Consider the following 57,671-nt stretch of genomic DNA (forward strand, 5'->3'; position numbering starts at 1 on the left):
TTGCTGCACGATCTGTCTCTTTTGTATTATGTGTCGGTGCGCCGCCTCTCTCGTTCGTTGCGTTGGGGTTCAGCCCGCGACGAGGCCCCGATTGATCTCGCGACCCCAGAACGGACCGCGGTACAGGAACGCCGTGTAGCCCTGCACGAGCGTCGCACCGGCTTCGAGTCGCTCCTGCACATCGGTGGGCGTCTCCACTCCCCCGACGGCGATGACACAGAACTCCGCGGGCACCGTCGCGCGCACGAGACGCAGCACCTGCAGTGAGCGCTCCTTGAGGGGGGCGCCCGAGAGACCCCCGGCCCCGATGCTCTCGACCGTCGCCGCGTCCGTGGCGAGGCCGTCCCTGCTGATCGTCGTGTTGTGCGCGATGATTCCGGCGAGGCCTTCGTCGACCGCGAGCTTCGCGATGGCGGCGATCTCGTCGTCGGCCAGGTCGGGGGCGATCTTGACGAGCAGTGGAGTCGCGCCGGATGCCGCTCGCACCGCCCTGAGCAGCGGAGCCAGTGTCTCGACCGCCTGAAGGCCCCGAAGGCCCGGGGTGTTCGGGGACGAGACGTTGACGGCCAGGTAGTCGGCGAGCGGCGCGAGCCTGCTCGCCGAGGCGACGTAGTCGGCCGTGGCATCCTCGACGTCGACGACGCGGCTCTTGCCGATGTTCACGCCGATCACCGTGTCCGGTGCTCCCCGCCGCAGTCGTGCGAGGCGCCGAGCTGCGGCGTCCGCACCCTCGTTGTTGAATCCCATGCGGTTGATGACCGCGCGATCGGCGATCAGTCGGAACAGTCGGGGCTTCGGGTTGCCCTCCTGCGGGATCGCGGTGACGGTGCCGACCTCGACGTGGCCGAAGCCGAGTGCAGCGAGACCGCGAACGCCCACGGCGTTCTTGTCGAACCCGGCGGCGATGCCGAACGGCGAGGAGAACTTCAGTCCCAGGGCGTCGACCCGCAGCGACGGGTCCGGCTTCGTCAGTGCACGCGTCGCCCAGGAGAACGGCGGCACTCCGAGCACACGGATCACCGCCATGCCGGCGTGGTGGGCGAACTCGGGGTCGAAGCGCGACAGGACAGCGCGAAAGAGCAGCGGATACATCCCTGCCAGATTACCGGTCGACAGGCTCCGGCTTGACGTGGTCGGCGCGCAGATCGGTGATGGCGCTCTCGAAGTCCTCGAGGGAGTCGAAGGCCTGATAGACGCTGGCGAACCTCAGATAGGCGACCTCGTCGAGGTCGCGCAGCGGCCCGAGGATCGCCAACCCGATCTCGTTGGTGTCGAGCTGCGAGACGCCCGTCTGCCGCACCGCCTCTTCGACCCGCTGAGCGAGGACCGCCAGATCTGCCTCCGTGACGGGGCGCCCCTGACACGCCTTGCGGACACCGGAGATCACCTTCTCGCGACTGAACGGCTCCATGACGCCCGATCGCTTGATGACATTGAGGCTGGCCGTCTCTGTGGTCGTGAAGCGACCACCGCACTCAGGGCACTGTCGTCGGCGCCTGATCGAGAGCCCGTCATCGCTCGTGCGGGAATCGATGACGCGAGAGTCCGAGTGACGGCAGAAGGGGCAATGCATCTGACCGATCCTACGCGGTGAAACGCGCTTCGATCGCTTCGCCGTGCGCCGGCAGCACCTCGGTCTCGGCGAGTGCGACGACTCCCGCACGCACCTCGGCGAGGGCCGCCCGATCGTAGGAGATCACCTGCTGCGGACGCAGGAAGGTATACGCGCCGAGTCCCGGCGCATAGCGCGCCTGTCCCCCGGTCGGAAGGACGTGGTTGCTGCCCGCCATGTAGTCGCCCAGGCTCACCGGGGTGTGGTCTCCGACGAACACGGCCCCTGCGCTGGTGAAGCTGTCTGCCGCGGCCTCGGCATCGTCCAGGTGCAGCTCCAGGTGCTCGGGAGCGTAGGCGTTGCTGAACGCCGTCGCCATGGCGCGGTCGTCGACGAGCACGATCGCGGACTGCGGACCGTCCAGAGCGGCAGCCACACGTGTCGCGTGGCGGGTCGCACCTGCCTGTCGCGCGACCTCGACGGCGACGCGATCGGCGAGCTCAGGCGAGTCGGTGACGAGCACGGCCGAGGCCTGCTCATCGTGCTCCGCCTGACTGACGAGGTCAGCGGCGATGAGCCTCGGGTCGGCTGCCGCATCCGCGACGACGAGTATCTCGGTGGCCCCCGCCTCGGAGTCGGTGCCGACGACACCCGCCACGGCGCGCTTCGCCGAAGCGACGTAGTTGTTTCCCGGTCCGGACAGGACGTCGACCGGGTCGAGCCCGATGCCGGCCACCCCGTGCGCGAAGGAGCCGATCGCGCCGGCCCCGCCGATCGCGTAGACCTCGGTGATGCCGAGCAGACCCGCAGCGGCGAGGATCGTGGGGTGGACGCGGCCTCCCTGATCCTCCTGCGGAGGTGATGCGAGCGCGATCTGCTCGACTCCCGCGACCTGAGCAGGTACGACGTTCATGATGACGCTGGAGGGGTAGACCGCTTTGCCGCCGGGGATGTACACCCCTGCGCGATGAACGGGCTGCCAGCGCTGGGTGATCGTCGCACCGTCTCCGAGCCGCGTCACCTGGCGCCCGGGAACCTGAGCTGCCGACGCGATGCGCACCCGGCGGATCGCCTCCTCGAGTGCGTCGCGGACTTCGGGGGCAAGGGTGTCGAGGGCCTCTGCGATGTGCCGCTCAGGCACGCGGATCTCGTGGCCGGAGACGCGATCGAAGCGTTCGGCCTGCTCACGCAGGGCGTCTTCACCGCGCTCACGGACGTCGTCGACGATGCGTGCCGCGGTGTCGAGAGCCTCTGCTCGTGCCTGGGTGGCACGCGGCACGGCCGCGAGCATGTCAGCCGGCGAGAGCGTGCGCCCCCGCAGATCGATCGTGCGCACAGGTCAGCCCTTCGTGATGTCTGCGATGTCGTGCAGGTAGCCGATGCGCCCGTCATCGTGTCGGATGACGTAGGCACCGCCGCGGTCTTCGATGACGAGCGCCCACGCGCTCGGCCCGACCCGGAAGATGACCTCGCCGCGTTCGTCGTGCACGTCGCGCTCGGTCGGAGCGAGCACCCAGAAAGGCTGCGGGGCGGAGAAGGCATCCTGGGAGCCCGTCGCTGCGAAGTCCGAGTCGTCCTCCACCGCAGGGAACGCGGTCGTCTCGGGAGACGAGACGTCGCGAGCGGTCGTTCCCAGAAGCGACTCGATGCTTCCGGTGTCGGACACGATCTCGGGTTCCTGACCGCGCGACCGGCGCGAGTAGGCCGGGGTGTACTCCTCGTCGGAGGTCGTCTGCTCGGTGCCGGTTCCCCCGCCCGAGGCGTGCGAGGAGAGCGGCACCTGCTCGGCGAGATCAAGACGTGCGACCTCATCCGTCGCCTGCGCGTGCGACAGTTCGACGTCGATCCCGTCTGCCGGGGCTGTCGTGTATGCGCTCGGCGCGGCATCCGTCCCGTGAGCGGTGGGTGCAGCGTCTCCCGCGTACGCGACCGGCGCGGCGCCCGTCTCGTACGGGGCCCGCGCATCGTCGGCGGCATACGGAGCGGCGGCTGCGGGAACGTCAGGCGTGACATCGCGCGACGCGGCATGGTCCGCTCCCGCATCCGCCTCGGCGGCGACGGGAGCATCGGCTGCCGGAGCCGCAGGCTCGGGACGCGGACGCGCGATCACCGGCCGAACCGGGTTGGCGTTGCGGTGCGCGAGGGTGACGAGTCGACCCTGGAAGTCTTCCTTGAGGCCGGGTACCAGCGGCGCGAAGACCGTGAGGACGACGAGTGCGAGCGCAGCGAGAAGCTGAACCACGCCGTTCCAGGGCAACCCGAAAACGCCGAACTCGATCGCGAATGCGACGGCGTTCCAGAGGGCTCCGAGCCAGAACACGGCGGAGACCGAGAAAGCCACGGAGGCGAACTGGTCGATCCCCAGCGAACCGACCCGGCGGATGCCGTCGGGGGAGAACCGGCGGAGGATCAGCAGGAACACCGCGACCGTCGGAACGCCGATCGGGAGGACCCACTGGATGCCGGCGCCCCAGATCGACGAGTCGCCGACGTAGGGGAAGAACGACACGATGAAGGCGATCAGCCACACGCCGACGATCAGCAGCTCCCGCAGGGTGAACCCGAGGATGCCGTACTCCGGCGTCACTTCATCGTCGTAGAGGACCCCGTCGTCATCGGTGAAGTCTTCGTCGCCAGCTGACTCGTGGGACAGCGGTGACCGGTCGGCATCCGCGTCGTCACTGTTCAGGAAGGGTGATTCCGTGCTCATGGGGAGGGTCCTTTCGCCACGGTGCACAGCAAGTGTCGTCGTGCACCCGAACGCGTCCCGATACTACCCGGTGCGCCCGTGAGGACCCATCGAGCGGCAGCGCTTCGCTGGTGCTCAGCCCAGGCAGGTCGGCCCGAGCAGGGATTTGAGATCTCCGAACAGATCGGCCGAGACCTTGACCGGCATCGGCACGTCGAAGACCTTCGCGGTGCCGCCGCGGTGCACACGCAGCACCACCTCGGTGTCTCCGTTATGACGGCGCAACACGTCGGCGAGCTCGTTCATCACCCGCTCGGTCGCCCTCTGCTCGGCGAGCACGAGCGAGAGCGGTCCGGCGGCGTCGAAGGATCCGACATCGGGCGCGAACGCCGACTGCGCATGCAGGTTGAGCCCGTCGTCACGCTTCGACACTCTTCCGCGTACCGCGAGGATCGAGTCCTGCTGCAGGATGTGCTGGAACTCGGTGTAGGTCTTGCCCATGAACATGACCGTCACCTCGCCGTTGAAGTCCTCGACGGTGATCATTCCGTACGGGTTGCCGCTGGCCTTCGCGACGCGATGCTGCACGCTGGTGACGAGACCGGCCACCGTGACCTGCTCGCCGTCCTGCATGTCCTCCGAGTTGATGAGGTTGTGGATCGAGATGGAGGCGTGCTTCGCGAGCGGCACTTCGAGACCTGCGAGGGGGTGGTCAGAGACGTACAGCCCGAGCATCTCCCTCTCGAAAGCGAGCTTGTCCTTCTTGATCCACTCCGGGCGCGCGGGCACCTTCGCAGGCGGGGCCTCTTCCATTCCGTCATACAGACTGTCGAAGTCGAAGCCGATGGCGCCCTGTGCCTCGTTCCGCTTGCGATCCACCGCCGCCTCGACGGCATCCTCGTGGACTTCGAGCAGCGCGCGGCGCGAATCGCCCATCGAATCGAAGGCGCCGGCCTTGATCAGGGACTCCACCGTGCGCTTGTTCGAGACGTGCAGCGGCACCTTCTCGAGGAAGTGATGGAACGAGGTGAATCGTTCATCCTTGCGGGCACTGATGATGCCCTCGACGACGTTGCTGCCGACGTTGCGCACGGCGCCGAGCCCGAATCGGATGTCGTCGCCGACGGCCGCGAAGTAGTTGATGGATTCCGAGACGTCGGGCGGAAGGACCTTGATGCCCATGCGACGGCACTCGTTGAGGTATAGCGCCATCTTGTCTTTCGAGTCGCCGACACTCGTGAGCAGTGCGGCCATGTACTCGGCGGGATAGTGCGCCTTGAGGTACGCGGTCCAGTACGACACGACGCCGTAGGCGGCCGAGTGGGCTTTGTTGAAGGCGTAGTCGGAGAACGGGAGGAGGATCTCCCAGATCGCATTGACGGCCCCGTCGGAGTAGCCGTTCGCGTGCATTCCGGCCTGGAAGCCCTCGAACTGCTTGTCGAGCTCGGACTTCTTCTTCTTGCCCATCGCTCGGCGGAGGATGTCGGCCTGACCGAGCGAGAACCCTGCCACGCGTTGAGCGATGGCCATCACCTGCTCCTGATAGATGATCAGGCCGTAGGACTCATCGAGGATGTCGGCGAGCGATTCGGTGAATTCGGGGTGGATGGGCGTGATCGCCTGCTGCCCGTTCTTGCGCAGCGCATAGTTCGTGTGCGAGTTCGCGCCCATCGGACCCGGACGGTACAGCGCGATGAGGGCTGAGATGTCGCCGAAGTTGTCGGGTCGCATCAGTCGCATGAGCGACCGCATCGGTCCGCCGTCGAGCTGGAAGACGCCGAGCGATTCGCCACGCCCGAGCAGCTCGTAGGCGCCGCGGTCATCCAGGGCCAGGTGCTCCAGGTCGAGCTCCTCGCCGCGGTTGGTGCGGATGTTGTCCAGAGCGTCGGAGATGATCGTGAGGTTGCGGAGCCCCAGGAAGTCCATCTTGATCAGGCCGAGCGACTCGCACGACGGGTAGTCGAACTGGGTGACGATCTGCCCGTCCTGCTCGCGTCGCATGATCGGGATGATGTCGAGCAGCGGCTCGGACGACATGATCACACCGGCAGCGTGCACGCCCCACTGCCGCTTCAGACCCTCGAGACCGAGAGCCCGGTCGAAGACCGTCTTCGCCTCGGGATCCGTCTCGATGAGCGCGCGGAACTCGCTCGCCTCTTTGTAGCGGGGGTGCGCGGAGTCGAACATGCCGTCCAGAGGCATGTCCTTGCCCATGACGGGCGGCGGCATCGCCTTGGTCAGCCGCTCGCCCATGCTGAAGGGGAAGCCCAGCACGCGCCCAGCGTCCTTCAGCGCCTGCTTGGACTTGATCGTTCCGTAGGTGACGATCTGAGCGACGCGCTCGGAGCCGTACTTCCTGGTCACGTAGTCGATGACCTCGCCACGGCGACGGTCGTCGAAGTCGACGTCGAAGTCGGGCATCGAGACGCGGTCGGGATTGAGGAACCGCTCGAAGATCAGGCCGTGCTCGAGGGGGTCGAGGTCGGTGATCTTCATGGCGTACGCGACCATCGAGCCGGCACCCGAACCACGGCCCGGCCCCACGCGGATGCCGTTGTCCTTCGCCCAGTTGATGAAGTCGGCGACGACGAGGAAGTAGCCGGGGAACCCCATCTGCAGGATGATGCCGGTCTCGTACTCGGCCTGCTTGCGCACCTTGTCGGGGATGCCGCTCGGGTACCGGTAGTGGAGGCCGGCCTCGACCTCTTTAATGAGCCAGCTGTCCTCCGTCTCGCCGTCCGGGACGGGGAAGCGCGGCATGTAGTTCGCGGCGGTGTTGAATTCGACCTCGCACCGCTCGGCGATGAGCAGCGTGTTGTCGCAGGCCTCCGGGTGATCGCGGAACAGCTGACGCATCTCTGCGGCGGTCTTGATGTAGTACCCGTCGCCGTCGAACTTGAACCGGTTGGGGTCGTCGAGCGTCGAGCCGGACTGCACGCACAGCAGCGCCTCGTGGGCGTCGGCCTCGTGCTGATGCGTGTAGTGGGAGTCGTTCGTGCCGACAAGGGGGATGTTCAGGTCCTTGGCGAGCCGGATCAGGTCGGTCATCACCCTGCGCTCGATGGAGAGCCCGTGATCCATGATCTCGGCGAAATAGTTCTCTTTGCCGAAGAGGTCCTGGAACTCCGCGGCCGCCGCACGTGCGGCGTCGTACTGACCGAGGCGCAACCGCGTCTGGATCTCACCCGAGGGGCATCCGGTGGTGGCGATCAGGCCCTTGCCGTACGTCTGCAGGAGCTCCCGGTCCATGCGGGGCTTGAAGTAGTAGCCCTCCATGCTCGACAGCGAGCTGAGGCGGAACAGGTTGTGCATCCCCTGCGTGCTCTCGCTCCACATCGTCATGTGGGTATAGGCGCCGGAACCGGAGACATCGTCGCTCTTCTGATCCGGAGAGCCCCATTGCACGCGCGTCTTGTCGCTGCGATGCGTGCCGGGGGTGACGTAGGCCTCGAGCCCGATGATGGGCTTGACCCCTGCCGCATTCGCCGCCTTGTAGAACTCAAACGCCGCGAATGTATTGCCGTGATCGGTCACGGCGATGGCCGGCATGTCGTAATCCGCCGCCGCCTGCGTCATCGCCGCGATCTTCGCCGCCCCGTCGAGCATCGAGTACTCGCTGTGCACGTGCAGGTGGACGAAGGAGTCGGATGCCATGTCTTCGAGTCTACGTTCGGCATCCGACATCGAGCGTCGCCACCCGCGCCGCGGAAAGCTCATGGCCGTCAGGAGTGGCCCATGGAGCCGACGGACTGTCCGCGAAGTACTGACCCAGCGACCGCCGGATGATCTCATTGTCTGTGCTCACGCTATGTATTGCCCCTGCCGCCCGGTCGGGTTCACGCGTTCTCGGATCTCGTCCGCGGCTGCCGCAGATCGAGCCGCATCAGCACGCGCGGGAACCCGTCGAGCGTCGATCCGGTGTCCGCCGCCTTCGCGAATCCCGCTCTTTCGAAGAGCCGTCTCGTGCCGACGTAGGCCATCGTCGGATTCACCTTCTCGCCTCGATTGTCGACGGGATACCCTTCGATCGCGGGTGCTCCGCTCCTCATCGCATGCGTGATGGCTCCCTCGACCAGTGCATGGGAGATGCCCTGCTTGCGGTACCCGGGGCGCACACGGATGCACCACAGGGACCACACGTCGAGATCGTCGACGTGCGGGATCAGCCGGTTGCGCGCGAAGCTCGTCGCGCTGCGCGGATGCACTGCCGCCCAGCCCACGGGCTCGTCATCGAGATAGGCGATCACGCCGGGCGGCGGGTCGAGTCGACAGAGCTCGCGCACCCGCTCGGCCCGCTTCTCGCCGCGCAGCGCGTTGTTCTCTGCGCTGCCGATCCGATAGCTCAGGCAGAAGCACACGTTCGACGTCGGCTTCTTCGGGCCGACGAGAGTGGCGACGTCGTCGAATTCGGTCGCAGGCAGAACCTCGATGTTCATGCGCACAGTCTGACTCAGACCGCCGACACGCGCTGCGAGTCGATCACTCGCCGCGCAGAATCTCCAGAGCACGATCGAAATCTGCGGGGTACGGCGACTCGAACTGCACCCAGTCCCCCGTCGTCGGATGCGCGAAGGCGAGCTTGTGCGCGTGCAGCCACTGGCGAGCCAGGCCGAGTCTCGCCGACAGCGTCGGATCGGCGCCGTACAGAGGATCTCCGGCGCACGGATGCCGCAGGGCGGCCATATGCACGCGGATCTGATGCGTCCGCCCTGTCTCGAGGTGGATCTCGAGCAGCGACGCCCCCGGGAAAGCCTCGAGTGTCTCGTAGTGAGTCACCGACGGCTTGCCGTCCGGAACGACAGCGAACTTCCAGGAGTGATTCGGATGCCGACCGATCGGCGCATCGATGGTTCCGGACAGCGGGTCGGGGTGCCCCTGGACGACGGCGTGATAGATCTTCTCGACCGTCCGCTCTTTGAACGCGTGCTTCAGCGCTGTGTACGCGGTCTCGCTCTTGGCGACGACCATGAGCCCGCTGGTGCCGACATCCAGGCGATGAACGATCCCCTGGCGCTCCGGAGCACCGCTGGTGGCCACCCGGAACCCCGCGGCCGCGAGAGCGCCGACGACAGTCGGACCCTCCCACCCGAGCGAGGGGTGGGCAGCGACTCCGGTGGGCTTGTCGATGACGACGATGTCGTCGTCGTCGTAGACGATTCCGAGGTCGGGAACCGCGATCGGGATGATCCGCGGCTCCTCCTTGGGCTGCCACTCCACCTCGAGCCAGCCGCCGCCGCGCAGGCGATCGGACTTGTCGAGCGTGATTCCATCGACCCGCACACCGCCGGCCGCGGCGACCTCGGCGGCGAAGGTCCGCGAGAAGCCGAGCATCTTGGCGAGCGCCGCGTCGACGCGCGTCCCGTCCAATCCGTCGGGAACGGGGAGGGTGCGGAATTCCATCTCAGCGCCCGTCCGCAGCCGGGGCGCCATCGGGCGCCGAGGCATCCGGGTGAGAAGGCGCAGGAGCCGCATCAGACTCGGCATCCTCGGCCAACGCCGCAGCCTCGGCTTCGTCGTCGGTCTCGATGGGAGCGTGGTCGCGTTCCCGGGTTCCGTCGAAACGGAGCCCCAGCACGACGAGCAGCGCGACCGAGATCATCCCGGTGACGATGAAGATGTCGGCGACGTTGAAGATCGCGGGCATCATCCACGGCATCGAGATCATGTCGACCACGTGGCCCATGGGAAAGCCCGGATCGCGGAAGAGGCGATCGGTGAGGTTGCCGAGGACTCCTCCGAGGAGGCAGCCCAGCACGATGGCCCAGAGACGCGAACGGAGACCGAAGGCCTTCCACACGATCACACCCGCGACCACCGCGAGGGCGATCGTGAAGATCCACGTGACGTCGGATCCGAGCGAGAACGCCGCACCGGGATTGCGCACGTAGTACAGCTGGAGGAACTCACCGAGCACCGGCACCGGCTCCTGAAGGGGCAGGTTCTCGGTCGTGAGGTACTTCACAAACTGATCGGCGGCCAGCACGACTGCTGCGAGAATCGCAACGATCGCGCCGGCCGCCGACCGACGAAGGGGACGGCGTCCTGGCAAAAGGACGACCTACAGTCCGATCGCGGAGACCGGAGTCGAGTCCGTCGACGCCGACTTCTCGTCGAGATCGCGGAGCTGACCCTCGATGTAGCCGCGCAGCTGCGAGCGGTAGTCGCGCTCGAAGTTGCGGAGCTCGGTGATGCGAGCCTCGAGCGCGTTGCGCTCACGCTCGAGACGAGCCGACTCTTCACGCTGCTTGGCCTCGGCCTCCGTGCGGATGCGGTTGACCTCGCCCTCGGCCTCGGCGATGAGCTGGGCACGCTTGGCCTCACCCTCGGCGACGTGCTCGTCGTGCAGACGCTGCGCGAGCTCGATGATTCCGGCGGTCGCGGTGGCCGAACCCGACGGAGCGGGCTCTGCGGGAGCGGCGGCGGCAGGAGTCTCTTCGACGGCTGCGGCGGGCGCCTCTGCAGCGGCTGCGGGAGCCGCCGGCGCGTCGCCGGACTCGTATGCGGCGAGCTTGGCCTTGAGCTCAGCGTTCTCCTCGAGGGCCTTGCGCCACTCGATGACGATCTCGTCGAGGAAGTCGTCGACCTCGTCCGGGTCGAAGCCGTCCTTGAAGCGGACGTGCTGGAACTGCTTGGTGACGACGTCATCCGGGGTAAGTGCCATGGTGGCTCCTTCGATGAGTTCGGTTGCCAGTTTGGAATGGCGCGGTCGAGATTCGGCGCGAACCCGGGGCGCGCACCTGGGAGCCAAGCATAGTCCCCGAGCCTGTCAGTCGCGATCCCGCGACACTCCAGAACGCCGAAGTCCCAGGGGTCTCAGATGAAGCTCCGGACGATGCTCATCAGGATCAGCACGATCAGGATGGTGATCGAGAAGCCGAAATCCAGGGAGAGCGAGCCGATGCGGAGAGGAGGGATGATCCGCCGGAAGAACCGGACGGGCGGATCGGTCACCGTGTAGACCAACTCAGCGGCTACGAGTCCGGCGCCCTTCGGACGCCACTCACGATTGAACATCGGGATGTAGCTCAGGATGAGACGGGCGAAGAGCACCAGCAGGTACAGCAGCAGAGCCAGATGTACGATGCTGGCGACGATGGAGACGACGAACCCCACGGTCTACGACTGGTCGAAGCCCGCGGACTCTGCGTCCGCGTGCGCGATTCCCCCATGACCCGACACCGCGATGTTCTCCGGCGACAGCAGGAAGACCTTCGATGTGACCCGCTCGATCCGGCCGTACAGGCCGAGCGAGAGTCCCGAGGCGAAATCGATCAGACGGCGAGCATCCGCGTCGCTCATCTGCGAGAGGTTGATGATGACCGGCACACCCTCGCGGAAGCTCTCCGCGATGAGCTGAGCATCGCGGTACTGCTTCGGGTGCACGGTGAGGATCTCGTTCACTGCCCCTCCTGCGGGCTGGCGCACGGCGACGGGGCGCCGTAGCGGGGTCACGGGCGCGGGAGCGGGCTCCTCGCGTTCGCGCTCGCGGTGCGAGCGGGCCGGGGCCTGCTCCTCCTCGTAGACCTCTTCCTCGTCGGCGAGGCCGAGATACACCATGGTCTTCTTCAGCGGGTTACCCATCGTGTCCTCCGGTTCGAACGTGTCGGGTTGGTCTGTTCACAGGTTAACCCCGGTCGGGGCGGGGTCCCGTGATTGCGGAGCCGATCCGCAGGTGTGTCGCGCCTGCCTCGATGGCCTCGACGAAGTCGCCCGTCATCCCTGCGGATATCCAGGTGGCGGAAGGCTCGACGTCGCGCACGGCGTCTGCGATCGAGCGCAGTCGCGCGAACGCGGAAGCGGGTTCCTCATCGAGCGGCGCGACCGCCATCACACCCCGAAGCCGTAGCGACGGCAACGTCATGATGTGCTCGGCGAGAGTGCGGGCCTCGGCCGGATCGACACCGCCGCGACCCTGATCAGCGGTGAGATTGACCTGCACGAGCACGTCGAGGAGGTCATCCCCCTCGGCCGCCCGATGCAGAGCATCCGCGAGACGCTCGCGATCCACCGAGTGCACGGCGTCCGCGCTGCGGCGGATCGCGCTCGCCTTGTTGGTCTGGGCCTGGCCGATGAAGTGCCAGCGAAGGTCGAGATCCGTCAGCTCGGAGGTCTTCGAGGAGAGCTCCTGCTGGCGGTTCTCGCCCACCTCGCGCACGCCCAGGGCGTGCAGCTCGCGGACGAGGGACGACGGATGGAACTTCGTCACGACGATCCTGGAGATCTCGGCCGGGTCCCTGCCTGCAAGACGCGCGGCGTCGGCGATCCGTTGGTCGATCGCCGACAGCCGCGCTGCCAGACCGGATCCGGCCTGGTCCTGCGCCTGCGTCACTTCAGGAATTCGGGGATGTCGATGTCGTCATCCGCGAAGGCGGGCTCGATGCTCGTCGCCGGGATGCGCTGCTGCGGCCGCTCGGGCGCAGGCGTCTCGACAGCGGGCTTGCTCTCCTCGTCGTTGGAGAGCGCCACCTCGGGCAGCGTGCTGGCCGCGGCAGGACGCGAGACGACCATCGGGTCCAGACGCAGGGAGGGCTCTCCCCCGTCGAAGCCTGCGGCGATCACGGTGACACGCACCTCGTCGCCGAGCGTGTCGTCGATGACGGTACCGAAGATGATGTTCGCCTCGGGGTGCGCGGCCTCCTTGACGAGGTCCGCGGCGTCGTGGATCTCGAAGATGCCGAGGTTCGACCCACCCTGGATCGACAGCAGCACGCCGTGGGCGCCCTCGATGCTCGCCTCGAGCAGCGGCGACTCGACCGCGAGTTCTGCGGCCTTGATGGCACGATCCGCGCCGCGCGCCGAGCCGATGCCCATGAGCGCCGATCCGGCGCCCTGCATCACCGACTTGACGTCGGCGAAGTCGAGGTTGATGAGGCCGGGCGTGGTGATGAGGTCCGTGATTCCCTGGACACCCGCGAGAAGCACCTGGTCAGCGGTGGCGAAGGCCTCGATCATCGAGATGCCGCGGTCGCTGATCTCGAGCAGGCGATCGTTCGGCACCACGATGAGGGTGTCGACCTCTTCCTTCAGCTTGGCGACTCCGGCTTCGGCCTGGCTCTGGCGACGGCGGCCTTCGAAGGAGAAGGGCTTGGTCACGACACCGATGGTCAATGCGCCGATCGACTTCGCGATGCGTGCGACGACCGGGGCTCCACCCGTTCCCGTTCCGCCTCCCTCGCCGGCGGTGACGAAGACCATGTCGGCTCCGGTGAGCGCCTGCTCGATCTCCTCGGCGTGATCCTCGGCGGCACGACGGCCGACCTCCGGGTCGGCGCCGGCGCCGAGTCCGCGGGTGAGCTCGCGGCCCACGTCGAGCTTGACGTCGGCGTCGCTCATGAGCAGTGCCTGGGCGTCGGTGTTGACTGCGATGAACTCGACTCCGCGGAGCCCGAGATCGATCATGCGGTTGACGGCGTTGACGCCGCCACCGCCGACGCCGACGACCTTGATCACGGCGAGGTAGTTCTGGTTCTGGCTCATGGCCGGCCTCCGAATAGTCGAGCCTGTCTAGGGTGAGATTCCAGGACCTTGAACCTTAAACCTCAAGTAGAGGTGTAAAGTATTTCCCGGTATTGGTTTCTCTTGTTCGAAGGTAAGCGTCGCGTCCCCGCGCACACGCAGCGACACGGGCGTGTCGCCCGTTTGCCGTCGAAACCTTCAGCCGACGACCACCGCATGCGGAGACGTGACGTCGATCGTCGACGCCTCGGGATTGCTGATCAGCGTCTTCGTGAGCACTTCGCTCTTCATCGGCGAGTCATCCGAACTGCCCCACACCACCGTCAGGCCGCTGCTCAGCGTCAGCGTCACATCATCGGCCGTCGTCGCGCGCACTCCAGTGAGCAGGGCGCGCACGTCGGCAGGCACAGAGCGCACCACGAGGCCCGCGCTCTCGAACGCGACGGACTCGGTACCTCCGTCGATGTCGAGCACCGGTTGCCCCGCAGGCTGATCCGCCGTCGTCGAGAGCGCGACTCCCGCGGCGTCGACGAGCGTGTAGCCCGCCTCGGAGCGGATGACGCCGACCGGCGTGCGCTCGACGATCCGCACCGTGAGGTCGTGCGGTGGCTTCGCCTCGAGTGCGTAGGTCTCGATCAGCGGGAAGGCCAACAGCGCGGCCTTGACCTCGCTCGAATCGACCAGCGCCAGGGGCGTGCCCACCTGTTCACCGAGCGCGGCCTCGACCGCGGCGGCGTCCAGGGTCGTCGCGCCGACCACGGTGATCTTCTCGACGGCGAACAGCGGACTGTAAGCCGCCGCGGTCGTGCCCCCGATCAGCAGCACGACCGCACCCACCGCGCTCAGCCAGAGGATGCGTCGCCGTCGGGAACGCTGTGTGAACCGCCGGATCTCGGCTCGCAGCGCCTTGCGCCGCGCACGAGCCGCCCGCCAGACGTCACGCGTGGAGGTGGGCCGCAGCCCATCCGCGTCGGCATCCGCGTCGGCATTCGCGTCTGCGGCAGGCATCGGGCTGACGGCTGCGGACCCAGGACCCGTGCGATCGCCGTACTCGGTGTCCGCCGCGCGTCCACGCGAGGTCGACCACTCGCGTCGGCGGGGCGTGTCCGCCGCGGTGCCCGCGGGAGGCGTGGGAAGCGGAGGCGGACGACGCATCCGCTCAGACCTCGGTGGTCCGCAGAGACTCGAGCACCTGCGGGATGATCTGATAGACGTTGCCGCAGCCGAGCGTGACGACGAAATCGCCGTCACGGGCGACGGATGCAGTGTAGTCGGCCGCCTGCTGCCAGTCGGCGACGAAATGGACGTGGGACGGATCGCGGAACGCGCCGCTCACGAGCTCCCCCGTGACGCCCGGGACCGGATCCTCGCGTGCGCCGTAGACATCGAGCATCACCGTGTGGTCGGCATACGTCTCGAGCACGTCCGCGAACTCGCGGAACATGTGCTGTGTGCGCGAGTAGGTGTGGGGCTGCTGGATCGCGATGATCCTGCCCGAGCCTGCGATCGATCGCATCGCCTCGAGAGCCGCACGCACCTCGGTGGGATGGTGCGAGTAGTCGTCGTAGACGGTGACGCCGCGCTCGACGCCGTGCTGCTCGAGACGGCGGACCGTGCCGGCGAAGCCCTCGACGGCTCGGGCGGACTCGGCCAGACCGAAGCCGACCGAGAGGAGGACGGCGATGGCGCCGGCCGCGTTGATCGCGTTGTGCACGCCGGGCACGGCGAGCTGCAGGCGCACATCCTCGCCCCCGCTGCTGACGGTGGCCGAGACGGGCCCGTCCGTCACGATGTCGCTCACCCTGACATCGGCATCCTCCGCCTGCCCGAAGGTCACGACGTTCGGGTGCGAGAGCCCCGCCCCCACACGCAGCGCGCCGGGGTCGTCGCTCGAGATCACGACGGCCTCTGTCGCTGCGTCGGCGAAGCGCACGAACGCGTCGTGGAAGGCCTCCTCCGAGCCGTAGTGATCGAGGTGGTCCGGGTCGACATTGGTGATGAGGGCGACAGCCGTGTCGTAGAGCAGGAACGTGCCGTCGGACTCGTCCGCCTCGATCACGAAGAGCTCGCCCGATCCGCTGGCGCTCGACACGCCGAGCTGCTCGATGACGCCGCCGTTGACGAAGTTGGGGTCGGCTCCGAGCTGCTGCAGGGCCGTCACGATCATGCCCGTCGAGGTGGTCTTGCCGTGCGCGCCCGCCACAGAGACGAGTCGACGCGAGCCCACCAGCCAGTGCAGTGCCTGCGAGCGGTGGATGACGTGCAGTCCGCGCTGCTTCGCAGTGACGAACTCGGGGTTCTCCGGCCAGATCGCTCCGGTGTGGATGACCGTGTCCGCATCGCCGAGATGGGCCGCGTCGTGCCCGACATGCACGACGGCGCCGGCCGCCGCGAGGGCGCGCAGGTTGTCGCTGTCGGCGCGGTCGCTTCCCGAGACGCGGATTCCCGCGTCGAGGAACATCCTGGCGAGGCCGCTCATGCCGGATCCGCCGATGCCGATGAAGTGCGCGGAAGAGATCGACTCGGGGATCGGGAGGGAGAGGTCAGGTCTGATCATGTCGGTTTCAGTCTACTTTTCGGTGAGGACGTTTCGGCGCCGAGGAGCCGTGTCGACGGTGAGGTCAGGCGGACCCGAGCGCCCGGTCCACGAGTGCGATGAGGTTCTCCGTGCCGCTGCGCGTGCCGACCTGCGCAGCGGCGGTCTGCATCGCCGTGAGCTGCTGCCGATCCTGCATGACGGGGATCACGAGGCGTCGCACCGCGTCGCCGTCGAAAGTCGCGTCGTCGAGAAGACGCGCGGCGCCGGCCGCCACGGCGGACGCCGCGTTCAGCCGCTGCTCGCCGTTGCCGACCGAGTACGGCACGTACAGGGCCGGGATTCCCAGGGCGCTGATCTCGCTCACGGTGGCGGCACCGGACCTCGAGACGATGAGGTCGGCGAGGGCGAAGGCGAGATCCATCCGGTCGACGTATCGACGCATCGCGTATCCGGGCACCTCGGGGTCGGTGAGATCGCTGCGCTCCCCCGTGACGTGCAACAGCTGCCAGTCGGCGGCGAGGATGTCGCCCCAGGACTCGGCGATCGCCTCGTTCAGGCGTTGAGCTCCCAGCGAACCGCCGAAGACGAGGAGGACCGGGCGTGCAGGGTCGAGGCCGAAGTATGCGGCGGCCTCATCGCGAGAGGCCGCGCGGTCGAGCTCGATGACCTCTTTGCGCAGCGGCATGCCCACCACCTGTCCCCCACGCAGAGGGGTTCCCGCGAACGCGACTCCCGTGGCAGCGGCGGTGCGAGCACCCAGCACGTTGGCGAGCCCAGGCTTCGCATTGGCCTCGTGCACGACGAACGGCACGCGCTCACGCCGCGCGGCGACGTATGCGGGCGCCGAGGCGTAGCCGCCGAAGCCGACGACGACCTCGACGCCGTGGGCGCGAATGTGATCGCGCACCTGGGCGACCGCGCGGCGGAACCTTGCCGGGAACAGCGCGGCCTGCCTGTCCGGTCGACGCGGGAACGGCACCTTGTCGACGATGAGGAGCTCATACCCCCGCTCCGGCACGAGCCGCGACTCGAGGCCCTCGGCCGTTCCGAGCACCAGAACGGAGGCATCGGCGTCACGGACGAGCAGCGCGTCGGCGACAGCGAGCAGGGGGTTGACGTGACCGGCGGTTCCACCGCCGGCGAGAAGGTACGTGGTCACCGTGTGACCTTACCCCGCCCTGCTGAAGCGGCCCGTCCAGCCGAACGACCCTCGGCGACAGGGATGGTGCGCGCGAAGGACAGCAGCACACCGCACGCGATCAGGACAGCCAGCAGAGCTGTTCCGCCCTGCGACATGAACGGCAGCGGCACGCCCATGACCGGGAACAGTCCGATCACGACGCCGATGTTGAACACGGCCTGACCGGTGATCCATACGGTGATGCCACCGGCCGCGACGCGGATGAACGGATCGGTCGTCTTGCGGATGACGTGGAACGCGCCGATGGTGAACAGCGTGAAGAGGGCCAGCACGACGATGCAGCCGATCAGGCCGAGCTCCTCTCCGACGATGGCGAAGATGAAGTCGTTGCCCGCAGCGGGCAGCCAGCCGTACTTCTCCTGCGAATTGCCCAGGCCCACTCCGAAGATCCCGCCCGACGCCATGCCCCAGATCCCGTGGATCGACTGGTAGCAGTCACCCGTGTACGCCGACATGTCGGAGCAGGTCGCCGTGATCCGCCGCATGCGGTCGGGACTCGTGACGGCCAGGGCGATGACGGCGACGACGCCGAGCAGCACCGGGATGATGAACAGTCGGAGCTTCACCCCTGAGAAGAACAGGCAGCCGAGCAGGATGATGACCAGCACCATCGCGGTACCGAGATCCTTGCCGGCGATCACGGTCCCGATCGCCAGCGCTCCGACCGGCACCACGGGGATGAAGACCTGGTGCCAGGTGCCCAGCATGGTGTGCTTGCGCATCAGGACGTAGCCGATCCAGACCGCGAGGGCGAGCTTGAGGAACTCCGACGGCTGCAGAGTGAATCCCGCGATCTTGATCCAGTTGCGGTTTCCGCCGTCCTCGATCCCGAGGGGCGTGAACACCAGCAGCTGAAGCGCGACCGCACCGAAGAGCGCCGGCCACGCCATGCGCTTGAGGAAAGACATCGGAACCCGCGAGATCAGGAACATCAGCGGCACTCCGAGCACCGCGAAGATGCCCTGCCGAAGGGCACCGTCCATCGGATTCTCACCCTGAGACACGGCGGTCGCGCTCGTCGCCGACAGAACCATCACGAGGCCGAAGATCGTCAGCATCAGCGCGGCCGACGCGATCATGAGGAACTCGGTCGAGACGGGGGTGAAACGACGCCCGAGCGACACTCGCGCTGCGAGACCTCCTGGGGCGGTGTTCCCCGTATCAGAGCGCTGGGGGCGTTCGACCTGCGTCATCGGCGCTCCCCCGGTCTATCCAGTCCCGCACCGCTTCGGCGAAGCGGTGTCCTCGATCCGCGTAGCTCGAGAACTGATCGAAGGAGGCCGCTGCGGGGGCCAGCAGGACTGTGCCCTCACCGTCGACGATTCCCGCGGCGATCTCGACGACGCGACTCATGACCTGACCAGTCTCGCCAGCATCCACCTCGAACACCGGAACCCCTGGCGCGTGTCGCTCGAATGCGGCCACCACGGCCGTGCGCTCGACTCCGATGACCACGGCCGCACGAGCCGTGATCCCGGCCGTCGCGACCAGCTCGCCGATGTCGACGCCCTTGAGATCGCCGCCGACCACCCAGACCGCGCCAGGGTAAGCACGCAGCGACGACGCCGCGGCGTGGGGGTTGGTGGCCTTCGAGTCGTCGATCCAGGTGATGCCGTCATGCCGGGCGATGATCTGGATCCGATGTTCGTCGAGACGGAACCGCTGAAGCGCCGAGTGGATGGCCTCCGGCTCGACGCCCAGGGAGCGTGCGAGCGCACTCGCCGCCAGGACGTTCTGCACGATGTGCGGAGCGGCCAGACCGGCGTCCCGGAGGTCGGCGAGCGTCGTGAGCTCGAGAGCACTGCTGGCGCGGTCGGCCAAGAACGCGCGATCGACGAGGAGGCCCTCCACGACGCCGACGTCGCTGGGACCCGGGATGCCGAGATCGAAGCCGATCGCGCGCGCCCCCTCCACCACCTCGGCCTCTTCGACCATGAGCCTGGTCGCCTCGTCGGCTTTGTTGTAGACGCAGGCGACGCGGGTGTTGCGATACACGAGGGCCTTCGCATCGCGGTACGCCTGCGCACTGCCGTGCCACACGAGATGGTCGTCTGCGAGATTCAGGCACACCGAGGCATGCGGATACAGCTCGCCCTCGGTCTCGGAGAGCCCGAGGTACCAGAGCTGGTGGCTGGACAGTTCGACGACGAGCACGTCGAAGCCCGCCGGGTCACGGACCGCGTCGAGCACGGGCACGCCGATGTTGCCGCAGGGCGCTGCGCGCAGCCCTCCCTCGACGAGCAGCGACGCGGTCAACTGGGTCGTCGTCGTCTTTCCGTTCGTGCCTGTGATGAGCACCCAGTCGGCCGGGGATCCGTCGGCGCGGGTGACCTTGTCGCGCACGCGCCAGGCGAGCTCGACGTCACCCCAGAGCGCGATGCCCGCGTCCTGCGCCCACCGGATCACGGCGTGCGAGGGCGCGAACCCCGGTGACGCGACGACGACCTCCGGCGCGAATTCGCGCAGAGCGTCGGGGACCCGGTCCAGCGCGCCCAGTTCGAGACGAGCACCGATCACGGGCAGGAGCTGCGCGTATTCCTCCTCGGCCGACTCGGACAGGACCAGCACGTCCGCGCCGAGTTCCGTGAGAGTGTCCGCTGCGGAGAAGCCGGTCATGGACAGTCCGAGCACGGCGACGCGCAAGCCGGACCAGTCGGAATTCCAGCTCGTCAGAGTCGCGAGTCTCTCGTCAGTCGACACGCGTCAGCCATTCCACGTAGAAGAGTCCGACCGCCGAGATGGCGAGCAGCCCGGCGATGATCCACATGCGGACCACGATCGTGACCTCGGACCATCCGCGCATCTCGAGATGGTGGTGGAACGGACTCATCAGGAAGAGTCGCTTTCCGCGGGTGATCTTGAAGTAGGCGCGCTGCAGGATCACCGACCCCGAGGCGAGGACGAACACTCCGGCGATCACCAGGAGCAGCAGCTCGGTGCGGGTGAGGATCGCCATCGCGGTGATGACACCTCCGATCGCCATCGAACCGACGTCGCCCATGAAGACCTTCGCCTTCGGCGCGTTCCACCATAGGAAGCCGATCAGGCTCGAGCCGAACGACGCCGCGATGATCGCGAGGCTGAACGGATCGCGGACTTCGTAGCATCCGCCGAGCGCGGCGGTCTCGACCCCCTCGCCCACGCACGACTGCTTGAACTGCCAGAAGGCGATCAGGCTGTATGCGCCGACGACGATGACCCCGGCGCCGGCGGCGAGGCCGTCGAGACCATCAGTGAGGTTGACGCTGTTCGAGGTCGCGACGCCGATGATCGAGATCCAGAGCAGATAGAGCGCCCAGCCCAGGATCGCGGTGAACGCGAAGAGGTTCAACCAGGGGATGTCGCGGAAGAGGGAGATCGAGCCGGACGCCGGAGTCTGGTCGAACGCGTTCGGGAAGTTCAGGGCGACGATTCCGAACGGGATCATCACCAGGAGCTGCCCGATCACCTTGCGCCATCCGGAGAGGCCGAGACTGCGCTGGCTGCGCACCTTCATGTAGTCGTCGATGAAGCCGACGGCACCGAATCCGATCATCAGCCAGATGACGAGAAGGGCGGACAACGCGGGGGTCCCGCCCCCGACGTAGGTGGCCGTGAAATAGCCGACCATGGTGCCGACGATGAAGATGACGCCGCCCATCGTCGGCGTGCCGCGCTTGGCTTCGTGGCTCGGATTCTCCATCGCCTCGGGTGTGCGGATCACCTGGCCCCAGCCCCACTTGCGGAAGAGCCGGAGGAAGACGGGAGTCAGGAAGAGAGTGAAGGCGAGCGATATGGCTGCCGCCATGATGAGAGATCTCACGAGAACAATTCTCCCAGACGATCACCGAGGTGCCGGAGCCCCACAGAATTGGAGGACTTCACGAGCACGCGGTCGCCGTCGCGGAGCTCGGTGCGCAGATACTCGAACGCGGCATCCTGGTCGGGGAAGAACACGGCCTCGCTGTCCCACGACCCTTCGCCGATCGCGGAGATGAAGAGGCGACGGGCCTCGGGACCGACGACGACGATGCGCTGGATGTTCAGACGCACGGCGAGCAGCCCGATACGGTCGTGCTCCTCGCCCGCCGTCTCGCCGAGCTCGCTCATGGCGCCGAGCACGGCGACCGTCCGCTCGTCGGGACCGGTGATCTGCGCGAGGGTCCGCAGCGCTGCCGCCATCGAGTCCGGGCTGGCGTTGTAGGCGTCGTTGATGATGCGCACCCGGTCGTTGCCCATCGGCTGCATGCGCCAGCGCTCGGCGATCTCGACCGTCTCGAGACGGTCGATCGCGTCGGCTGTCGAGACGCCGAGAACGCCCGCGGCGGCGATGGCCGCCAGCGCGTTGCCGATGTGATGCGCGCCGAGCACCTGCAGCCGGAGCGGCAGACGCTCCCCTGCCGCTTCGATGACGCAGGAGGTACCGGACGCCGTGACCTCGAGGTCGTGAGCCTGCACGTCGGCTGCGTCGCTCTGGCCGAAACCGACGACCCGCATCCCGCGAGACGTCGCGAGCGCTGCCATCGCCGCCACGCGGGAATCGTCGATGTTGAGCACGGCGGTGCCCGTGGGCCTCGCCGCGGCGACGAGCTCGGACTTCGCCTTGGCCGTCGCCTCGATGCCGCCGAAGCCGCCCGCATGGGCCATGCCGACCATCAGCACCACCGCGACATCCGGCTCGACGAGTCCGGCCAGGCGGGCGATGCTTCCCGGAGCGTCGGCGCCGAACTCGCTGACGAGGAACCGCGTGTTGTGGGTCACGCGCAGCATGGTGACCGGCGCGCCCACCTCGTTGTTGTACGAGTTGATGGGCGCGACCGTCTCGCCTTCGTCGGCGAGGATGCGGGCGAGGAAGTTCTTCGTCGTCGTCTTGCCGTTCGACCCGGTGATCCCGACGATCTTGAGGTCTCCGGCTGCGCGAACACGGGCGACGACCTCACGGGCGAGGTCGGCGAGGGCGACGATGACGTCAGGGACGACGATCTGCGTGATGTCCTCGTCTACGGGGTGCTCCACGATCGCGAGGGCCGCTCCCGCCGCGAGAGCAGAGCCGACGAAACGATGGCCGTCCGTCTCTGCGCCGGGCTTCGCGACGAACACGGAACCGGGGGCCATGGTGCGCGAGTCCGTGTCGACCACACCGTCGATGACGGTGTCGGCGGTGGACGCACCGGCGAGGCGGAGATCACCTCCGATGACAGTGGCGATCTCAGCAAGCGACAGGGCGATCATGACGTCTCCAGGCGCGGCAAGGCGCCGTCTATTCGAACTTCGGAAGCAGTGCGTCCATCGGGCTGGAGGACGGCATCACGCGGTAGGTCTTCATGGTCTGGGTCATCGCCTTCTGGAAGGCCGAGGCGGTAGCGGCAGACGATGTAACTCTAGTCGGCTCGTCGAGAGTCACCACCACGACGTACTGCGGATCGTCGACGGGAGCGAAGCCGACCATGCTCGTGTAGTACACACCGGACTTGTATCCGCCCTTGCCGTCGGGGATCTGCGCGGTACCGGTCTTGCTCGTCACGCGGTAGCCGGGAACCTGGATGCGGTCTGCGTTGCCGCCCTGGACGGCGACGTTCTCGAGCATCCGCGTGAGGTCCGCCGCGGTCTGGGGCTTGATGATCTGCTCGGACTCGGGAGCGTCGGGCGTGACCACCGTGCCGTCGGCGGTCGTGCACGACTCGATCAGGGAGAGGCCGATCTTCTCGCCGCCGTTGGCGATCGCCTGGTAGGCGCCCGCGAGCTGCGGAGCAGTGACGGTGAAGTACTGACCGAAGGTGGTCGTGTAGAGCGACTGGTTGTCCCATTCGCTGGTGGGGTGGATCTCACCCGACGTCTCACTGGGGAAGCCGACCGTCGTCTCCCCGACTCCGAAGCGCTCGAGGTAGTCGTGACGCACGTCGGGGCTCACCATCGTGCCGAACTTCGACAGCGCGACGTTCGACGAGTCGATGAGTGCGCCGGCGAGGGTGTACTGGAAGGTGGGGTGCACGAATGCGTCGTTGATCACGGCGCCGTTGTCGAATTTCTCGTGCGAGGAGGCGGACACGGTGGGACTCGTCATGGTCACCCCGCCGTTCTCCATCACGGCGGCGGCCGTCACGGCCTTGAAGGTCGATCCAGGCTCGAACGGGTAGGTGAAGAGCTTGCTCACCCACGTCTCGGGCGCTGAGGCGTCGAGATCGTTCGGGTCCATGGTCGGCCATTCCGCCGCCGCGCGGATCTTGCCCGTGCCGACCTCGACGACAGTCACGGTGCCGCCCTTGGCCCCCTGTGCCTGCGCCTCCTCCGCGATCATCTGCTGCATGTACCACTGCAGATCGCTGTTGATCGTCAGCTGGACCGTGCCGCCGTCCACCGCATCCACTCGGCTCTCGCTGCCGGGGATCACGACGGAGTTCTTTCCGGTGCGGTACGACTCCTCGCCGTCCGTGGGCGCGAGGCACTTCTCGTCCATCTTCTCGACGCCGGCTTGCGCAGTGCCCGTCCCGTCGAGGTAACCGAGGAGGTTTCCCGCCACGGCCCCGTTCGGGTAGACCCTCACCTCGCGCGGCTTCATCACGAGGTACGAGCCCACCTTGAGGTCGCGGAGCTCGATGTACTTCTCCGTGCTGAGTCCCTTGACGAGCGGCAGGTACTGCGAATCGGGGTTCTCGGCGAGAGCCGCGGCGACATCGGCACGCAGCTCATCCGCATCCAGCCCCATGATCTCGGCGATGCGGGTCGACGCCTCGGCCCAGGGCAGTGCGGGCGGGTTCTTCTCGTCCTCCTCGAGGAGGCGGATGACCTGGGGGCTCAGCTGCGCGTCGTAGACCATGACGCTCTCGGCGAGCACCGAACCATCGCTGTCGACCACCGAGCCGCGCTCGCCGGGAATCGCGGTGCGGTGCGCGATGAACTCGAGCGACTGCGCGACGTGCTCGTCGGCCTTGACCACCTGGATGTCGACGAGCCGCACCACGAAGGCGGCGAGGATCGCCAGGATCACCGCGAGAGCGACGACCGTGCGTCGCCGGGGTGTCCGGGTGGCTCGTGTCGTCATGGACTCTCTCCGTCAGGTCTCGATGGTGGGTGGATTCGTCTAGCGGGTGCTCGGACTCGGGAGCCCGTCGGTGATCGCCGGCGGAAGCTCCTGCGCGGACTGCTCGACCGCCCCCGCAGGGGTGGTGTCGTCTGCCGTCGAGGCATTCACCGGCACGTCGTTCAGAAGTGAGTTGCTCACCGCTCCGGCGCCGTTCGGGTCGATGGTCGATGCGCCGGTCGCGCCGGTGCCCTGCCCGAAGACGGCGCCATCACTCAATCGGAGGTAGGAGGGAGCTCCGGCCACGACCATTCCCAGGGATGCAGCGCTCGCGGCGAGGGACTGCGGCGAGCTCGTGCCGGTGAGGTCTTCTTGGAGGGCGTTCGTCCGGAGGTCGAGTTCGTGCTGCTGGGACGTCAGACCGGCCAGTGCGAACGAATCCTGCGTGATCGCCAGAGACAGACCGATCTGCACGGCCCCGATGGCCATGGCCCCTGCCAGCGCCACCAGCGCGTAGGCGAGCTTCGGCTTGCGGCGCACCGGGGTTCCTGTCACCGGCTCGAGACGCCGACGGGGCGCGCGTTCGGGTGCCTGGGGAACCGCACTCGGCCTCGGCGCTGCGACGTTCAGACTCATCAGCTCTCACGCACTTTCTCTGCGGCACGCAGTCGGACAGGGATGGCACGGGGGTTGCGAGCGCGCTCGTCGTCGTCGGCGAGCTCAGCCCCCTTGGTGATGATGCGGAATCGCGGCGCGTGCTCCGGCAGCTCGACGGGGAGTCCCCGCGGTGCGGTGGAGGCCGCCCCCGCGGCGAAGGCCTGCTTCACGAGTCGGTCCTCGAGAGATTGGTACGACATGACCACGATGCGTCCCCCGACCGCGAGCGCATCCATCGCTGCGGGGATCGCGTCCGCGAGCACGTTGAGCTCGGTGTTCACTTCGATCCGCAGCGCCTGGAAGACGCGCTTCGCCGGGTGCCCGGCCCGCTGAGCGGCCGCCGGTGTCGCCGCCTGGAGGATCTCCACGAGCTCCCCGGATCGGGTGATGGGCGCCTTCTCGCGCGCGGCGACGATGAAGCGCGCATAACGCCCCGCGAGCTTCTCCTCGCCGTAGCGCTCGAAGATGCGACGCAGGTTTCCCTCGCTGTAGGTCGCGATGACCTCTGCCGCCGTCACACCCTTCGTCTGATCCATCCGCATGTCCAGCGGTGCATCCTTCGAGTAGGCGAAGCCCCGATCGGCTTCATCCAGCTGCAGCGACGAGACGCCGAGGTCGAACAGGATGCCGGCGGCTCCCTGCGCATGCAGTCCGATCTCGTCGTAGACGGTGTGCACCAGCGTCACCCTGTCCCGGAAGCGAGCGAGACGCTCCCCCGCGATGCGCAGGGCGTCGGTGTCGCGGTCGAGGCCCACCAGGCGGATGTTCGGGAATCGCTCGAGCAGCGCTTCGGAGTGACCCCCCATGCCGAGCGTGGCATCGACGAGCACTGCTCCGTCCTCCTGCAGCGCAGGGGCGAGGAGCTCGACACAGCGTTCGAGGAGTACCGGGGTGTGGATGTCGCGGAGGTTCATGATCTTTCTCGGGTGATCTCTGCATCTGGGTGACCAGGGCCCTGATCCCCCTCCGCTGCACGACCCGGCACCGGGGAAGTGTGTCGGGGCAGGAGCGGCGGGGCATCACAGCCGTGGTCAGAAGAGTCCCGGAATCACCTCCTGCTCGAGATCTGCGTAGGTCTCCTCGCCGGCCGCGAGGTAGGTGTTCCAGCTCTCCGCATCCCAGATCTCGGCGTGGGCGCCGACTCCGGTGACGATGAGCTCCTTCTGCAGCCCCGCGTACTGGCGGAGGTGCGCGGGGATGGTGATGCGGTTCTGACTGTCGGGCATCTCCGCACTCGCACCGGAGAGGAACAGACGCATGAAGTCACGTGCCTGCTTGTTCGCGAGCGGCGCCTGGCGGATCCGATCGTGCATCGCCTCGAACTCGGCCGTGCTGAAGACGTAGAGGCAGCGCTCCTGGCCACGCGTGACGACGATGCCGCCGCCGAGGTCTTCGCGGAACTTCGCGGGAAGGATGACCCGTCCCTTGTCGTCCAGCTTCGGAGAATGCGTACCCAGCAACATCAGCCATCACCCCCTCTCCGTCCGGCCAACTCGAGGTGCGCCCCACTTTACTCCACTTTCCTCCACAAACCTACGCTGAATCCGTGTCCGCGCTTTCCCTTTAGGTGTTCGCTCGACGACCAGCCGCGTGATTCCGGGGTTCGATGGTGGTGGAGCGCAGTGGAGGGCCGGTGGAGGAAACCAGGCAGCCCGACCCCGCGCGGTCGCGTCACGGAGCCGCAGCACGACGAAGGCCCGGATGCTCAGAGCATCCGGGCCTTCGAGGAAGTGCGTGTGGGTCAGTTGCCGTCTTGGCGGCGATCCCAACGATCGTTCATGCGGTCCATGAAGGACGCAGACTTCTGCTGCTTCGCCGCGCGCTCGCGGGGCGAAGCCGTGAGGGGCTTTCGTACAGGAGTGACGGCGATCATGACGCCGCCCAGCATCGCAGCGAATCCGATGACGCCGACCACGACCCCCCAGACGTCCCCGAGGACGACTCCGACGATCAGTCCACCCACGCCGGCGAGGAGCAGGAGCGCTCCGTACACGAGGTTGCGGTAGCTGAGAGCGCGGTCACCTGACGGCGCAGTGACGACATCGGCGTCGTTGTGGAGGAGATGGCGTTCCATCTCGTCGAGCAGACGCTGCTCCTGTTCGGAGAGTGGCATTTCGTCCCCCTCGGGTATTCGTCCGTCTATTCTACGCGCGGTATGCCGCTGCGGGCTAGCAGTAAGGGGCGCTGTTGGCTTTACGTATGCTGGGAGTCGTGCCGTCCCCCACACTCGTCTCCGACGCGGTCGCCGCGCGCCTGCAGCTGTTCCTCGACCGGATGCGAGGCGAGTCGGTCGAGTACGGCCCGGACGCGGTCGGCCTGCTCGATTCAGCAGCCGACACTCTCGGCGGTGGCAAGCGTCTGCGGGCGCGTTTCTGCCACGCGGGATGGCAGTCGGTGGCCCGATTCCGCGACCGCACCGCCGAGGAGTCGACCGTTCTGTGGGATGTCTGCGCCGCCCTGGAGATCTTCCAGTCGGCCGCTCTGGTGCATGACGATCTGATCGACAATTCCGACACGAGGCGCGGACGCCCGGCGGCCCACCGCGCGCTCGAGGGTGCGCACGTCGCAGCCGGATGGCGCGGCGACCCCGCCGCGTTCGGCCGCTCGTCGGCGATCCTCCTCGGCGACCTGCTGGTGGCGTGGAGCGACGACCTCCTCGAAGACGCGATCGAGCCGCTGCCCCATGCCTCGGCGGTCCGCCGCGAGTACGCACGGATGCGTCGAGACGTCACCGTGGGTCAGTTCCTCGATATCGCGGAGGAGTCCGCCTGGAGCGTGCATGCCACCGACTCGCACGTCGAGCGTGCGCTGCGGGTGGTCTCACTCAAGTCGGCGCGGTACAGCATCGAGCAGCCCCTGGTGCTCGGTGCCGCGATCGCGGACGCCGATGAGGATCAGCTGCAGGCCCTCCGTCGGTTCGGCCATCCGGTCGGCATGGCGTTCCAGCTGCGCGACGACCTGCTCGGGGTCTACGGCGACGCCGCCGTCACGGGAAAGCCGGCAGGTGACGACCTGCGCGAGGGCAAGCGCACGGTGTTGGTCGCCCTGACGAGGCAGACGCTCGAGTCGTCTGCTCGGAACCTGTTCGACGAGATGCTCGGTGACCCCGATCTCACCAGCGAGCAGGTCGCGTTCCTCCAGGCGACCATCACGGCCTCCGGCGCACTCGAGCGCGTGGAGCAGATGATCGACGACTACGCACGGGAGGCCGATCGGGCACTGTCCGGAGCGCGACTCGACAACGCGGCCGTGGGCGATCTGCGGGATCTCGCCCGCGCGGCGACCGTGCGGTCGGCCTGAGGCGAACGGCTCGAGAGGCCTTTCGGATCAGGCGAGGGTGCGGGCCACCCGGCGCACAGCGCTCTTGTGCCCGGCGAGGAGAGCGTCGATCGGCGAGCGACCGAGCTCTTCTTCCGGCGCGAGAAGCCAGTCGATGACCTCATCGTCGGTGAAGCCCGCGTCCTGCAGCACGATGATCGTGCCCCGCAGCGAGGGCAGCGAGTGGTTGTCGACGATGAACACCGACGGAACCGCGAACACGCCGGAGCGACGCGATCCGATCAGGTAGTGCTCGTCGATGAGTCTGCGCACGCGTCCGAGGCCCTCGTCGAGCACGTCCACGAGATCAGGCATGGTCAGCCACTCGGTGGCGGTGACGCCGGGGGCGTTCACGGACGCGCCCTCGGGCTGCGAGGTTTCAGACGGGTTGCTTTCAGACGGCACAGACACGTTGCCACTATCTCACCTCTGGGCGCAGATCGCATTTCTCGCGACGGAGGTCGACCACAGAGGCACCAGCCGTATCATCCGTCACTTCTGTTGACATCCGTTTACATCCGTGTCAGCGTGGGCAGACGCCGAACAAGGGGGATCCCTGTGAGAACGCCTGCTGTCGCGCGACGAACGCGCACACTCCAGCTCGGGGTGCCCGCCGCCCTGCTGGGCACGCTGTCTGCGGCGATCGCCGCCACCCCCGCCTCTGCCGACGCGGTCTCCGCTCCGATTGAGCGGCTGCAGGCGACCCCGACGGGCAGGGTGCCCGCCGAGGCGCCTCCTGCCGCGTACACGGTGCGACCAGGCGACACGATCTCGTCGATCGCGAACCGCTTCGGGTTGCGCACCGTCGACGTCTTGGCATGGAACGGACTCACCTGGCGCTCGGTGATCTATCCCGGACAGACGCTGTCGCTCGCGGGCGGCGCCGCACCCTCGTCCGCCCCGTCGCCGGTGCAGACGGCCCCGACCGCGACCCACACCGTGGTCGCCGGCGAGACGGTGTTCAGCATCGCGCAGAAGAACGGAACGAGCGTCGACGCCGTTCTCGCTGCCAACGGTCTCACGCGGGCGTCCGTCATCTACCCGGGCCAGCAGCTCTCGCTCGCCGCCCCCTCCGCTCCCCCTGCCGCACCGTCGGCGGCACCCGCGCAGACGCCCGCGCCCGTTCCCGCGGCGACCGGTGGCCAGACGCACGCCGTCGCCGCGGGCGACACACTCTTCGCGATCGCGAAGAAGTACGGCACCACAGTCGCCCAGCTCTACGCATTGAACGGCCTCGGTTCCGGGGCGATCATCTACCCCGGGCAGTCGCTGGTCGTCGCCGCTGCGGCGGCTCCCGCTCCGGCTTCCGCTCCGACCGCGACCACGCCACCCCCGCAGCTGTTCGCGGACCTCGACGCGGAACAGGCGGGGAACGCCGCCCTCATCATCCGCGTCGGACGCGAACTCGGCGCGCCCGACCGAGCGATCGCGATCGCACTCGCGACCGCGATGGTCGAATCCAGCATGCGCAATCTGACCTGGGGAGACCGCGACTCCCTCGGCCTCTTCCAGCAGCGGCCCAGCATGGGCTGGGGCTCCCCCGAGCAGGCGGTCGATGCCGACCGGAGCACTCGCGTCTTCTTCGGCGGCTCATCGGACCCGAACGGGCAGTCTTCTCGGGGACTCTTCGACATCCCGGGGTGGGAGAGCATGTCGTTCACGGATGCCGCGCAGGCCGTGCAGATCTCGGCGTACCCCGATCGTTACGGCCAGTGGGAGACCCAGGCCCATCAGTGGCTCGGCATCCACGGGTGACGCCCTTCCGGGCAAACCCGCAGCCTCAAGGGGCGAGCCGCTCCCGGGGCTTTCAGGCAGTTCTCCATAGAATCTTGACGTGACGACCAATCAGCAGGCCGACCCCCTCATCGGGCGGCTTGTCGACGGTCGGTACCGGGTTCGCGCCCGGATCGCGCGCGGAGGCATGGCCACCGTCTATGTCGCCACCGATCTCCGACTCGAGCGGCGCATCGCACTGAAGGTCATGCATGCGCATCTGAGCGACGACTCCGCCTTCCAGAGCCGGTTCATCCAAGAGGCGCGCGCTGCGGCGCGGCTGGCCGATCCCCACGTCGTCAACGTGTTCGACCAGGGCCAGGACGGCGAACTCGCCTACCTGGTCATGGAATATCTTCCCGGCATCACGCTGCGCGAACTGCTGCGTGAGCAGAAGCGCCTCACGATCCCCCAGACGATCACGATCATGGATGCGGTGCTCGCCGGTCTCTCGGCAGCCCACCGCGCCGGAATCGTCCACCGTGACGTGAAGCCCGAGAACGTGCTGCTGGCCGAAGACGGGCGCATCAAGATCGGCGACTTCGGCCTCGCCCGCGCGACCACGGCGAACACCGCCACCGGGCAGCAGCTGCTCGGCACCATCGCCTATCTCGCGCCCGAGCTCGTCACGCGCGGCACTGCCGACGCCAGAAGCGACATCTACGCTCTGGGCATCATGCTCTACGAGATGCTCGTCGGCGAACAGCCCTACAAGGGCGAGCAGCCCATGCAGATCGCCTTCCAGCACGCGACCGAGTCCGTGCCGCGCCCGAGCGTGCGGAACCCCGGCGTGCCTGAGGAGCTCGACGAGCTCGTGCTCTGGGCCACGGAGAAGTCGCCGGACGAACGCCCCGACGATGCCCAGCAGATGCTGGAACGCCTGCGCGAGATCGAGCGGGGGCTCGGCATCGCACCTGCCGTCGCCGCGGCGACGACGTCGCAGCGCTCCCAGGCGGACTCGGCGGACCTCACCAAGGTGATGCCGAGCACGATGGTCATCGCCGACCCGACCGCTCCGGCCCCGGCCGCCGTCGACAACGCCACGCTCCTGCGACGACGCTCGTCACGGCGCCGCGCACGGGGCGCCTTCCTGCTGACGCTGGTGCTGCTTCTGGCGACGGTCGCGGGAGGTGTGGGCTGGTGGTTCGGGTCCGGTCCGGGCTCCCTCGTCGCCGTACCCGGTGTCGCCGGCCTGTCGTACGACGATGCCGCATCGGCCTTGACCGCCGAGGGCTTCACGCCCGTGCGCGGCGAGGAGAGCTCCATCGACATCGCCGCCGGCGAGACGATCCGCACCGACCCCGATGAGGGCGAACGGCTCGACAAGGGCGCCGAGGTCACCGTCTTCGTCTCCTCGGGACCGGCATCGCATACCGCCGAGACCCTCAACGGCAAGACAGAACAGGAAGCCCGCGACTATCTCGCGGACATCAGGGTCAACGTGGCCGAGACGTCTCTGCTCCTCTTCTCGGATGCCGAGGCGGGGCGCGTGATCAACGCCTTCGTGACACCTCGCGACGGCGGCGAGGTGTACGCCTGCGCCGAGGGATGCGAGCTGTTCGAGGACGACACGGTGGAACTGTATGTCTCCGCCGGCGCGTTTCCCGATGTCGCGGGGATGAGCGTCGAGCAGGCCACGAACACGCTGCGGGACAAGGGCGTCGAGGTCAACCCGGAGTCGCAGTTCGTGTTCAGCGACTCCGTCGCGAAGGATGTCGTCATCGGCGTCACGGACCGCGCCGAAGAGGGGAACCGACGCCCCGGCGATACGGTGCAGCTGATCGTCTCGAAGGGCCCCGAGTTGTTCCCCGTTCCGGATGTCGAGGGGATGACCCGCGATGAGGCTGCTCAGGCGATCCGGAATGCCGGCTTCGAACCCACCTGGAACGGCATCTGGAACGCGTTCCCCAACGACTTCACCGAGGTGAGCGGGTCCGATCCCGGCGCAGGAGCGCAGCGTGCGAAGGGCACCGAGATCACCCTCCAGATTCGCAGCAGCGCATTCTGAGAGAAGCGCACCGGTGCGGGTCGCGCGCCGCCCGCACGCCCTCCCGTCGCGAACTCCACGCAGAAGAGGTCCTCTCCCCGGGCGGGGAGAGGACCTCTGCATGCGGGGTCGATCAGCGCTTCTCGAGCTCTTCGGCAACGAGGAACGCGAGTTCGAGCGACTGCATGTGGTTCAGACGCGGGTCGCACAGGCTCTCGTAGCGGGTCGCGAGGGCGGCCTCATCGATGTGCTCGGATCCACCGAGGCACTCGGTGACGTCGTCACCGGTGAGCTCGACATGGATGCCGCCGGGGAAGGTGCCCACCGCGCGGTGCGCCTCGAAGAACCCGCGGACCTCATCGACGACGTCGTCGAATCGACGCGTCTTGTATCCGGTGGGCGTCGTGATGCCGTTGCCGTGCATGGGGTCGGTGACCCACAGCGGCTGCGCGCCCGAGTCGCGGACGGCCTCGAGCAGCGGCGGCAGTGCGTCGCGGATCTTGCCCGCGCCCATGCGAGTGATGAACGTCAGACGGCCCGGCTCGCGGTTCGGGTCGAGCTTGTCGATCAGCGCGAGCGCCGTCTCGGGTGATGTGGTCGGACCGAGCTTCACGCCGATGGGGTTGCGGATCTTCGAGAAGTAGTCGACGTGCGCACCGTCGAGCTCACGCGTGCGCTCACCAATCCACAGGAAGTGCGCCGAGGTGTTGAACGGCGTGTCCGTGCGGGAGTCGATGCGGGTCATCGGCCGCTCGTAGTCCATCAGCAGGCCCTCGTGCCCGGTGAAGAACTCGACGCGGGTGAGCTCGTCGAAGTCGGCGCCTGCCGCCTCCATGAACTTGATGGCACGATCGATCTCGGCCGCCATGCGCTCGTAACGCTGGTTGGCCGGGTTCTGCGCGAAGCCCTTGTTCCACGAGTGCACCTCGCGCAGGTCGGCGAAGCCACCCTGCGTGAAGGCGCGGATCAGGTTCAACGTCGACGCGGCCGTGTGGTAGCCCTGAAGCAGGCGACCGGGATCCGCGCGGCGCGAAGCCTCGGTGAAGTCGTAGCCGTTCACGATGTCGCCGCGGTACGCGGGAAGCGTGACATCGCCACGGGTCTCGGTGTCGCTCGAGCGCGGCTTGGCGAACTGCCCGGCCATGCGTCCCATCTTCACGACGGGCATCGACGCACCGTATGTCAGCACGACCGCCATCTGCAGAACGGTCTTGATCCGGTTGCGGATCTGATCGGCGGTGGCGCCGGCGAACGTCTCGGCGCAGTCGCCACCCTGGAGCAGGAACGCCTGTCCGGATGCCGCGCGTGCCAGACGGTCACGAAGGTTGTCGACCTCGCCGGCGAACACCAGGGGCGGCAGCGTCGAGATCTGGTCGGAGACCTCGGCGACGCGCTCGGCGTCGCCCCACTGAGGCTGCTGTTTGATCGGGAGCGAGCGCCACGCATCAAGCGCGTCGATGTGGTGCTGGAGCATGTGTCCAGCCTAGTGCTCGCGGCGAAGCCGGGATGCCTCAGGAGCGCTGTGTGACGCGGGCCGGGAGCCGGTCCTTCACGGTCGATGCGTAGACGTCGTCGTACTGCTGCTCCCCCAGTCTCTGGAGGGCGACCATGATCTCGTCCGTGACCGACCGGAGGATGTAGCGATCGTTCTCCATACCCGCATAACGCGAGAAGTCCAGGGGCTCGCCGATGACGATCCCGACCCGGACCACGCGTGGCAGACGCTGCCCGATGGGCATCGCGGTATCGGTGTCGACCATGATCACGGGGATCACGGGCACCTTGGCCTCCATGGCCATGCGCGCGATGCCCGTGCGACCTCGGTAGAGCCTCCCGTCAGGGCTCCGTGTGCCCTCGGGGTAGATGCCGAGCAGGTCGCCGCGCCCGAGCACCTGCAGACCGGTGTTGAGGGAGGCCTCTGACGCCTTGCCGCCTGAGCGGTCGATCGGGATCTGTCCGGTCGCCTTCATGAAGAACTTCGTGGCCCAGCCCTTGATCCCGCGCCCCGTGAAGTAGTCGCTCTTGGCGAGGAACGACATCGGGCGATCGATCATCAGCGGGAGGAAGATCGAGTCGGCGAACGAGAGGTGGTTGCTCGCGAGGATCGCCGCGCCGTTCGCCGGGATGTTCGCGCGCCCGACGACCCATGGTCGGAAGATCGCTTTCACCACGGGGCCGATCACCACGTACTTCATCAGCCAGTAGAACATCGAGGTGAAGTCTAGCGCCGCGCTCGGCATCCGCCACAGCCGGCGTCGCGCGAGACCCGGGCGGCGACTCAGTGTCACCATATATGCGACCCAGTGTCATGCCCTAGACTCGTGTGCAACCCAGTGCCCGACCGGTACCGAAGGAGCTGCCGTGGTCCAGTTTGAAGTCCCCGCCGTCGTCCCCGCCGATCCAGACGCGAACGTCGCCGACCTGCTCGCCAAGCGCGTCCAGGCGACTCCCGATCGCCCGCTCTTCTCCGTGCCCGAGGGTGACGGATGGCGCGACATCAGCGCAGCCGACTTCGAGACGGCCGTCATCGCGCTGGCCAAGGGCTTCGTGGCCGCCGGCATCCAGCCCGGCGAGAAGGTGGGCTTCCTCGCCCGCACGACGTACGAGTGGACCCTGGTCGACTTCGCCCTCTTCTATGCCGGCGCCGTGATGGTCCCGATCTACGAGACCAGCTCGCCGTCGCAGATCCAGTGGATCCTCGAGGACTCCGGCGCCATCGCCCTCGTGGTCGAGTCGCCCGAGCACTACGCCCGGCTCGACGAGGTGCGCGGCGACCTCCCGCTGCTCCGCGAGGTGTGGCAGCTCCACCTCGGCGCGATCGATTCGCTCACCGCTCAGGGTGCCTCCGTGACGGATGCCGAGATCGAGCGCCTGCGCAGCCTCGCCGTCGGCTCCGACATCGCCACTCTCATCTACACCTCCGGATCGACCGGCCGCCCCAAGGGCTGCGTCCTCACCCACAGCAACTTCGTCGAACTCTCTCGCAACTCGGCGAAGGCGCTGGATGCGGTCGTCCAGACACCGGGCTCCTCGACGCTGCTCTTCATCACGACGGCGCATGTCTTCGCCCGCTTCATCTCGATCCTCAACATCCACGCCGGCGTGCGCACGGGACACCAGCCCGACACACGCCAGCTCCTCCCCGCACTCGGGTCGTTCAAGCCGACCTTCCTCCTCGCCGTTCCGCGCGTGTTCGAGAAGGTCTACAACTCCGCCGAGCAGAAGGCGGAGGCCGGGGGCAAGGGGAAGATCTTCCGCGCGGCCGCGGACGTCGCGATCCAGCACTCGAAGCTCCTCGAGGAGGGCAAGAGCATCCCGTTCGGGACCAAGCTCAAGTTCGCCCTCTTCAACAAGCTCGTCTACAGCAAGCTGCGTGAGGCCATGGGCGGTCGGGTCGTCTACGCCGTGTCGGGCTCCGCTCCCCTCGGTGCGCGTCTCGGTCACTTCTTCCACAGCCTCGGAGTCGTGATCCTCGAAGGGTACGGTCTCACCGAGACGACCGCCCCCGCGACCGTGAACCTCGCCGACAAGTCGAAGATCGGCACGGTGGGCCCGGCGCTTCCCGGCGTGGGTGTGCGGCTCGCAGACGACGGCGAGGTCGAGGTGCGGGGCATCAACGTCTTCAAGGAGTACTGGAACAACCCGGAGGCCACGGCGGAGGCGTTCAGCGACGGCGGCTGGTTCCACACGGGTGACATCGGCAGCTTCGACTCGGAGGGTTTCCTCACCATCACGGGCCGCAAGAAGGAGATCATCGTCACGGCCGGTGGGAAGAACGTCGCGCCGGCCGCGCTGGAGGACCCCATCCGCGCCAATCCGATCATCGGCCAGGTCGTCGTCGTCGGCGACCAGCGTCCGTTCATCTCCGCGCTCGTCACCCTGGACCCTGAGATGCTGCCGACCTGGCTCGCCAACGCCGGGCTGCCGAAGGAGATGTCCCTCGCCGAGGCCGCCACGAACGACGCGGTCCGTGCCGAGATCCAGAAGGCGGTCGACGGCGCCAACGCCCGCGTCTCGCGTGCGGAATCGATCCGCAAGTTCACGATCCTCGACAGCGAATGGACCGAGGCCTCGGGCCACCTCACACCGAAGCTGTCGATCAAGCGGAACGTCATCATGAACGACTTCGCCGACGAGATCGCCGCGATCTACGACGAACCCGTCACGACCACGAACGTCGCGATCGGCGGCTGACCACCTCGAGACAGCAGAAAGGCCCCGCTCCGGCGGGGCCTTTCTCGTCATGTCCGATGATCAGAACCAGGCGCTCTCCCTGACCTCGCGCATCGCACGCTTGCGCGTCTCGGCATCCAGGCGCGTGAGATAGAGCTTTCCGTCGAGGTGGTCGGTCTCGTGCTGCAGCGCCTGCGCCATGAGGCCGCTGCCTTCGAGCACCACGGGCCGACCGTCGAGGTCGATGCCCTCGACCCTCGCCCACGGGTGACGCAGGGCATCGTGCCACAGGCCGGGAACCGACAGGCACCCCTCCCCTGTCGGCACCGGCTCGCCACGGACCTCGGCCAGGACAGGGTTGAGCACGTAGCCGATGTCCCCGTCGATGTTGTAGCTGAAGGCACGGAGCGCGACGCCGATCTGCGGAGCCGCGACACCGGCACGGCCGGGCACTTCGACGGTGTCGATCAGATCGGCCACGAGCGAACGCACCCCGTCGTCGATGCGGTCGATGGGCGCGCAGACGGTGCGAAGCACGGGGTCTCCGAAGACCCGGATCTCACGAACGGTCATCAGGCGCCCTTCGCCCGCAGGCCCTCGACGAGCAGGGCGGCGAGCTCGCGCGCAGCCACCCGTGTCTCCGGCTGGAGGTTGGCGAAGACGATGGTCCCCCCACCGGCGATCTGCGAGTCATACGGCATCCGCACCACATGCTTCGCCCGGGTGCCGAAATGCGCCTCGAGCTCATTGAGGCGCACCAGCGGAGCACCGGGCGTCGACTGGTTCAGGACGACGACGGCCTCGCGGGCCTGCTCGGCGTATCCGTTGCTCTCGAGCCAGGTCAGGGTCTCGGAGGCCAGACGCGCCTCATCCACACTCAGCCCCGAGACGATGACGATCTGGTCGGCCAGATCGAGCGTGGCCGACATCACCGAGTGCACGATGCCGGTTCCGGTGTCCGTGAGCACGAGCGAGTAGTAGTGCGCGGCGACGCCGGCCACGTCGCGGTAGTCGCTGTCGCTGAACGCCTCGGCGATCCGAGGGTCCGAGTCGGAGGCGAGCACGTCGAGGCGAGTGGCGTCGCGGGCCACGATCGCCGAGATGTCGTGATACCCCCTGACCTCGTCATGGATGCGTACGAGATCACGCACCGACTTGTTGTGGTGAGGCCGGACCACGCGCTCCGCGAGGGTACCGCGGTCGGGGTTGGCGTCGACCGCGATCACGCGATCGTCGCGCGCATCGGCGAGAGCCATGCCGAGCAGCGCGGTGATCGTCGTCTTGCCGACTCCACCCTTGCGCGACAACACGGGGACGAACCGGGCCCCTCCGACGATCGGAGCGGCGATCCTGGCGCTCAGCGCCTTCCGCTCGCGAGCGCGGCGTCCGTCACCGATGTTGATCCGGCGCCCGGAGATCGCGTAGAGAAAGTGGCTCCATGCGCCTTCGGGCTCCGGCTTGGCGAGACGATGCGGATCGAGCAGCCGGTCGGCGGTCAAGAGGTCGGCGCTCTCGCGCGAGGAGTCGCCGAGATCGTCCAGACGCTTCGACGACAGCTGCATGTCGGCGCGCGACGATCGGGTCGCGGGGGCCACGGCGCTCCTGGGTGTCTGTGCGTCCACTGCCGAACTCTCCTTCTTCGCGAGCGATGATGCCGCCGAGGCCCTGCGCGTGATCGGCGCGGCATCGATGTCGGCCTTCGCCCTCGCGATGAACGCCGCGGCCGCGGCGGTCTCTGCTGCGATGGCGTCAGCCGGCGCCGCGTCCGGCTTCACGGACAGGTCAGCGCGGACGCCGGTCAGCGATCCGGTCACGGCAGCGTGGTCACGTGTGCGCGCGGGCTCACGCGGGCCTTCGGATTCGGTCTCGGGCTGCACGTTCGGAGCGGGCGAGACGTCGGCGTCAGGCGTGGCCTCCCGCTCCGGCTCTGCGTCTGGATCGAGCTCCGCCTCGGCTTCGGGCTCCGGCTCGGCTTCGGGCTCCGGCTTTGCGTAGGACTCTGGATCGGCCTCGTCCGCGGCCTCGGGCTCCGGCTCTGCGTCTGACTCCGGGTCAGGCTCGGCCTCGGCCTCGAGCTCCGGCTCCGCGTCGGACTCGGCGTCGAGCTCTGCCTCGGTCTCCGGCTCCATCTCGATCTCCGCGGCCGACACCTCCTCGAAGACCGGCACCTCCTCGGAGTCCGGCTCCGGATCGCCTTCCGACTCCGGATCGAACTCCGACTCCGCGTCCGGCTGGTCTTGCGACTCTGTGTCCGGCTCCGGCTCCGGCTCTGCCTCGTCTTCCGGCTCCGGCTCGTTCACCGGCTCCAGCTCCGCCTCGGGCCTCCGGGCCCCTTCCCCCGCGGGCTCGGGCGGCAACTCGATGATCATCGGGGCCGCACCGAGCGGTGCCGGTGAGATCTCTGCGGTCGCCGTGGTGTCAGCGGCGGCCTTCGCGGCGGCCACAGGCTCGTCGATGATCAGATCGGCGACGACTTCGCCGTCGATGACGCCATCGTCCTCCAGGTCGTCGTCATCGTCGGCGGGGAGCACGACGCTCACCTGCGCGGTGTTGCTGCCGAGTATGCCGATGGCCGAGGTGTCCAACGACATCGCGTCGTCGAGGACCCCTCTGGACTCATCGTCCTCGTTGTCTGCCACGTTCTTCGGGGTCACTGTGTCACTCCAAGCTTGTGCGGGCCTCGGGTGCGTTGCGTCGAACGCGGCCTCGCCCGCACAAGATTAGTGCGCCGGGCGGATCACGACCAAAAGATCTCCTGCCTCGACCTGCTGGGTCGTGCCGATCGCGAGGCGCTCGACGACGCCGTCGACCGAGGCCGTGATGGCGGCCTCCATCTTCATCGCCTCGATGGACGCGACCGGTTCACCGGCGCGCACCGAGTCGCCGACCTCGGCTTTCAGCGTCACGACGCCCGAGAACGGTGCAGCCACCTGACCGGGCAGCGAGGTGTCGGCCTTCTCGACATCGTGCACCTCCACCGCCACCGATCGATCGCGCACGAACACAGGTCGCAGCTGACCGTTGAGGGTGGTCATGACGGTGCGCATGCCCTTGTCATCCGCGTCGCCGATGGCTTCGAGTCCCACATACAGCTGAACGCCGCGATCGATCTCGACCACGTGCTCCTGCCCCTGCACGAGACCGTAGAGATAGTCGGCCGTGTCGAGCACGGAGAGGTCTCCGAACAGCTCGCGTCGTTCGGTGAACTCGCGCATCGGCGCGGGGAACAGCAGCGTGTTCAGCCTCGCTCGACGTGCCGCACCGTCACCCGCGAGGGCCGCCTCATCGTCGGGCGATATCTCCGTCATGCCTGAGCGCACCGAGCGTCCCGCGAGCACCTTCGTGCGGAACGGCTCCGGCCATCCCCCGGGAAGGTCGCCGAGTTCACCGGCCATGAAGCCGACGACGGAGTCCGGGACGTCGTACTTCTCCGGATTCGCCTCGAAATCAGCGGGGTCCGCCTTCACCGCCGCCAGATGCAGTGCGAGGTCTCCGACCACCTTCGATGACGGCGTCACCTTGGGAACCCGACCGAGGATGCGGTCGGCGGCGGCGTACATGTCCTCGATCAGCTCGAAGTCGTCCGCGAGGCCGAGCGCCTTCGCCTGCTGACGCAGATTCGACAGCTGGCCGCCCGGGATCTCGTGGTGGTAGACCCGACCCGTGGGTCCCGGAAGCCCGGATTCGAACGGCGCATACATCCGGCGGACCGACTCCCAATACGGCTCCAGATCCGAGACGCCGTCGAGCGAGATTCCGCTGTCGCGTTCGGTGTGCGCGAGCGCAGCGACGAGAGACGACAGAGAGGGCTGGCTCGTCGTGCCGGAGAGCGGAGCGGATGCCGCGTCGACCGCATCCACTCCCGCTGCACTGGCAGCGAGCAGGGTGGCGAGCTGTCCCCCAGGGGTGTCGTGGGTGTGCAGGTGCACCGGGAGATCGAAGCGTTCGCGCAACGCGGTGACGAGCTTCGCCGCGGCAGCGGGGCGCAGAAGTCCCGCCATGTCCTTGATCGCGAGGATGTGCGCGCCCGCCTCGACGATCTGGTCGGCGAGTCCCAGGTAGTAGTCGAGGGTGTACAGATCCTCGGCCGGATTGAGAAGGTCACCCGTGTAGCAGAGCGCGACCTCGGCGACCGCGGTGCCCGTGCTTCGCACCGCGTCGATCGCCGGACGCATCTGCTCGATGTCGTTGAGGGCATCGAAGATGCGGAAGATGTCGACGCCGCTCGCCGCCGCCTCCGTGACGAAGGCCTCGGTGACGGCTGTCGGATACGGCGTGTAGCCCACGGTGTTGCGTCCGCGGAGAAGCATCTGGATCGCGATGTTGGGAAGAGCGGCCCGCAGCTTGTCGAGTCGCTCCCAGGGGTCCTCCCCGAGGAAGCGCAGGGCGACGTCGTAGGTCGCCCCACCCCACGCCTCGACCGAGAACAGCTCCGGCGTCAGTCTGGCGATATGCGGTGCGACCGCGACGAGATCCCTCGTGCGCACCCGGGTGGCGAGCAGGGACTGGTGGGCGTCGCGGAAGGTCGTGTCGGTGATCGCGAGAGCACTCTGCGCGCGAAGGCTCTTCGCGAAGCCCTCCGGCCCGAGCTCGAGCAGGCGCTGCCTCGAACCCGCGACCGGGGTGGAGGACAGGTCGACGGCCGGCAGCTTGGCTCGCGGATCCAGGGAACCCGGGTGAGCGCCGTGCGGCTTGTTGACCGTGACGTCCACCAGCCAGTTGAGGATTCGAGTGCCGCGGTCCTTGGACTCGCGTCCGCGGAGGAGGTCGGGGCGCTCGTCGATGAACGATGTGCTCACGTCGCCGGCGATGAACGCGTCATCCTCGAGCAGCGCCTGCAGGAACGGGATGTTGGTCGAGACGCCCCGAATGCGGAACTCTGCCAGCGCCCGTCGCGCACGCGCCACGGCAGCCGGGTAGTCGCGGCCGCGACAGGTGAGCTTGGCGAGCATGGAGTCGAAGTGCGGGCTGATCTGGGCGCCCTGATGCACGGTGCCGCCATCGAGCCGGATTCCTGCGCCACCCGGCGATCGATAGGTGGTGATCTTGCCGGTGTCCGGACGGAACCCCTGAGTCGGGTCCTCCGTCGTGATGCGGCACTGCAGAGCAGCCCCCCGCACGTGGAGGTTCTCCTGCTCCAGACCGAGCTCGGCGAGCGTCTGCCCTGCGGCGATGCGCATCTGACTCTGCACGAGGTCGACGTCCGTCACCTCTTCGGTCACGGTGTGCTCGACCTGGATGCGCGGATTCATCTCGATGAAGACGACCTCGCCCGTGCGCTCCCCGGCTGTCTCGAGCAGGAACTCCACCGTTCCGGCGTTCTCGTATCCGATCGAGCGGGCGAACGCGACGGCGTAGCCGTGCAGCGCGGTGCGGATGCCGTCGTCGAGGTTGGGCGCGGGAGCGATCTCCACCACCTTCTGGTGACGGCGCTGCACCGAGCAGTCCCGCTCGAAGAGGTGCACGGTCTCGCCCGTCTTGTCGGCCAGGATCTGCACTTCGATGTGCCGGGGGCGGAGCACCGCCTGCTCGAGGAACATCCTCGGGTCGCCGAACGCGCTGGCAGCCTCGCGCATCGCCTCCGCCAGTGCCGGAGCGAGTTCGTCCGCGGACTCGACACGACGCATGCCGCGCCCACCGCCGCCGGCGACGGCCTTGGCGAAGAGCGGGAAGCCGATCGCGGCGGCCTGGGCGACGAGTGCCTCGACGTCATCGGACGCCTCGGTCGAACGGAGCACCGGAACGCCGGCCTCGATCGCGTGACGTTTGGCCTCGACCTTGTTGCCCGCCATCTCGAGGACCTTCGCGGGAGGACCGATGAAGACGATGCCGTTCGCTGCCGCCTTCTCCGCCAGCTCCGGGTTCTCCGAGAGGAACCCGTACCCCGGGTAGATCGCATCGGCTCCGGCATCCTTCGCGACCCGGATGATCTCATCCACGTCGAGATAGGCACGCACCGGATGACCGCGTTCGCCGATCTCGTAGGCTTCATCGGCCTTGAGCCGATGAACCGAACCACGGTCCTCATGCGGGAACACCGCCACTGTCCTGGCCCCGACTTCGAAAGCCGCGCGGAAGGCACGGATCGCGATCTCGCCGCGGTTCGCCACAAGGATCTTCTGGAACATGCACACCTCTGGAAGCTCGATGCGCAGCTGATTCGTCGCGCATGGGGCGGGGCTGAGTGTGCACCCAGCCTAGGGGAAGGTAACGTGGTGTTCGTGCACGTACTCAGCGTCAGCTCTCTCAAGGGAGGCGTCGGCAAGACGACCGTGACCCTCGGCCTGGCCTCAGCGGCCTTCGCCCGTGGTGTCCGGACGCTCGTCGTCGACCTCGACCCGCAGTCCGATGTGTCCACCGGCATGGACATCCAGGTGGCAGGTCGGCTCAACATCGCCGATGTCCTGGCGAACCCGAAGGAGAAGGTCGTCCGTCAGGCGATCACCTCCAGCGGCTGGGCGAAGGTGCACCCCGGAACCATCGACGTGCTGATCGGAAGCCCGTCCGCGATCAACTTCGACGGCCCGCACCCGAGCGTGCGCGACGTCTGGAAGCTCGAAGAGGCTCTCGCCGCCGTCGAGGCCGATTACGATCTGGTCCTCATCGACTGCGCCCCGTCGCTGAACGCGCTCACCCGCACCGCATGGGCGGCGAGCGATCGTGTGATGGTCGTCACCGAGCCGGGGCTCTTCTCGGTCGCCGCGGCCGACCGTGCGCTGCGGGCGATCGAAGAGATCCGTCGTGGCCTCTCCCCCCGACTGCAGCCGTTGGGCATCGTCGTGAACCGCGTGCGCCCGCAGTCGATCGAGCACCAATTCCGCATCAAGGAGCTGCGTGACATGTTCGGCCCGCTGGTCCTCTCTCCCCAGCTGCCGGAGCGCACGTCGCTGCAGCAGGCGCAGGGCGCGGCGAAGCCCCTGCACATCTGGCCGGGCGACTCGGCCCAGGAGCTCGCCGCCGACTTCGACCAGCTGCTCGATCGGATCATCCGCACGGGCCGGATCCAGGTGGCCGACTCGGGCATGCAGGCCTGACTCACCGCAGACAGCGGAACGGCCATCCTCTCGCGAGGGTGGCCGTTTCTTCGTATCGCGCGGGTGCGCTCGCGTGACGTATGTCGCGGATGTTTAGGCAGATCGCCGCGAGCGACGTGCCGACAGCTCGTCGACCGGGTCGGGCGCTGTCGCATCGAACTCGACGAGGGTGGACTCGACCTCGCGCAGGACCTTGCCCACGGCGATGCCGAACACGCCCTGGCCACGGCTGACCAGGTCGATGACCTCGTCGTTCGAGGTGCACAGGTAGACCGAGGCGCCGTCGCTCATCAACGTCGTTCCGGCGAGATCACGGATGCCCGCGCGACGGAGCTCATCCACCGCAGTGCGGATCTGCTGCAACGAGATGCCGGTGTCGAGAAGGCTCTTCACGAGCTTGAGAACGAGGATGTCGCGGAAGCCGTAGAGGCGCTGCGATCCGGAACCGCTGGCCCCCCGCACCGTGGGCTCCACCAGCTCGGTGCGAGCCCAGTAGTCCAGCTGTCGGTAGGTGATGCCGGCCGCACGAGCTGCCACCGCGCCGCGGTAGCCGACCTCGTCGTCCATGGCCGGCAGCCCGTCGGTGAAGAGGAGTTCCGGCGCGAACCGCGGGTCGCCTGCACGCTCATCCGCACTCATGTGAAATCCTCCCTGGAGCTGTTACCTCCACGCTAGAGCAGCCCTCGGGCACCGGCAATGACATCCGTGGGACACCGAAGGTGTGTCGCAATCAGTTCGTTACGAAAGCAACCTGGTCAGTGCGTCCTTGACGAAGAGCGAGCGAACCTCGTCGATCTTCGAGGCGAGGTTCGGCGCCATCTCGCTCGCCTTGGCTCGCGACGCGGCATCCGTGCGGCGGAGCAGCGACGACATCGCGGACTCGATGAGCGCGACCTCGCGCTCGGCCCCCTGCCTCAGCGAACGCAGGTGCCGCGGCTCGATGCCGTGCCGATCGAGAGCGACAAGGCCGCGCAGCAGGGTGACCGTCGATTCGGGGTAGCTCTCCTGAGCGACGATCACACCCGTGCTGATCGCGTCGTTGAGAAGCTGCGGTCCCGCGCCGGCCGCCGACAGCAGTTCCCCCCGACGGTAGCGCCGAGGGGTGGGCGTGATCGAGGGCGGCGGGGCGAGGGTCGCGGCTTCGCCGTTGGCCTCAGCCTCGTCGAGCTGCTCTCGGATGATGCTGAGCGGGAGGTAGTGGTCGCGCTGCAGAGTGAGCCCGAGGCGCAGCCGCTCGATGTCGGCCTGCGAGAACTTGCGGTAGCCGGATTCCGTTCGGGACGGGCTGACGATCCCCTGCACCTCGAGGAAGCGGAGCTTGCTGGAGGTGAGCTCGGGAAACTCGGGCGTGAGCCGGGCCAGCACCTGACCGATGCTCAGAAGGCCCGCGGACGCCGTGCGTTCGCGGGCGGGGGAAGCCGCCATCAGTCGATCGCCGCGACGCGATCGACGGGAGAGGCGAAGAAGTTCAGCCGGAACTTGCCGACACGAAGCTCGGTGCCGTCGACCAGCGCACTGCGGTCGACGCGCTCACCGTTCACGTACGTGCCGTTGAGTGAACGCTGGTCGATGATCTCGAACGTCGATCCGTTGCGGGTGACTTCGGCATGGCGGCGCGAGACGGTCACGTCGTCGAAGAAGATGTCCGCCTCGGGGTGGCGCCCCACCGTCGTCACATCGGTGTCGAGGAGGTAGCGGGCACCCGCCAGAGCTCCGGAGCGCACGAGAAGCAGCGCGGAACCGGAGGGGAGGGCAGCGATGGCGCCCTGCTCCACATCGGTGAGCTCTGCGCCGAAGGGCACGAAGGAGAGGTCCGAGTCATGCCCGAACGTCTGCGTCACGTCGTGCCTCTGCTCGCCGGGACGGTGGATCGCGGCGTCTCCGCCCGATCGATTCTGGCTGTCTGTCACTATGCCCTCCTAGTCCTCCAGACTAACTGATCGGACGCCGCTCGCGGGAGCTCGCTTCACACTCAGGCGCCGCATACCGACACTTCATAGGCTGAGCATGTGAAAACCACAGTTCGTCGCCTCCCCACAGCTCCGATCGCCCTCGCGGCCGCTCTCCTGACCGCGTTCCTGGTGCTGTTCGCGCCCCTCTCCGCCTCCGCGCACGACAGCCTGCTCGCCTCCTCCCCCGAGGCCGACTCCACTGTCGACGTACTTCCCGACGAGTTGACCCTCACCTTCAGCGCGAAGCTCATCGATGAGACCGGCGCGACCGAGGTCGTCGTGACGGATCCGTCCGGCGGCTCGGTCACCGATGGCGCGGCCACCGTCGAGGGCGCGATCGTCACCCAGCCTCTCGCCGCGGAGGCCCCCGCCGGCGTCTACCACGTGATCTGGAAGGTCGTGTCGAGCGACGGCCACCCCACTTCGGGAGAGTTCGACTTCACGGTCACGACCAGCACCGAGGCCGCACCGACCGCGGAGCCGAGCGGCGAGCCGACTGCGACCGCCACAGCCGCGCCCGAGCCGAGCGCGACCGCGGGCCCCGGCACGGACGCCACCCCGGCCCCCGTCGAAGAGGACTCGTCCGCGTCGACGGCCATGATCTGGGTGCTCGGGATCCTCGGCGCGCTCGTCATCGCGGGCATCGTCGTCTGGCTCGTCGTCCGCGGTCGTCGCGACCCGGCATCCACCGATTCCGACCTTCCCTCGGAGCGATAGGCTTAAGGCATGCCACACTACGATGTCGTCATCCTCGGTGCAGGTCCTGGCGGATACGTCGCTGCGGTTCGCAGCGCGCAGCTCGGTCTGTCCACCGCCATCATCGAAGAGAAGTACTGGGGCGGTGTGTGCCTCAACGTGGGCTGCATCCCTTCCAAGGCTCTTCTGAAGAACGCGGAGCTCGCGCACACGCTCAACCACAAGGCCGACTTCTTCGGCATCTCGGGTGAGTTCACGATCGACTACGGCAAGGCGTTCGACCGCAGCCGCGTCGTCGCAGACGGCCGCGTCAAGGGCATCCACTTCCTGATGAAGAAGAACAAGGTGACCGAGTACGACGGTCGCGGCACCTTCACGGGGCCGAAGGCGATCTCGGTCGCGAAGTCCGACGGCACCACCGAAGAGGTCACCTTCGACAACGTGATCATCGCCACGGGCTCGAAGGTCCGCCTTCTTCCGGGCGTTCAGCTCAGCGACAATGTCGTGACGTACGAGGAGCAGATCCTCTCGCGCGAGCTTCCGAAGTCCATCGTCATCGTGGGCGCCGGCGCCATCGGCATGGAGTTCGCCTACGTGATGACCAACTACGGCGTCAAGGTGACGATCATCGAGTTCCTCGACCGCGCGCTCCCCAACGAGGATGCCGACGTGTCCAAGGAGATCACCAAGCAGTACAAGAACTACGGCGTCGACATCCTCACCTCCACCAAGGTCGAGTCCGTCGTCGACAACGGCTCGTCCGTCACGGTCTCGTACACCGGCAAAGACGGTCAGCAGTCGTCGATCGAGGCCGACAAGGTGCTCATGTCGGTCGGGTTCGCCCCCAACATCGAGGGCTTCGGTCTCGAGGCCACCGGCGTGAAGCTCACCGAGCGTGGCGCGATCGACATCGACGACCACATGCGCACGAACGTCGAGGGCATCTATGCCATCGGCGATGTCACCGCCAAGCTGCAGCTCGCGCACGTGGCCGAGGCGCAGGGCGTCGTGGCTGCCGAGACCATCGGCGGCGCAGAGACCCAGACCCTCGGCGACTACCGCATGATGCCTCGCGCGACGTTCTGCTCGCCGCAGGTCGCCTCGTTCGGTCTCACCGAGCAGCAGGCGAAGGATGAGGGGCGCGAGATCAAGGTCGCGACGTTCCCGTTCATGGCCAACGGCAAGGCGCACGGCCTCGGCGAGCCCGTGGGCTTCGTCAAGCTGATCGCCGACGCCGAGCACCTCGAGCTCATCGGCGCGCACATGATCGGCCCCGATGTGTCGGAGCTCCTGCCGGAGCTGACGCTGGCCCAGAAGTGGGACCTCACCGCCCTCGAGCTGGCTCGCAACGTGCACACCCACCCGACGCTGTCGGAGGCGCTGCAGGAGGGCTTCCACGGCCTCGCAGGTCACATGATCAACTTCTGATCGCTCGCGATCTTCTGATCCTCGCGATCGACTCGAAGGCCCGGCACGCTCACGCGTGGCCGGGCCTTCGTGCGTCACGATGCCGCGTCGTCGTTCCGGCGCAGCTCCAGCCGCGAGGGCAGGCCGAACCGCACGGTCCATCCCGTCGGAGCGCGCGACGCGAGCTCGCCCCTCGTGTACGAGCGGCGGATGCTGATGAGACCGTCCTCCCGGATGAAGGAGCCGCGGAACAGCGTGCCCGAGAGGATCCACGTCGCGATGCCGTACAGCCCGTAGGCGAGACGGCTCCGTGCGATGTCGCGGTGCACCACGACGCCGCCGGTCGCCACGAGCGCCTCCGAGTCGCGCAGCAGGCCGTCGAGCTCGGCCTCGGTGAGGTGGTGCAGCACGTGATTCGAGAAGACCACGTCGTACTGCCCGCCCTCCGCCACGAGATCTGACGAGAGGGCGCAGCGATATCGGATGCCGGCCCCTCCGTCGTGCTCCGCCGCCCAGCGGATCGCCCGAGCATCGGCATCGAGCGCCGTGATCTCTGCGTCGAGGCCGGCACGCCGCAATCGCTCCGCGATCATCCGGCACACATCTCCGCCACCCGCGCCGATGTCGAGGATGCGAAGGCGACCTCGTCGGGCGCGTGGCAGGATCTCCCGTCGATACAGGAGTCCGGGCCGGGAGACCAGCGCATTCACGAGGCGGAACCGCCGGTAGGTGCGTTCCAGCATCTCGATGTCGGCATCCGGGTCGTCCATGAGCTCGCGCGCCTCGGTGGCACGCGTCGAGAGATCGTGTCTCACGAGACGCCGGTGGTGACGGTCATCAGCGCGCTCTCGGCGGTCAGCCCCGGACCGAAGGCCATCGCGGCGACCCGCGATCCGTCCTTCGCGCCGTCGTCGAGGATCCGCTTGATGACGAAGAGCACTGTCGCGCTCGACATGTTGCCCTTCTCGCGCAGCGTCTCCCTGGCAGGTGAGAGTTGATCGTCACTGAGGTTCAGGCGCTCCTGCACACGGTCGAGGATGCTGCGTCCACCGGGGTGGATCGCCCAGTGCTCGACCCGCTCCCCCACCCGCCCCTCGTCGAACGCAGCCGCCAGCTCTCCTTCGCGCGCGTAGAGCGGACGGATCGCGCCGACGATGGTCTCGCCGATGATCTGAGGCACCCTGGTCGACAGGATCATCTCGAAGCCGTGGTCGCCGATGGTCCACGCCATGTCCTTCTCGCCCTCCGCGGCGATCGCCGTGTGGAAGCCGTCGAGGCGGACGGCGGGCACCGGAGTGGCGAGGTCGCGCGCCGTGACGATGCCGGCAGCCGCACCGTCCGCGAAGAGCGAGTTGGCGACGATGAGATCCGGGTCCTCCGACGATCGAATGTGCAGAGTGCACAGCTCGACGCTGACCACGAGCACCACGGCCGTGGGGTCGGCTGCGCAGAACTGGCTCGCCGCACGGAGCGCGGGCAGCGAGGCGTAGCAGCCCATGAACCCCAGGTGGTAGCGCTGCACGCTGTCGGAGAGGCCCAGCCCCCGCACGATCTCGTACTCGGGGCCGGGTGCATGGAACCCGGTGCACGATGCCGTGATGACGTGCGTGACGTCGGCCGCGACGATGTCGGGGTCGGCGTCCAAGGCGCTGCGCGCCACCTCGACGAAGAGACGCGATGCTTCGCGCGTGTAGAGGTCGTTGCGGGCTCCGGTGCCCGGCGACTGCAGACGCCCCGTCTCACGATCGAAGAACGTGGTGTCCTCGGTGCTCGCCGTGGGCGAGAGCTCTGGGATGACGGTGTGGCGCGTGTCGATGCCCGAGCCGTTGAACGATGCTCCGATGATCCGCTGTGCGAGGCGCCCGACGTCGGGCTGCGAGGCGAAGATGTCGCGCACCTCGTGCTGCTCGATGACGGTGTCGGGAACGATCGTCCGCAGCGAGCGGAGTACGGCAGAGCGGGTCATGCTGTCACTCAAGCATGACCGCGCGTCCCCGCGGAAGGGGCTTGCGCCGAGGGTCAGAAACCCAGAGCACGGGCGAGCTTCGAGCCGGATGACGCGTCGCGGCCGCCGGCGTCGGAGATCACCCGCTCTGCGGCATCGAACAGGGCGTCGCGCCCCGCCGCGTCGGCGGGTGCGGCCGGTCCGAGCTCGAGCTCCCACTCCCGCCATTCCCGCTGCACGTCGTGTCGGAGATCCGTCGCGCGAACGCGGTCGTCGACGAATTCCGCGATCACTCCGGCGGCCCCGGTGAGCAGGTATGCCGTGCGGGTGTTCTCGATCCGCGCGAGGGGCGTCAACCGACCCGTCGCCCATCGCGAGACGGCCTCGGTCACGGCATCCGGGATGCTGTCGTCGTCACCCAGGGGCCAGCCGATCTCCAGGCGACCGTCGCCGTCGCGCGGCCCCTTGATGTGCCATCCGGCATCGGGGCCGCCGGTGCGGCGACGAAGAGCCACGCCCGCGCGGGAGAGCCGGCCGTCGGCCGTGTCGAAGTAGCGCGCGTCGAGCTCGCGCACCTCGCCCGGCGACACCGCGTCCACCCCGGGGATCCCCACCCACGCCGGAAGGGGCGTGGAGTCGTCGACGTCGTACTTGCGCTCGACCTCGACGACCCGGGAAGGCTCGGAGTGCGACGGCGAGGCGTCGTGGTGATCAGTCATCCGACGGGCTGATGTCCTCGAGGGATTCGTCGTACCAGTAGTCGATCTCGGTGGGGCCGTCGGTGTCACCGGTGTTCTGCGCGTCTCCGCGCCGGTTGTACACCACCTGGGTCTCGCTGTAGGGGACGATCAGCTTGTCGTCCGCGTCGCCGAGAGGAATGATCTGCCCGTCCAGCGGGCCGCCGTGAAGTCGTGCGAGTGCCATGTCCTCACCCTATCGCCGCCTGCCCGTGCACGGCGCCTCACTCCATCAGGATGCCGAGGAGCGAGCCGAGGATCATCCACGGCCCGAAGGCGATGCGCGTGGAGCGGTCGGCCCTGCGGAGCATCATCAGCGTCAGGGAGAACAGGGCGCCGAGGACGAAGGCGGATGCGGCCCCTACGGCGAGCGCCTGCCAGCTGTGCCACCCGAGGACCAGGCCGATGACGGCGGCGAGCTTGACGTCCCCTCCGCCCATGCCCTCACGGCTGAGCAGACGGAGCGCGGCATAGAACCCGCCGAGGATCAGCATTCCGGATAGGGCTCTGACCATCGCGGCGCTCGCAGCGACCGCGATGGCGTCGACGACCCCGAGGACGATGAGCGCCGCGAGGGTGGGCAGCACGATCCGGTTCGGCAGCCGATGGGTGCGGATGTCGACGGCGACGAGTCGGCAGGCGATCGCGAACAGAGCCAGGTGGACGGTCACGATCGCCACAGTGCGGGGATCCATGCCCGAAGGCTAGGAGAAGACGGAGGCCGTCGATTTCCCTGTGTGGATAACCTCCTGGCGCGATGTCGGAGGTTCGAACTATCGTCATCTACTCCAGTTGATTTATTAGTACATATCTTCGAGGATGGATTCATGGGGATCGGGCTCGATGCGGTGACCGCGCTCTCTCCGGCTGGCGACTCCCGCGCCGGAGAGGTTCTTCGGCTGCGCCGTGAGATCAGCCGGATGCAGCGCAGGCGCAGCGACCTCCCGCTCCTCCCCCTCGATCCGGCCTTCTCCTCGCTGCTCCCCGAAGAAGGGCTGCAGACGGGGACGACGTACACCGTCTCGCCCTCCCCCAGCCTCGTCCTCGCGCTGCTCGCCGCCTCCTCCCGCAAGGGCCACTGGTGCGCGGTCGTAGGCATGCCCACACTGGGAGTCGAAGCCGCAGCGGCATTCGGAATCGCGCTGCCTCGACTGATCCTCGTTCCCGAACCGGGAGACCGCTGGCTCGCTGTGACCTCTGCGCTCGCCGAGGTGGTTCCGCTGATCGCCGTGCAGCCGGGAGGAAGAGCCCGTGATGCCGATGTGTCGCGACTGAGCGCACGTCTGCGAGACCGTGGGAGCACGCTGCTGATCACCGAGTCCGCAGAGTCCGCCGTCTGGCCGCAGAGCGAGGGGGCCATCCGGCTGCATGACCAGCACTGGCTCGGCGTCGGTGAGGGGTGGGGACTCATCGAAGGCTCCACGGCGACGGTGTCGGCGCGGACGCGGCACAGTCCGCTGACGTCGAGCGTGCGCGTGCGTCTTCCCGGCGCACACGGGGCGGTCGAAGAGCTCCCGGTCGAGCACGTCCCCACCGGGACCATGACGGAGATGACAGCGCTGCCCGGTCTGCGCGGTGACGATGCCACTCCGCTCGAGTACCCGCGTCTGGCGGTGGCCGGATGACCGCCGCTCCGCTCCGCGTCCTCGTCCTGTGGCTACCCGATTGGCCGTTGCGGGCAGCTCTGGGCGGGCCTCCGCCTCATCCGCCGACCGCTCTGGTGCATGCGAACACCGTCGTCGCGTGCACCGCGTCGGCGAGGGAGCACGGCGTGCGTGCCGGCCAGCGTCGCCGCGTCGCCCAGGGGCACATCTCATCGCTGCGCGTGCTGCCGCACGATCCCGCCCGCGACGAGCGGGCGTTCCTCCCCGTGCTGCAGCTCATCGAGAAGCACGCCCCCGGCGCGGCCCTGTTGCGTCCAGGACTCGCCGCAGTGCGGGCACGGGGCATCTCGCGCTATCACGACGGCGAGGCCGAAGCGGGGCGCGCCCTGATCGACATCCTCACCGACGCGGGATTCCCCGAGGTGCGCGTGGGCATCGCCGACGGCCCCTTCACCGCCGAGCTCGCCGCTCGAGGAAGCGCACCGTGCACCGTCGTACCTGCTGGCCTCGCGAAGGACTTCCTCGCCCCGCTCCCCGTGAACGTCCTGAGAGACGAGCAGCTCACCGGTCTGCTCGTCCGGCTCGGTGTGCGCACGCTCGGCGACTTCGCCGCCCTCGATGAGATCGAGGTGCGTGATCGCTTCGGCGAGCGCGGCGCCCGCCTGCACGCCCTCGCCGCCGGCGCCGATTCCCGCGCGGTGGTGGCACGACCCCCTGACCCCGAGCTCGTCCGCTCCATCGAATTCGACTCGCCCCTCGCCGGAGCCGATCAGGTGGCCTTCGCCGTGCGGCAGACGGCCGATGCGGTCATGTTCGCTCTCGGTGAGGCGTCGGTGGTGTGCACAGAGGTCCGCATCGACCTCACCGACGACGACGGCAAGGTGTTCTCGCGCCCCTGGCTGCACCCCACCTGCTTCGATGCCGCTGATCTCGTCGACCGGGTGCGCTGGCAGCTCGAGGCGCTGGGGGCCGAATCCTCGAAGGAGCCGGTCGATGAGGCTCGCGCCTTCGGCGGAATCACTCTGGTGCGGATCGTCCCCGTGGCGGTCGATGATGCCGCCCATCATCAGCCCGGCCTCTTCGGGTCCGGCACCGACGAGCGTCTGCATCACGCCATCTCCCGCGTGCAGACGATGCTCGGCCATGAGGGCGTCGTCACCGCCACCCTCTCCGGCGGTCGCTGGCTCGCCGATAGACAGGTGCTCACTCCCTGGGGCGAACGCGCCGTCGCTCCCAGAGACCCTGCGCAACCCTGGCCCGGGAGCCTTCCCGATCCTCTTCCCGCCGAGGTCTTCCGCCCTCCGCGCCCTGTCGGAGTGCTCTCCCCTGACGGAGAGACCGTTCTCGTCGATGAACGGGGGGCACTCTCGGCACCGCCCGCCCGCATCGACGGCGACGATGTGCAGGCATGGGCGGGTCCGTGGCCGATCCACGAACGTCGATGGGAGGCCTCCGGCGGTAAGAGAGGGCACCGCCTGCAGGTCATCGACGATCATGACCGGGCCTGGCTCGTCTTCTGCACCGGAGACCGCTGGTGGGTCGAGGGGAGGTATCGCTGATGGGCTGGCACAACCCTCCTCTGTCGTGGAACGAGCTGGAGCGCACTCTCAGCGGCGAGGAATCGCCCTACCCTACCGGAGGCATACCACCAGGCAGCCGACCGGACCCCGGCCCCGTCAGCACCAAGCGCAAGCGGAACCCGCCGACGTCGGTCCGCAGACCCGAGGACGCCGTCCCGTATGCCGAGCTGCACGCGCACTCGTCGTATTCCTTCCTCGACGGCGCCTCCTCGCCGGAAGACCTGCTCGCCGAGGCCGAGCGCCTCGGACTCACCGCTCTGGCGCTCACCGACCACGACGGCTTCTACGGTGCAGCCCGTTTCGCCGAAGTCGCAGAGCTCATGGATGTGAGCGTCCAGACGGTGTACGGCGCAGAGCTCTCGCTCGGCCTCGACGCCCCGCAGCGTGGCTCCCCCGACCCCGTCGGCGATCATCTGCTGGTGCTCGCCGACGGTCTGGAGGGTTACCACCGCCTTTCCGGGGCGATGACGGCCGCACACCTGCGCGGTGGCGAGAAGGGCCGTCCCGTCTACGACCTCGAAGAGCTGGCGGCCGTCGCAGACGGGCACTGGACGATCCTCACCGGATGCCGAAAGGGCGGGGTCCGTCGTGGGCTCGAAGCCGGCGACGCTCAGACGCCACTGCGTCGCCTGGTCGATCTGTTCGGCCAGGATCACGTCGCCGTCGAACTCTACGATCACGGCGACCCGCAGGACACACGTCGCAACGACGCTCTCGCCGATCTCGCCAGGCGGATGCGACTGCCGGTGGTGGCGACGAACAACGTGCACTATGCGGCGCCCGAACGCGCATCACTCGCCGAAGCGGTCGCCGCCGTGCGCGCCGTACGCAGCATGGACGAGCTGGACGGATGGCTTCCGACTCATGGCGGAGCGCACCTGCGCAGCGGTGCGGAGATGGCAGCGCGCTTTCGGCGCCACCCCGGCGCGATCTCCTACGGCCTCGAACTCGCCGCCGCGTCGGCTTTCTCCCTCCGCCGCGCGCGACCCGCGCTCCCGAAGCAGGAGGTCCCCGACGGGCACACCCCGATGAGCTGGCTGCGCCACCTGGTGTGGGAGGCCGTGCCGACGAAGTACCCGCGCCTGGATGCCGACGGCCGTCGCAGGATCGGACGCGAGCTCGACGTGATCGAGGAGAAGGACTTCCCCGGGTACTTCCTGATCGTGCACGGCATCGTCGCAGAGGCGCGCCGCCGCGGCATCCTGTGCCAGGGGCGCGGCTCGGCCGCGGCGAGCGCCGTCTGCTATCTGCTGGGGATCACCGCCGTCGACCCGATCCTGTATCGCCTGCCCTTCGAGCGCTTCCTCGCGACGACCCGTCAGGAAGAGCCGGACATCGATGTGGACTTCGACTCCGATCGCCGGGAGGAGATCATCCAGTGGGTGTACCGCGAATACGGACGGGAGCGCGCGGCGCAGGTGGCGAACGTCATCCAATACCGCCCGAAGAACGCGGTGCGTGACATGGCGAGGGCACTCGGCTACTCCCCGGGACAGCAGGATGCCTGGTCCAGGCAGGTCGACGGGTGGAGCACCGGACTCGAGGTGGCCGATGAGCACGACATCCCTGCGAACGTGCTCGACTACGCGGGCGAGTTGCTGAAGGCGCCTCGGCATCTGGGCATCCATTCCGGCGGCATGGTGCTCACCGCGCGCCCCGTCGGCGAGGTCGTTCCCGTTGAGCATGCGCGCATGGAGAACCGCACTGTGATCCAGTGGGACAAAGACGACGCGGCCTGGATGGGGCTCGTGAAGTTCGACCTCCTCGGACTCGGGATGCTGGCGGCGCTCCAGCACTGCTTCGACCTCATCCATGACGCCACGGGCGAGCGGTGGACGCTCGAGACCCTTCCGAAGGAAGAGCCCGCCGTCTACGACATGCTCTGCCGTGCTGATTCGATCGGGGTGTTCCAGGTCGAATCCCGTGCACAGATCGGCCTTCTCCCCCGCCTGCAGCCACGGGCGTTCTACGACCTCGCCATCCAGATCGCGCTGATCCGCCCCGGCCCCATCCAGGGCGGGGCCGTGCATCCCTTCGTCCGCCGCAAGATGGCGAAAGACGCGCTCGACGAGGAGAACCTCGCCAGAGCCGCCCGTGGTGAAGAGCCGGTGGTGCTGGAGATCCCCTATCCGCACGATGACCTCAAGCCGATCCTCGAGCGGACGCTGGGCATCCCGATCTTCCAGGAGCAGCTGATCCAGATGGCGACGGCGATCGGCGACTGCACCGCCGACGAGGCCGATCTGCTCAGACGCGCGATGGGATCCAAACGCGGGCTCGAGAAGATCGACAAGGTGCGAGACAAGCTCTATGCGGGAATGACGAGGCGGGGACTCTCCGCCGAGCAGTCGGATCGCATCTACGCGCAGATCCAGGCGTTCGCGAACTTCGGATTCGCAGAGTCCCACTCGTTGTCCTTCGCTCTCCTGGTCTATGCGAGCTCCTGGCTCAAGCTGCACTATCCCGCGGCGTTCCTCGCCGGGCTCCTCCGGTCGCAGCCGATGGGCTTCTACTCCGCGTCGACGCTCACCGCAGATGCACGTCGGCATGGCGTCGAAGTGCGTCGACCCGATCTGCATGCCTCCGGAGTCACGGAGACCCTCGAGCCGCTCGAGGGTTCACCGCTTCGGATGCCGACGGGACTGGACACCTGCAGCGACCCTCTGCAGCCTCGCGTGCCCCGCTTCGACCGCTCTTCTCCCGACGAGTCCGCGGCGCACCGTCGGGACGGCGCCTATGCGGTGCGCATGGGCCTCAGCGGTGTGCGCGGCATCGGCACTCAACTGGCCGAGAAGATCGTCGCCGAGCGCGAGGCAGCCGGTCCTTTCCGCGATCTGAACGACCTGGTGAGGCGCACGGATGCCACCGCCGCGCAGCTGGAGGCCCTGGCGACCGCCGGCGCATTCGAGTGCCTCGGCCTCCAGCGCAGAGAGGCGATCTGGCTGTCCGGGGCAGCCGCGGAGGACCGTTCCCGATTCCTTCCCGGCACGACGATCGCCGTGCAGCCGCCGTTGTTCAGCGATCAGTCCAGCTATGAGCGACTCTCCGCCGATCTCTGGGCGACCGGGGTCTCGACCGACGACCATCCCATGGCGCATTTCCGCGGGTTCCTGCGCGAACGGGGTGTGCTCACCTCCGCCGATCTGCAGAATCACGAGACCGGCCGACGCATCGAGGTCGCCGGCCTCGTGACTCACCGTCAACGTCCGGCGACGGCAGCGGGTGTCACCTTCCTCAACCTCGAAGACGAGAGCGGCCTCGTCAACGTCATCTGCTCGACGGGGGTGTGGGGTCGCTACCAGCGGGTGGCGCGTGATTCTCCTGCTCTGATCATCCGGGGCATCCTCGAGCGTTCATCAGAGGGCGTCGTGAACGTCCTCGCCGATGCGTTCGAAGACCTCCGCACGGGGGTGACGCATCGCTCGAGAGACTTCCGGTGAGCAGGTCACCAGAAGCGTTCGGGTTCCGGCTCCGGGGTGCGGTCTGCGCCACCCCAGCGGTCGGCTTCGGCCTTCGCAGCATCGACCGCCGCATCCGCACCATACAGGGCGGCCCTGGCGCTCGTCGCCCCTGATCCGTCGCCATCGGCGTCGACGGTCAGAATCGTCTGCGAGGCGTGACCGCCGATCGTCACCGTGCAGTCGATGACACGGCCGAGCCACCGGAGGAAATCCCCTCTGATCTCACCGACACGGCGATACCGGATGCCGGTGTCGAGATCTCTGACCGACAGGATCAGCGACGCCCCGGTCAGCTCGTCTCTGCCCTCTGTCACCTCCACCCGGTGCCCGCGGGCGATGGCGACATGCGCGTTCAGCACGAGCTTTCTGTCCATGAACCCACTTTATGAGTGGACGTTGTCGCGACAAGCCCCAGTCCTGGAAGAAACATTCGTAGTTTTCTTTGTCCCCCAAATGGCGGACAGGGCTATTAAGCGATATTCTGCTGGAAGTAGCGGGGGCTACCGGCTGAACATCTGGGGATATCAGTCGAGAGAGCAGCGAAGATCTTCGCCGCCTCCCCTACCGTCCGGGAAGGACGGTGAGCCCTCTCGAGTGATCCAAATGGGGTTGGACGACTCGAGAGGGCAACCAGTCCTCACCCCGCCCGCCGGTCCGCGTCTCCGTGCGCCGCAGAGTGCGCGTGCGCAGCAGAGGGAGTGCGCGTGCCCAGCAGATAGCGAGGCGCTCCCGGGGCGTCAACCCCGATCGCCATTCCGGTCATGGCGTCTATCGTCGCCTCCGTCGATCCGGATCACGCTCAACGGAGGAGGAGCAGTCGATGACCGCCGCACGCGCTGGGCAGGTGAGGATAGGCGTTTCGGGCTGGCGGTATGCGCGCTGGCGCGGCGACTTCTATCCACGAGGACTG

The 57,671-nt window shown here is 67.8% G+C and carries 51 protein-coding genes (1 of these 51 running past the window's edge); 11 read left to right on the top strand and 40 right to left on the bottom strand.

From position 1 onward, the window contains the following. Positions 1 to 69: 69 nt before the first annotated feature. The 25 genes from AB0N61_RS17220 to AB0N61_RS17340 form a co-directional block, all read right to left on the bottom strand. On the bottom strand, positions 70 to 1,092 hold the full coding sequence (locus tag AB0N61_RS17220; protein WP_363365553.1) for a quinone-dependent dihydroorotate dehydrogenase: 1,023 nt from the start codon (positions 1,090 to 1,092) through the stop codon (positions 70 to 72). 10 nt (positions 1,093 to 1,102) lie between these two features. Next, positions 1,103 to 1,573: a transcriptional regulator NrdR gene (gene nrdR / locus AB0N61_RS17225; protein WP_167948811.1), complete on the bottom strand. Its 471-nt coding sequence runs from the start codon at positions 1,571 to 1,573 to the stop codon at positions 1,103 to 1,105. A gap of 10 nt (positions 1,574 to 1,583) precedes the next feature. After that, entirely contained in the window at positions 1,584 to 2,888 is a 1,305-nt protein-coding gene (gene hisD, locus AB0N61_RS17230) for a histidinol dehydrogenase (RefSeq protein WP_167948812.1), read from the bottom strand. A 3-nt stretch (positions 2,889 to 2,891) separates the two neighbouring features. After that, complete coding sequence (locus AB0N61_RS17235) at positions 2,892 to 4,262, bottom strand: hypothetical protein (RefSeq protein WP_363365554.1); 1,371 nt, start codon at positions 4,260 to 4,262, stop codon at positions 2,892 to 2,894. Between the two features lie 114 nt (positions 4,263 to 4,376). Further along, positions 4,377 to 7,895, bottom strand: a complete 3,519-nt coding sequence (gene dnaE / locus AB0N61_RS17240) for a DNA polymerase III subunit alpha (RefSeq protein WP_363365555.1) — start codon at positions 7,893 to 7,895, stop codon at positions 4,377 to 4,379. Between the two features lie 182 nt (positions 7,896 to 8,077). After that, entirely contained in the window at positions 8,078 to 8,677 is a 600-nt protein-coding gene (locus AB0N61_RS17245; protein WP_363365556.1) for a GNAT family N-acetyltransferase, read from the bottom strand. Between the two features lie 43 nt (positions 8,678 to 8,720). Then, positions 8,721 to 9,641: an RluA family pseudouridine synthase gene (locus AB0N61_RS17250; protein WP_363365557.1), complete on the bottom strand. Its 921-nt coding sequence runs from the start codon at positions 9,639 to 9,641 to the stop codon at positions 8,721 to 8,723. 1 nt (position 9,642) lies between these two features. Then, the gene (gene lspA / locus AB0N61_RS17255; RefSeq protein WP_363365609.1) at positions 9,643 to 10,239 is read right to left on the bottom strand and encodes a signal peptidase II; all 597 of its coding nucleotides are present in this window, start codon (positions 10,237 to 10,239) and stop codon (positions 9,643 to 9,645) included. 60 nt (positions 10,240 to 10,299) lie between these two features. Continuing rightward, on the bottom strand, positions 10,300 to 10,902 hold the full coding sequence (locus AB0N61_RS17260; protein WP_167948818.1) for a DivIVA domain-containing protein: 603 nt from the start codon (positions 10,900 to 10,902) through the stop codon (positions 10,300 to 10,302). A 152-nt stretch (positions 10,903 to 11,054) separates the two neighbouring features. After that, entirely contained in the window at positions 11,055 to 11,354 is a 300-nt protein-coding gene (locus tag AB0N61_RS17265; RefSeq protein WP_167948819.1) for a YggT family protein, read from the bottom strand. A 3-nt stretch (positions 11,355 to 11,357) separates the two neighbouring features. Next, positions 11,358 to 11,822 carry a cell division protein SepF gene (gene sepF, locus AB0N61_RS17270; protein ID WP_363365558.1) on the bottom strand — a complete coding sequence of 155 codons (465 nt, stop codon included), beginning with the start codon at positions 11,820 to 11,822 and terminating at the stop codon, positions 11,358 to 11,360. Between the two features lie 43 nt (positions 11,823 to 11,865). Then, complete coding sequence (locus AB0N61_RS17275; RefSeq protein WP_363365559.1) at positions 11,866 to 12,570, bottom strand: YggS family pyridoxal phosphate-dependent enzyme; 705 nt, start codon at positions 12,568 to 12,570, stop codon at positions 11,866 to 11,868. Continuing rightward, positions 12,567 to 13,718, bottom strand: a complete 1,152-nt coding sequence (gene ftsZ / locus AB0N61_RS17280; protein ID WP_363365560.1) for a cell division protein FtsZ — start codon at positions 13,716 to 13,718, stop codon at positions 12,567 to 12,569. The genes AB0N61_RS17275 and ftsZ overlap by 4 nt, the downstream gene beginning before the upstream one ends. Before the next feature lie 177 nt (positions 13,719 to 13,895). After that, on the bottom strand, positions 13,896 to 14,852 hold the full coding sequence (locus tag AB0N61_RS17285) for an FtsQ-type POTRA domain-containing protein (protein WP_363365561.1): 957 nt from the start codon (positions 14,850 to 14,852) through the stop codon (positions 13,896 to 13,898). 4 nt (positions 14,853 to 14,856) lie between these two features. Next, positions 14,857 to 16,254, bottom strand: a complete 1,398-nt coding sequence (gene murC, locus AB0N61_RS17290) for a UDP-N-acetylmuramate--L-alanine ligase (RefSeq protein WP_363365562.1) — start codon at positions 16,252 to 16,254, stop codon at positions 14,857 to 14,859. A gap of 64 nt (positions 16,255 to 16,318) precedes the next feature. After that, on the bottom strand, positions 16,319 to 17,395 hold the full coding sequence (locus AB0N61_RS17295; protein WP_363365563.1) for a UDP-N-acetylglucosamine--N-acetylmuramyl-(pentapeptide) pyrophosphoryl-undecaprenol N-acetylglucosamine transferase: 1,077 nt from the start codon (positions 17,393 to 17,395) through the stop codon (positions 16,319 to 16,321). Further along, positions 17,392 to 18,630, bottom strand: a complete 1,239-nt coding sequence (gene ftsW / locus AB0N61_RS17300) for a putative lipid II flippase FtsW (protein WP_363365564.1) — start codon at positions 18,628 to 18,630, stop codon at positions 17,392 to 17,394. Before ftsW ends, AB0N61_RS17295 begins: the two co-directional genes overlap by 4 nt. Beyond that, positions 18,599 to 20,137: a UDP-N-acetylmuramoyl-L-alanine--D-glutamate ligase gene (murD, locus tag AB0N61_RS17305; protein WP_363365565.1), complete on the bottom strand. Its 1,539-nt coding sequence runs from the start codon at positions 20,135 to 20,137 to the stop codon at positions 18,599 to 18,601. Before murD ends, ftsW begins: the two co-directional genes overlap by 32 nt. Further along, positions 20,127 to 21,239 carry a phospho-N-acetylmuramoyl-pentapeptide-transferase gene (mraY, locus tag AB0N61_RS17310; protein ID WP_167948827.1) on the bottom strand — a complete coding sequence of 371 codons (1,113 nt, stop codon included), beginning with the start codon at positions 21,237 to 21,239 and terminating at the stop codon, positions 20,127 to 20,129. Before mraY ends, murD begins: the two co-directional genes overlap by 11 nt. Continuing rightward, positions 21,236 to 22,648: a UDP-N-acetylmuramoyl-tripeptide--D-alanyl-D-alanine ligase gene (gene murF / locus AB0N61_RS17315; RefSeq protein ID WP_363365566.1), complete on the bottom strand. Its 1,413-nt coding sequence runs from the start codon at positions 22,646 to 22,648 to the stop codon at positions 21,236 to 21,238. Before murF ends, mraY begins: the two co-directional genes overlap by 4 nt. Positions 22,649 to 22,676: 28 nt before the next feature. Beyond that, entirely contained in the window at positions 22,677 to 24,458 is a 1,782-nt protein-coding gene (locus AB0N61_RS17320; RefSeq protein WP_363365567.1) for a penicillin-binding protein 2, read from the bottom strand. 39 nt (positions 24,459 to 24,497) lie between these two features. Next, a complete protein-coding gene (locus AB0N61_RS17325) occupies positions 24,498 to 24,992 on the bottom strand; it encodes a hypothetical protein (protein ID WP_363365568.1) in 495 nt (164 codons plus the stop codon). Positions 24,993 to 25,072: 80 nt separating this feature from the next. After that, a complete protein-coding gene (gene rsmH / locus AB0N61_RS17330; protein WP_167948831.1) occupies positions 25,073 to 26,008 on the bottom strand; it encodes a 16S rRNA (cytosine(1402)-N(4))-methyltransferase RsmH in 936 nt (311 codons plus the stop codon). Between the two features lie 117 nt (positions 26,009 to 26,125). Next, complete coding sequence (gene mraZ, locus AB0N61_RS17335) at positions 26,126 to 26,557, bottom strand: division/cell wall cluster transcriptional repressor MraZ (RefSeq protein WP_167948832.1); 432 nt, start codon at positions 26,555 to 26,557, stop codon at positions 26,126 to 26,128. Positions 26,558 to 26,835: 278 nt separating this feature from the next. Further along, complete coding sequence (locus tag AB0N61_RS17340; protein ID WP_167948833.1) at positions 26,836 to 27,207, bottom strand: DUF3040 domain-containing protein; 372 nt, start codon at positions 27,205 to 27,207, stop codon at positions 26,836 to 26,838. Between the two features lie 98 nt (positions 27,208 to 27,305). On the opposite strand from AB0N61_RS17340, the gene AB0N61_RS17345 reads away from it, so the two are divergent. Continuing rightward, the gene (locus tag AB0N61_RS17345; RefSeq protein WP_363365570.1) at positions 27,306 to 28,394 is read left to right on the top strand and encodes a polyprenyl synthetase family protein; all 1,089 of its coding nucleotides are present in this window, start codon (positions 27,306 to 27,308) and stop codon (positions 28,392 to 28,394) included. Between the two features lie 27 nt (positions 28,395 to 28,421). On the opposite strand, the gene AB0N61_RS17350 is transcribed toward AB0N61_RS17345, so the two are convergent. Next, positions 28,422 to 28,766 (bottom strand): Rv2175c family DNA-binding protein, encoded by a 345-nt coding sequence (locus AB0N61_RS17350; RefSeq protein ID WP_363365571.1) that lies wholly within the window; start codon positions 28,764 to 28,766, stop codon positions 28,422 to 28,424. Between the two features lie 204 nt (positions 28,767 to 28,970). Here AB0N61_RS17350 and AB0N61_RS17355 point away from each other — a divergent pair, with 204 nt between their 5' ends. Together AB0N61_RS17355 and pknB are read left to right on the top strand one after the other, a co-directional pair. Then, positions 28,971 to 30,167 carry a LysM peptidoglycan-binding domain-containing protein gene (locus AB0N61_RS17355; protein WP_363365573.1) on the top strand — a complete coding sequence of 399 codons (1,197 nt, stop codon included), beginning with the start codon at positions 28,971 to 28,973 and terminating at the stop codon, positions 30,165 to 30,167. 79 nt (positions 30,168 to 30,246) lie between these two features. Then, positions 30,247 to 32,193: a Stk1 family PASTA domain-containing Ser/Thr kinase gene (pknB, locus tag AB0N61_RS17360; RefSeq protein ID WP_363365574.1), complete on the top strand. Its 1,947-nt coding sequence runs from the start codon at positions 30,247 to 30,249 to the stop codon at positions 32,191 to 32,193. 112 nt (positions 32,194 to 32,305) lie between these two features. Here the strand turns inward: pknB and AB0N61_RS17365 are convergent, their stop codons facing one another. Continuing rightward, the gene (locus AB0N61_RS17365; protein ID WP_167948835.1) at positions 32,306 to 33,646 is read right to left on the bottom strand and encodes a class II 3-deoxy-7-phosphoheptulonate synthase; all 1,341 of its coding nucleotides are present in this window, start codon (positions 33,644 to 33,646) and stop codon (positions 32,306 to 32,308) included. A gap of 37 nt (positions 33,647 to 33,683) precedes the next feature. Further along, positions 33,684 to 34,382, bottom strand: a complete 699-nt coding sequence (locus AB0N61_RS17370) for a lysophospholipid acyltransferase family protein (protein WP_167948896.1) — start codon at positions 34,380 to 34,382, stop codon at positions 33,684 to 33,686. 151 nt (positions 34,383 to 34,533) lie between these two features. Between AB0N61_RS17370 and AB0N61_RS17375 the strand changes: the two genes are divergently transcribed. Further along, entirely contained in the window at positions 34,534 to 36,366 is a 1,833-nt protein-coding gene (locus AB0N61_RS17375; protein WP_363365575.1) for a long-chain fatty acid--CoA ligase, read from the top strand. A 60-nt stretch (positions 36,367 to 36,426) separates the two neighbouring features. Here the strand turns inward: AB0N61_RS17375 and def are convergent, their stop codons facing one another. The 3 genes from def to AB0N61_RS17390 all read right to left on the bottom strand — a co-directional run bounded on the left by def (position 36,427) and on the right by AB0N61_RS17390 (position 42,473). Further along, positions 36,427 to 36,918 carry a peptide deformylase gene (gene def / locus AB0N61_RS17380; protein WP_363365576.1) on the bottom strand — a complete coding sequence of 164 codons (492 nt, stop codon included), beginning with the start codon at positions 36,916 to 36,918 and terminating at the stop codon, positions 36,427 to 36,429. Beyond that, the gene (locus tag AB0N61_RS17385; protein ID WP_363365577.1) at positions 36,918 to 38,999 is read right to left on the bottom strand and encodes an AAA family ATPase; all 2,082 of its coding nucleotides are present in this window, start codon (positions 38,997 to 38,999) and stop codon (positions 36,918 to 36,920) included. The genes def and AB0N61_RS17385 overlap by 1 nt, the downstream gene beginning before the upstream one ends. A 66-nt stretch (positions 39,000 to 39,065) precedes the next feature. Continuing rightward, a complete protein-coding gene (locus AB0N61_RS17390; RefSeq protein WP_363365578.1) occupies positions 39,066 to 42,473 on the bottom strand; it encodes a pyruvate carboxylase in 3,408 nt (1,135 codons plus the stop codon). Between the two features lie 93 nt (positions 42,474 to 42,566). Between AB0N61_RS17390 and AB0N61_RS17395 the strand changes: the two genes are divergently transcribed. Then, positions 42,567 to 43,379 (top strand): ParA family protein, encoded by an 813-nt coding sequence (locus AB0N61_RS17395; protein WP_167948897.1) that lies wholly within the window; start codon positions 42,567 to 42,569, stop codon positions 43,377 to 43,379. Between the two features lie 93 nt (positions 43,380 to 43,472). On the opposite strand, the gene AB0N61_RS17400 is transcribed toward AB0N61_RS17395, so the two are convergent. The 3 genes from AB0N61_RS17400 to AB0N61_RS17410 all read right to left on the bottom strand — a co-directional run bounded on the left by AB0N61_RS17400 (position 43,473) and on the right by AB0N61_RS17410 (position 45,289). Beyond that, positions 43,473 to 44,018, bottom strand: coding sequence for a MerR family transcriptional regulator (locus AB0N61_RS17400; RefSeq protein WP_167948839.1), 546 nt, complete (start codon positions 44,016 to 44,018; stop codon positions 43,473 to 43,475). A 99-nt stretch (positions 44,019 to 44,117) separates the two neighbouring features. Then, the gene (locus AB0N61_RS17405) at positions 44,118 to 44,804 is read right to left on the bottom strand and encodes a MerR family transcriptional regulator (protein WP_167948840.1); all 687 of its coding nucleotides are present in this window, start codon (positions 44,802 to 44,804) and stop codon (positions 44,118 to 44,120) included. Continuing rightward, on the bottom strand, positions 44,804 to 45,289 hold the full coding sequence (locus AB0N61_RS17410; RefSeq protein WP_167948841.1) for an FHA domain-containing protein: 486 nt from the start codon (positions 45,287 to 45,289) through the stop codon (positions 44,804 to 44,806). Before AB0N61_RS17410 ends, AB0N61_RS17405 begins: the two co-directional genes overlap by 1 nt. A 99-nt stretch (positions 45,290 to 45,388) precedes the next feature. Between AB0N61_RS17410 and AB0N61_RS17415 the strand changes: the two genes are divergently transcribed. Together AB0N61_RS17415 and lpdA are read left to right on the top strand one after the other, a co-directional pair. Continuing rightward, positions 45,389 to 46,048 carry a copper resistance protein CopC gene (locus AB0N61_RS17415; RefSeq protein ID WP_363365579.1) on the top strand — a complete coding sequence of 220 codons (660 nt, stop codon included), beginning with the start codon at positions 45,389 to 45,391 and terminating at the stop codon, positions 46,046 to 46,048. A 9-nt stretch (positions 46,049 to 46,057) separates the two neighbouring features. Then, positions 46,058 to 47,455, top strand: a complete 1,398-nt coding sequence (gene lpdA, locus AB0N61_RS17420; RefSeq protein ID WP_363365581.1) for a dihydrolipoyl dehydrogenase — start codon at positions 46,058 to 46,060, stop codon at positions 47,453 to 47,455. 74 nt (positions 47,456 to 47,529) lie between these two features. On the opposite strand, the gene AB0N61_RS17425 is transcribed toward lpdA, so the two are convergent. From AB0N61_RS17425 to AB0N61_RS17445, 5 genes are read right to left on the bottom strand one after another with little or no spacing between them, the layout of a single operon-like run. Further along, entirely contained in the window at positions 47,530 to 48,249 is a 720-nt protein-coding gene (locus AB0N61_RS17425; protein WP_363365582.1) for a methyltransferase domain-containing protein, read from the bottom strand. Next, positions 48,246 to 49,400 (bottom strand): type III polyketide synthase, encoded by a 1,155-nt coding sequence (locus AB0N61_RS17430; RefSeq protein ID WP_363365583.1) that lies wholly within the window; start codon positions 49,398 to 49,400, stop codon positions 48,246 to 48,248. The genes AB0N61_RS17425 and AB0N61_RS17430 overlap by 4 nt, the downstream gene beginning before the upstream one ends. Before the next feature lie 53 nt (positions 49,401 to 49,453). Then, entirely contained in the window at positions 49,454 to 50,098 is a 645-nt protein-coding gene (locus tag AB0N61_RS17435) for a CYTH domain-containing protein (protein WP_363365584.1), read from the bottom strand. After that, a complete protein-coding gene (locus AB0N61_RS17440) occupies positions 50,091 to 50,303 on the bottom strand; it encodes a hypothetical protein (protein ID WP_042538484.1) in 213 nt (70 codons plus the stop codon). Before AB0N61_RS17440 ends, AB0N61_RS17435 begins: the two co-directional genes overlap by 8 nt. Positions 50,304 to 50,340: 37 nt before the next feature. Further along, positions 50,341 to 50,811 (bottom strand): A24 family peptidase, encoded by a 471-nt coding sequence (locus AB0N61_RS17445; protein WP_363365585.1) that lies wholly within the window; start codon positions 50,809 to 50,811, stop codon positions 50,341 to 50,343. A gap of 132 nt (positions 50,812 to 50,943) precedes the next feature. Here AB0N61_RS17445 and AB0N61_RS17450 point away from each other — a divergent pair, with 132 nt between their 5' ends. Genes AB0N61_RS17450 through AB0N61_RS17460 form a run of 3 tightly spaced genes read left to right on the top strand, consistent with a single transcriptional unit; the run spans position 50,944 to position 56,740 of the window. Next, complete coding sequence (locus tag AB0N61_RS17450) at positions 50,944 to 51,741, top strand: hypothetical protein (RefSeq protein ID WP_167948847.1); 798 nt, start codon at positions 50,944 to 50,946, stop codon at positions 51,739 to 51,741. Further along, positions 51,738 to 53,279 (top strand): DNA polymerase Y family protein, encoded by a 1,542-nt coding sequence (locus AB0N61_RS17455; RefSeq protein ID WP_363365586.1) that lies wholly within the window; start codon positions 51,738 to 51,740, stop codon positions 53,277 to 53,279. The genes AB0N61_RS17450 and AB0N61_RS17455 overlap by 4 nt, the downstream gene beginning before the upstream one ends. Beyond that, a complete protein-coding gene (locus AB0N61_RS17460; RefSeq protein ID WP_363365587.1) occupies positions 53,279 to 56,740 on the top strand; it encodes an error-prone DNA polymerase in 3,462 nt (1,153 codons plus the stop codon). The genes AB0N61_RS17455 and AB0N61_RS17460 overlap by 1 nt, the downstream gene beginning before the upstream one ends. 5 nt (positions 56,741 to 56,745) lie before the next feature. Here AB0N61_RS17460 and AB0N61_RS17465 read toward each other — a convergent pair whose 3' ends face one another. Continuing rightward, on the bottom strand, positions 56,746 to 57,135 hold the full coding sequence (locus tag AB0N61_RS17465; RefSeq protein ID WP_363365588.1) for a hypothetical protein: 390 nt from the start codon (positions 57,133 to 57,135) through the stop codon (positions 56,746 to 56,748). Positions 57,136 to 57,581: 446 nt separating this feature from the next. Here AB0N61_RS17465 and AB0N61_RS17470 point away from each other — a divergent pair, with 446 nt between their 5' ends. After that, positions 57,582 to 57,671 carry the beginning of a DUF72 domain-containing protein gene (locus tag AB0N61_RS17470; RefSeq protein ID WP_363365589.1) on the top strand. It continues 774 nt past the right edge of the window, so only the first 90 of its 864 coding nucleotides appear in the window; it begins with the start codon at positions 57,582 to 57,584; its stop codon lies off the right edge, out of view.

Source organism: Microbacterium sp. NPDC089320 (assembly GCF_040684875.1).
In the GTDB taxonomy this organism is placed as follows: Bacteria; Actinomycetota; Actinomycetes; order Actinomycetales; family Microbacteriaceae; genus Microbacterium.

What these genes read in the sequence shown, in the direction of transcription:
- AB0N61_RS17220 (WP_363365553.1), bottom strand. Translation starts at nt 1,092, where the DNA reads ATGTATCCGCTGCTCTTTCGCGCTGTCCTGTCGCGCTTCGACCCCGAG.
- nrdR (WP_167948811.1), bottom strand. Translation starts at nt 1,573, where the DNA reads ATGCATTGCCCCTTCTGCCGTCACTCGGACTCTCGCGTCATCGATTCC.
- AB0N61_RS17235 (WP_363365554.1), bottom strand. Translation starts at nt 4,262, where the DNA reads ATGAGCACGGAATCACCCTTCCTGAACAGTGACGACGCGGATGCCGAC.
- dnaE (WP_363365555.1), bottom strand. Translation starts at nt 7,895, where the DNA reads ATGGCATCCGACTCCTTCGTCCACCTGCACGTGCACAGCGAGTACTCG.
- AB0N61_RS17245 (WP_363365556.1), bottom strand. Translation starts at nt 8,677, where the DNA reads ATGAACATCGAGGTTCTGCCTGCGACCGAATTCGACGACGTCGCCACT.
- AB0N61_RS17250 (WP_363365557.1), bottom strand. Translation starts at nt 9,641, where the DNA reads ATGGAATTCCGCACCCTCCCCGTTCCCGACGGATTGGACGGGACGCGC.
- AB0N61_RS17260 (WP_167948818.1), bottom strand. Translation starts at nt 10,902, where the DNA reads ATGGCACTTACCCCGGATGACGTCGTCACCAAGCAGTTCCAGCACGTC.
- sepF (WP_363365558.1), bottom strand. Translation starts at nt 11,822, where the DNA reads ATGGGTAACCCGCTGAAGAAGACCATGGTGTATCTCGGCCTCGCCGAC.
- ftsZ (WP_363365560.1), bottom strand. Translation starts at nt 13,718, where the DNA reads ATGAGCCAGAACCAGAACTACCTCGCCGTGATCAAGGTCGTCGGCGTC.
- AB0N61_RS17285 (WP_363365561.1), bottom strand. Translation starts at nt 14,852, where the DNA reads ATGCGTCGTCCGCCTCCGCTTCCCACGCCTCCCGCGGGCACCGCGGCG.
- murC (WP_363365562.1), bottom strand. Translation starts at nt 16,254, where the DNA reads ATGATCAGACCTGACCTCTCCCTCCCGATCCCCGAGTCGATCTCTTCC.
- ftsW (WP_363365564.1), bottom strand. Translation starts at nt 18,630, where the DNA reads ATGACGCAGGTCGAACGCCCCCAGCGCTCTGATACGGGGAACACCGCC.
- murF (WP_363365566.1), bottom strand. Translation starts at nt 22,648, where the DNA reads ATGATCGCCCTGTCGCTTGCTGAGATCGCCACTGTCATCGGAGGTGAT.
- AB0N61_RS17320 (WP_363365567.1), bottom strand. Translation starts at nt 24,458, where the DNA reads ATGACGACACGAGCCACCCGGACACCCCGGCGACGCACGGTCGTCGCT.
- rsmH (WP_167948831.1), bottom strand. Translation starts at nt 26,008, where the DNA reads ATGAACCTCCGCGACATCCACACCCCGGTACTCCTCGAACGCTGTGTC.
- mraZ (WP_167948832.1), bottom strand. Translation starts at nt 26,557, where the DNA reads ATGTTGCTGGGTACGCATTCTCCGAAGCTGGACGACAAGGGACGGGTC.
- AB0N61_RS17340 (WP_167948833.1), bottom strand. Translation starts at nt 27,207, where the DNA reads ATGCCACTCTCCGAACAGGAGCAGCGTCTGCTCGACGAGATGGAACGC.
- AB0N61_RS17365 (WP_167948835.1), bottom strand. Translation starts at nt 33,646, where the DNA reads ATGCTCCAGCACCACATCGACGCGCTTGATGCGTGGCGCTCGCTCCCG.
- AB0N61_RS17370 (WP_167948896.1), bottom strand. Translation starts at nt 34,382, where the DNA reads ATGTTCTACTGGCTGATGAAGTACGTGGTGATCGGCCCCGTGGTGAAA.
- def (WP_363365576.1), bottom strand. Translation starts at nt 36,918, where the DNA reads ATGACCGTTCGTGAGATCCGGGTCTTCGGAGACCCCGTGCTTCGCACC.
- AB0N61_RS17390 (WP_363365578.1), bottom strand. Translation starts at nt 42,473, where the DNA reads ATGTTCCAGAAGATCCTTGTGGCGAACCGCGGCGAGATCGCGATCCGT.
- AB0N61_RS17400 (WP_167948839.1), bottom strand. Translation starts at nt 44,018, where the DNA reads ATGAGTGCGGATGAGCGTGCAGGCGACCCGCGGTTCGCGCCGGAACTC.
- AB0N61_RS17405 (WP_167948840.1), bottom strand. Translation starts at nt 44,804, where the DNA reads ATGGCGGCTTCCCCCGCCCGCGAACGCACGGCGTCCGCGGGCCTTCTG.
- lpdA (WP_363365581.1), top strand. Translation starts at nt 46,058, where the DNA reads ATGCCACACTACGATGTCGTCATCCTCGGTGCAGGTCCTGGCGGATAC.
- AB0N61_RS17430 (WP_363365583.1), bottom strand. Translation starts at nt 49,400, where the DNA reads ATGACCCGCTCTGCCGTACTCCGCTCGCTGCGGACGATCGTTCCCGAC.
- AB0N61_RS17435 (WP_363365584.1), bottom strand. Translation starts at nt 50,098, where the DNA reads ATGACTGATCACCACGACGCCTCGCCGTCGCACTCCGAGCCTTCCCGG.
- AB0N61_RS17440 (WP_042538484.1), bottom strand. Translation starts at nt 50,303, where the DNA reads ATGGCACTCGCACGACTTCACGGCGGCCCGCTGGACGGGCAGATCATT.
- AB0N61_RS17445 (WP_363365585.1), bottom strand. Translation starts at nt 50,811, where the DNA reads ATGGATCCCCGCACTGTGGCGATCGTGACCGTCCACCTGGCTCTGTTC.
- AB0N61_RS17450 (WP_167948847.1), top strand. Translation starts at nt 50,944, where the DNA reads ATGGGGATCGGGCTCGATGCGGTGACCGCGCTCTCTCCGGCTGGCGAC.
- AB0N61_RS17455 (WP_363365586.1), top strand. Translation starts at nt 51,738, where the DNA reads ATGACCGCCGCTCCGCTCCGCGTCCTCGTCCTGTGGCTACCCGATTGG.
- AB0N61_RS17460 (WP_363365587.1), top strand. Translation starts at nt 53,279, where the DNA reads ATGGGCTGGCACAACCCTCCTCTGTCGTGGAACGAGCTGGAGCGCACT.
- AB0N61_RS17465 (WP_363365588.1), bottom strand. Translation starts at nt 57,135, where the DNA reads ATGGACAGAAAGCTCGTGCTGAACGCGCATGTCGCCATCGCCCGCGGG.